Origin of the sequence: Klebsiella sp. JN_Kp127 (genome assembly GCF_040062505.1) — a bacterium.
GTDB classification, from domain to species: domain Bacteria; phylum Pseudomonadota; class Gammaproteobacteria; order Enterobacterales; family Enterobacteriaceae; genus Klebsiella; species Klebsiella quasipneumoniae.
In genome coordinates this window covers 56,083-111,705 of the sequence record NZ_JBEAHS010000031.1, presented here as the reverse complement: position 1 = coordinate 111,705, position 55,623 = coordinate 56,083, and the positions used below count along the sequence as shown (strand labels likewise).

General features: G+C 57.7%; 57 protein-coding genes and 2 pseudogenes (2 of these 59 cut by a window edge). 27 read left to right on the top strand and 32 right to left on the bottom strand.

The features are described 5' to 3' along the window. The 5 genes from manX to mntP form a co-directional block, all read left to right on the top strand. Nucleotides 1-920 carry the 3' portion of a PTS mannose transporter subunit IIAB gene (gene manX / locus ABLV04_RS08995; RefSeq protein ID WP_004203357.1) on the top strand. 52 nt of this gene lie to the left of the window's left edge, so 920 of the gene's 972 nt are visible here — the last part of the coding sequence; the start codon falls outside the window, past its left edge; it ends in the stop codon at nt 918-920. Between the two features lie 56 nt (nt 921-976). Beyond that, a complete protein-coding gene (locus tag ABLV04_RS08990) occupies nt 977-1,777 on the top strand; it encodes a PTS mannose/fructose/sorbose transporter subunit IIC (RefSeq protein WP_004203359.1) in 801 nt (266 codons plus the stop codon). Between the two features lie 12 nt (nt 1,778-1,789). Continuing rightward, nucleotides 1,790-2,641 carry a PTS mannose transporter subunit IID gene (locus tag ABLV04_RS08985; protein ID WP_004145526.1) on the top strand — a complete coding sequence of 284 codons (852 nt, stop codon included), beginning with the start codon at nt 1,790-1,792 and terminating at the stop codon, nt 2,639-2,641. 62 nt (nt 2,642-2,703) lie between these two features. Beyond that, entirely contained in the window at nt 2,704-3,162 is a 459-nt protein-coding gene (locus tag ABLV04_RS08980) for a DUF986 family protein (protein WP_023290218.1), read from the top strand. 419 nt (nt 3,163-3,581) lie between these two features. Further along, nucleotides 3,582-4,148 carry a manganese efflux pump MntP gene (mntP, locus tag ABLV04_RS08975; protein ID WP_023290219.1) on the top strand — a complete coding sequence of 189 codons (567 nt, stop codon included), beginning with the start codon at nt 3,582-3,584 and terminating at the stop codon, nt 4,146-4,148. Nucleotides 4,149-4,151: 3 nt separating this feature from the next. Here the strand turns inward: mntP and rlmA are convergent, their stop codons facing one another. The 6 genes and pseudogenes from rlmA to mgrB all read right to left on the bottom strand — a co-directional run bounded on the left by rlmA (nt 4,152) and on the right by mgrB (nt 8,410). Beyond that, nucleotides 4,152-4,946: a 23S rRNA (guanine(745)-N(1))-methyltransferase gene (rlmA, locus tag ABLV04_RS08970; RefSeq protein WP_180265580.1), complete on the bottom strand. Its 795-nt coding sequence runs from the start codon at nt 4,944-4,946 to the stop codon at nt 4,152-4,154. A gap of 61 nt (nt 4,947-5,007) precedes the next feature. After that, a complete protein-coding gene (gene ftsI, locus ABLV04_RS08965; RefSeq protein ID WP_032428912.1) occupies nt 5,008-6,756 on the bottom strand; it encodes a peptidoglycan glycosyltransferase FtsI in 1,749 nt (582 codons plus the stop codon). A gap of 187 nt (nt 6,757-6,943) precedes the next feature. Further along, nucleotides 6,944-7,153 (bottom strand): transcription antiterminator/RNA stability regulator CspE, encoded by a 210-nt coding sequence (cspE, locus tag ABLV04_RS08960; protein WP_001062678.1) that lies wholly within the window; start codon nt 7,151-7,153, stop codon nt 6,944-6,946. An 85-nt stretch (nt 7,154-7,238) separates the two neighbouring features. Next, a pseudogene (locus tag ABLV04_RS08955) lies at nt 7,239-7,310 on the bottom strand (DUF2627 domain-containing protein); the annotation flags it as partial. Between the two features lie 591 nt (nt 7,311-7,901). Next, complete coding sequence (locus tag ABLV04_RS08950; RefSeq protein ID WP_023290222.1) at nt 7,902-8,192, bottom strand: YebO family protein; 291 nt, start codon at nt 8,190-8,192, stop codon at nt 7,902-7,904. A 74-nt stretch (nt 8,193-8,266) separates the two neighbouring features. After that, nucleotides 8,267-8,410 (bottom strand): PhoP/PhoQ regulator MgrB, encoded by a 144-nt coding sequence (gene mgrB, locus ABLV04_RS08945; protein WP_002911375.1) that lies wholly within the window; start codon nt 8,408-8,410, stop codon nt 8,267-8,269. A gap of 159 nt (nt 8,411-8,569) precedes the next feature. On the opposite strand from mgrB, the gene ABLV04_RS08940 reads away from it, so the two are divergent. Then, nucleotides 8,570-8,809, top strand: a complete 240-nt coding sequence (locus ABLV04_RS08940; RefSeq protein WP_023290223.1) for a YobH family protein — start codon at nt 8,570-8,572, stop codon at nt 8,807-8,809. Nucleotides 8,810-8,866: 57 nt separating this feature from the next. On the opposite strand, the gene kdgR is transcribed toward ABLV04_RS08940, so the two are convergent. Beyond that, nucleotides 8,867-9,658, bottom strand: coding sequence for a DNA-binding transcriptional regulator KdgR (kdgR, locus tag ABLV04_RS08935; protein ID WP_004203369.1), 792 nt, complete (start codon nt 9,656-9,658; stop codon nt 8,867-8,869). Between the two features lie 177 nt (nt 9,659-9,835). Between kdgR and ABLV04_RS08930 the strand changes: the two genes are divergently transcribed. Further along, the gene (locus tag ABLV04_RS08930; RefSeq protein WP_044523967.1) at nt 9,836-11,206 is read left to right on the top strand and encodes an MFS transporter; all 1,371 of its coding nucleotides are present in this window, start codon (nt 9,836-9,838) and stop codon (nt 11,204-11,206) included. A 68-nt stretch (nt 11,207-11,274) separates the two neighbouring features. Here the strand turns inward: ABLV04_RS08930 and htpX are convergent, their stop codons facing one another. The 4 genes and pseudogenes from htpX to ABLV04_RS08910 form a co-directional block, all read right to left on the bottom strand. Next, nucleotides 11,275-12,159 carry a protease HtpX gene (gene htpX / locus ABLV04_RS08925; RefSeq protein WP_023290225.1) on the bottom strand — a complete coding sequence of 295 codons (885 nt, stop codon included), beginning with the start codon at nt 12,157-12,159 and terminating at the stop codon, nt 11,275-11,277. A 233-nt stretch (nt 12,160-12,392) separates the two neighbouring features. Next, nucleotides 12,393-14,441 (bottom strand): carboxy terminal-processing peptidase, encoded by a 2,049-nt coding sequence (gene prc, locus ABLV04_RS08920; protein WP_032453364.1) that lies wholly within the window; start codon nt 14,439-14,441, stop codon nt 12,393-12,395. Between the two features lie 19 nt (nt 14,442-14,460). Next, nucleotides 14,461-15,138: an RNA chaperone ProQ gene (proQ, locus tag ABLV04_RS08915; protein WP_023290227.1), complete on the bottom strand. Its 678-nt coding sequence runs from the start codon at nt 15,136-15,138 to the stop codon at nt 14,461-14,463. Nucleotides 15,139-15,219: 81 nt separating this feature from the next. Continuing rightward, nucleotides 15,220-15,733, bottom strand: a pseudogene (locus ABLV04_RS08910) (GAF domain-containing protein). Between the two features lie 132 nt (nt 15,734-15,865). Here ABLV04_RS08910 and yebS point away from each other — a divergent pair. The 5 genes from yebS to ABLV04_RS08885 all read left to right on the top strand — a co-directional run bounded on the left by yebS (nt 15,866) and on the right by ABLV04_RS08885 (nt 21,955). Continuing rightward, entirely contained in the window at nt 15,866-17,149 is a 1,284-nt protein-coding gene (gene yebS / locus ABLV04_RS08905) for a membrane integrity lipid transport subunit YebS (protein WP_032428915.1), read from the top strand. Then, the gene (locus ABLV04_RS08900) at nt 17,118-19,751 is read left to right on the top strand and encodes a PqiB family protein (RefSeq protein WP_017900210.1); all 2,634 of its coding nucleotides are present in this window, start codon (nt 17,118-17,120) and stop codon (nt 19,749-19,751) included. The genes yebS and ABLV04_RS08900 overlap by 32 nt, the downstream gene beginning before the upstream one ends. 129 nt (nt 19,752-19,880) lie before the next feature. After that, nucleotides 19,881-21,311: a 16S rRNA (cytosine(1407)-C(5))-methyltransferase RsmF gene (gene rsmF, locus ABLV04_RS08895; RefSeq protein WP_032428917.1), complete on the top strand. Its 1,431-nt coding sequence runs from the start codon at nt 19,881-19,883 to the stop codon at nt 21,309-21,311. A gap of 115 nt (nt 21,312-21,426) precedes the next feature. After that, nucleotides 21,427-21,666, top strand: coding sequence for a YebV family protein (locus ABLV04_RS08890; RefSeq protein ID WP_002911393.1), 240 nt, complete (start codon nt 21,427-21,429; stop codon nt 21,664-21,666). 97 nt (nt 21,667-21,763) lie between these two features. Further along, nucleotides 21,764-21,955 (top strand): YebW family protein, encoded by a 192-nt coding sequence (locus ABLV04_RS08885; RefSeq protein WP_002911395.1) that lies wholly within the window; start codon nt 21,764-21,766, stop codon nt 21,953-21,955. Here ABLV04_RS08885 and pphA read toward each other — a convergent pair. After that, nucleotides 21,952-22,605 carry a protein-serine/threonine phosphatase gene (gene pphA / locus ABLV04_RS08880; RefSeq protein WP_023290232.1) on the bottom strand — a complete coding sequence of 218 codons (654 nt, stop codon included), beginning with the start codon at nt 22,603-22,605 and terminating at the stop codon, nt 21,952-21,954. The genes ABLV04_RS08885 and pphA overlap by 4 nt on opposite strands. 156 nt (nt 22,606-22,761) lie before the next feature. Between pphA and ABLV04_RS08875 the strand changes: the two genes are divergently transcribed. Together ABLV04_RS08875 and ABLV04_RS08870 are read left to right on the top strand one after the other, a co-directional pair. Next, on the top strand, nt 22,762-23,730 hold the full coding sequence (locus tag ABLV04_RS08875) for a VirK/YbjX family protein (RefSeq protein ID WP_167878524.1): 969 nt from the start codon (nt 22,762-22,764) through the stop codon (nt 23,728-23,730). A 104-nt stretch (nt 23,731-23,834) separates the two neighbouring features. Beyond that, nucleotides 23,835-23,978 carry an Ecr family regulatory small membrane protein gene (locus tag ABLV04_RS08870; RefSeq protein WP_032425946.1) on the top strand — a complete coding sequence of 48 codons (144 nt, stop codon included), beginning with the start codon at nt 23,835-23,837 and terminating at the stop codon, nt 23,976-23,978. 639 nt (nt 23,979-24,617) lie between these two features. On the opposite strand, the gene ABLV04_RS08865 is transcribed toward ABLV04_RS08870, so the two are convergent. Genes ABLV04_RS08865 through yobA form a run of 3 tightly spaced genes read right to left on the bottom strand, consistent with a single transcriptional unit; the run spans nt 24,618 to nt 26,220 of the window. Next, nucleotides 24,618-24,956, bottom strand: a complete 339-nt coding sequence (locus tag ABLV04_RS08865; RefSeq protein WP_002911404.1) for a YebY family protein — start codon at nt 24,954-24,956, stop codon at nt 24,618-24,620. Nucleotides 24,957-24,972: 16 nt separating this feature from the next. Further along, the gene (gene copD, locus ABLV04_RS08860; RefSeq protein ID WP_135718842.1) at nt 24,973-25,842 is read right to left on the bottom strand and encodes a copper homeostasis membrane protein CopD; all 870 of its coding nucleotides are present in this window, start codon (nt 25,840-25,842) and stop codon (nt 24,973-24,975) included. A 3-nt stretch (nt 25,843-25,845) separates the two neighbouring features. Beyond that, nucleotides 25,846-26,220, bottom strand: a complete 375-nt coding sequence (gene yobA, locus ABLV04_RS08855) for a CopC domain-containing protein YobA (protein ID WP_131096029.1) — start codon at nt 26,218-26,220, stop codon at nt 25,846-25,848. A gap of 112 nt (nt 26,221-26,332) precedes the next feature. On the opposite strand from yobA, the gene ABLV04_RS08850 reads away from it, so the two are divergent. Beyond that, a complete protein-coding gene (locus ABLV04_RS08850; protein ID WP_002911406.1) occupies nt 26,333-26,563 on the top strand; it encodes a DNA polymerase III subunit theta in 231 nt (76 codons plus the stop codon). Nucleotides 26,564-26,641: 78 nt separating this feature from the next. Beyond that, nucleotides 26,642-27,301, top strand: a complete 660-nt coding sequence (exoX, locus tag ABLV04_RS08845; RefSeq protein ID WP_023290237.1) for an exodeoxyribonuclease X — start codon at nt 26,642-26,644, stop codon at nt 27,299-27,301. Between the two features lie 3 nt (nt 27,302-27,304). Here exoX and ptrB read toward each other — a convergent pair whose 3' ends face one another. Both ptrB and ABLV04_RS08835 read right to left on the bottom strand, forming a co-directional pair. Then, nucleotides 27,305-29,365, bottom strand: coding sequence for an oligopeptidase B (ptrB, locus tag ABLV04_RS08840; RefSeq protein ID WP_048297811.1), 2,061 nt, complete (start codon nt 29,363-29,365; stop codon nt 27,305-27,307). 120 nt (nt 29,366-29,485) lie between these two features. After that, nucleotides 29,486-30,145 carry a tellurite resistance TerB family protein gene (locus ABLV04_RS08835; protein WP_348815615.1) on the bottom strand — a complete coding sequence of 220 codons (660 nt, stop codon included), beginning with the start codon at nt 30,143-30,145 and terminating at the stop codon, nt 29,486-29,488. A 76-nt stretch (nt 30,146-30,221) separates the two neighbouring features. Here ABLV04_RS08835 and ABLV04_RS08830 point away from each other — a divergent pair, with 76 nt between their 5' ends. After that, nucleotides 30,222-30,386, top strand: a complete 165-nt coding sequence (locus tag ABLV04_RS08830; protein WP_348815613.1) for a hypothetical protein — start codon at nt 30,222-30,224, stop codon at nt 30,384-30,386. A 10-nt stretch (nt 30,387-30,396) separates the two neighbouring features. On the opposite strand, the gene ABLV04_RS08825 is transcribed toward ABLV04_RS08830, so the two are convergent. After that, nucleotides 30,397-30,744: a YebG family protein gene (locus ABLV04_RS08825; protein ID WP_023290240.1), complete on the bottom strand. Its 348-nt coding sequence runs from the start codon at nt 30,742-30,744 to the stop codon at nt 30,397-30,399. Between the two features lie 136 nt (nt 30,745-30,880). Between ABLV04_RS08825 and purT the strand changes: the two genes are divergently transcribed. Continuing rightward, complete coding sequence (purT, locus tag ABLV04_RS08820; protein WP_348815611.1) at nt 30,881-32,059, top strand: formate-dependent phosphoribosylglycinamide formyltransferase; 1,179 nt, start codon at nt 30,881-30,883, stop codon at nt 32,057-32,059. A gap of 56 nt (nt 32,060-32,115) precedes the next feature. Here purT and ABLV04_RS08815 read toward each other — a convergent pair whose 3' ends face one another. The 4 genes from ABLV04_RS08815 to ABLV04_RS08800 form a co-directional block, all read right to left on the bottom strand. Further along, the gene (locus ABLV04_RS08815) at nt 32,116-32,757 is read right to left on the bottom strand and encodes a bifunctional 4-hydroxy-2-oxoglutarate aldolase/2-dehydro-3-deoxy-phosphogluconate aldolase (RefSeq protein WP_002911423.1); all 642 of its coding nucleotides are present in this window, start codon (nt 32,755-32,757) and stop codon (nt 32,116-32,118) included. 38 nt (nt 32,758-32,795) lie between these two features. Next, nucleotides 32,796-34,607, bottom strand: a complete 1,812-nt coding sequence (gene edd / locus ABLV04_RS08810) for a phosphogluconate dehydratase (protein ID WP_023290242.1) — start codon at nt 34,605-34,607, stop codon at nt 32,796-32,798. Between the two features lie 222 nt (nt 34,608-34,829). Beyond that, entirely contained in the window at nt 34,830-36,305 is a 1,476-nt protein-coding gene (gene zwf, locus ABLV04_RS08805; protein WP_004203394.1) for a glucose-6-phosphate dehydrogenase, read from the bottom strand. A gap of 10 nt (nt 36,306-36,315) precedes the next feature. Continuing rightward, nucleotides 36,316-36,465, bottom strand: a complete 150-nt coding sequence (locus tag ABLV04_RS08800; protein ID WP_048336016.1) for a hypothetical protein — start codon at nt 36,463-36,465, stop codon at nt 36,316-36,318. 159 nt (nt 36,466-36,624) lie between these two features. Between ABLV04_RS08800 and ABLV04_RS08795 the strand changes: the two genes are divergently transcribed. Beyond that, nucleotides 36,625-37,530: a MurR/RpiR family transcriptional regulator gene (locus ABLV04_RS08795; protein ID WP_072096624.1), complete on the top strand. Its 906-nt coding sequence runs from the start codon at nt 36,625-36,627 to the stop codon at nt 37,528-37,530. A 125-nt stretch (nt 37,531-37,655) separates the two neighbouring features. After that, a complete protein-coding gene (gene pyk / locus ABLV04_RS08790; protein ID WP_348815608.1) occupies nt 37,656-39,098 on the top strand; it encodes a pyruvate kinase in 1,443 nt (480 codons plus the stop codon). A gap of 63 nt (nt 39,099-39,161) precedes the next feature. On the opposite strand, the gene ABLV04_RS08785 is transcribed toward pyk, so the two are convergent. Continuing rightward, a complete protein-coding gene (locus ABLV04_RS08785; protein WP_023290245.1) occupies nt 39,162-40,496 on the bottom strand; it encodes a 2-hydroxycarboxylate transporter family protein in 1,335 nt (444 codons plus the stop codon). A gap of 416 nt (nt 40,497-40,912) precedes the next feature. Between ABLV04_RS08785 and ABLV04_RS08780 the strand changes: the two genes are divergently transcribed. From ABLV04_RS08780 to dcuR, 3 genes are all read left to right on the top strand, one after another. Further along, on the top strand, nt 40,913-41,860 hold the full coding sequence (locus tag ABLV04_RS08780; protein ID WP_117129022.1) for an AEC family transporter: 948 nt from the start codon (nt 40,913-40,915) through the stop codon (nt 41,858-41,860). Nucleotides 41,861-41,922: 62 nt separating this feature from the next. Then, nucleotides 41,923-43,608: an NAD-dependent malic enzyme gene (locus ABLV04_RS08775; RefSeq protein ID WP_117129023.1), complete on the top strand. Its 1,686-nt coding sequence runs from the start codon at nt 41,923-41,925 to the stop codon at nt 43,606-43,608. Between the two features lie 53 nt (nt 43,609-43,661). Beyond that, entirely contained in the window at nt 43,662-44,378 is a 717-nt protein-coding gene (gene dcuR, locus ABLV04_RS08770) for a two-component system response regulator DcuR (RefSeq protein WP_110237394.1), read from the top strand. 30 nt (nt 44,379-44,408) lie between these two features. Here dcuR and lpxM read toward each other — a convergent pair whose 3' ends face one another. The 3 genes from lpxM to znuA form a co-directional block, all read right to left on the bottom strand. Next, nucleotides 44,409-45,380, bottom strand: coding sequence for a lauroyl-Kdo(2)-lipid IV(A) myristoyltransferase (lpxM, locus tag ABLV04_RS08765; RefSeq protein WP_017900217.1), 972 nt, complete (start codon nt 45,378-45,380; stop codon nt 44,409-44,411). A 117-nt stretch (nt 45,381-45,497) separates the two neighbouring features. After that, nucleotides 45,498-46,817, bottom strand: coding sequence for a murein DD-endopeptidase MepM (gene mepM / locus ABLV04_RS08760; RefSeq protein ID WP_180265576.1), 1,320 nt, complete (start codon nt 46,815-46,817; stop codon nt 45,498-45,500). A gap of 15 nt (nt 46,818-46,832) precedes the next feature. Then, the gene (gene znuA, locus ABLV04_RS08755) at nt 46,833-47,777 is read right to left on the bottom strand and encodes a zinc ABC transporter substrate-binding protein ZnuA (RefSeq protein WP_048336020.1); all 945 of its coding nucleotides are present in this window, start codon (nt 47,775-47,777) and stop codon (nt 46,833-46,835) included. Nucleotides 47,778-47,855: 78 nt separating this feature from the next. Between znuA and znuC the strand changes: the two genes are divergently transcribed. Next, nucleotides 47,856-48,608 carry a zinc ABC transporter ATP-binding protein ZnuC gene (gene znuC, locus ABLV04_RS08750; RefSeq protein WP_004203406.1) on the top strand — a complete coding sequence of 251 codons (753 nt, stop codon included), beginning with the start codon at nt 47,856-47,858 and terminating at the stop codon, nt 48,606-48,608. Then, on the top strand, nt 48,608-49,393 hold the full coding sequence (gene znuB, locus ABLV04_RS08745) for a zinc ABC transporter permease subunit ZnuB (protein ID WP_023290252.1): 786 nt from the start codon (nt 48,608-48,610) through the stop codon (nt 49,391-49,393). The genes znuC and znuB overlap by 1 nt, the downstream gene beginning before the upstream one ends. Before the next feature lie 62 nt (nt 49,394-49,455). On the opposite strand, the gene ruvB is transcribed toward znuB, so the two are convergent. The 6 genes from ruvB to aspS form a co-directional block, all read right to left on the bottom strand. After that, entirely contained in the window at nt 49,456-50,466 is a 1,011-nt protein-coding gene (gene ruvB / locus ABLV04_RS08740) for a Holliday junction branch migration DNA helicase RuvB (protein ID WP_004148860.1), read from the bottom strand. Nucleotides 50,467-50,474: 8 nt separating this feature from the next. Beyond that, on the bottom strand, nt 50,475-51,086 hold the full coding sequence (gene ruvA, locus ABLV04_RS08735; RefSeq protein ID WP_002911454.1) for a Holliday junction branch migration protein RuvA: 612 nt from the start codon (nt 51,084-51,086) through the stop codon (nt 50,475-50,477). 79 nt (nt 51,087-51,165) lie between these two features. Beyond that, on the bottom strand, nt 51,166-51,687 hold the full coding sequence (gene ruvC, locus ABLV04_RS08730; protein WP_004203412.1) for a crossover junction endodeoxyribonuclease RuvC: 522 nt from the start codon (nt 51,685-51,687) through the stop codon (nt 51,166-51,168). Between the two features lie 34 nt (nt 51,688-51,721). Beyond that, nucleotides 51,722-52,462 carry a YebC/PmpR family DNA-binding transcriptional regulator gene (locus ABLV04_RS08725; RefSeq protein ID WP_002911459.1) on the bottom strand — a complete coding sequence of 247 codons (741 nt, stop codon included), beginning with the start codon at nt 52,460-52,462 and terminating at the stop codon, nt 51,722-51,724. A 27-nt stretch (nt 52,463-52,489) separates the two neighbouring features. Beyond that, nucleotides 52,490-52,933 (bottom strand): dihydroneopterin triphosphate diphosphatase, encoded by a 444-nt coding sequence (nudB, locus tag ABLV04_RS08720; protein ID WP_002911477.1) that lies wholly within the window; start codon nt 52,931-52,933, stop codon nt 52,490-52,492. Between the two features lies 1 nt (nt 52,934). After that, nucleotides 52,935-54,722 carry an aspartate--tRNA ligase gene (gene aspS, locus ABLV04_RS08715; protein WP_023290254.1) on the bottom strand — a complete coding sequence of 596 codons (1,788 nt, stop codon included), beginning with the start codon at nt 54,720-54,722 and terminating at the stop codon, nt 52,935-52,937. Nucleotides 54,723-54,989: 267 nt separating this feature from the next. Here aspS and ABLV04_RS08710 point away from each other — a divergent pair, with 267 nt between their 5' ends. Continuing rightward, a complete protein-coding gene (locus ABLV04_RS08710) occupies nt 54,990-55,556 on the top strand; it encodes a hydrolase (RefSeq protein ID WP_032453393.1) in 567 nt (188 codons plus the stop codon). Further along, nucleotides 55,553-55,623: the start of a DUF72 domain-containing protein gene (locus ABLV04_RS08705; protein ID WP_332079439.1), read on the top strand. The gene runs 748 nt beyond the window's last position; only the first 71 of its 819 coding nucleotides appear in the window; it begins with the start codon at nt 55,553-55,555; the stop codon falls past the right edge of the window. The genes ABLV04_RS08710 and ABLV04_RS08705 overlap by 4 nt, the downstream gene beginning before the upstream one ends.

The following is a 55,623-nucleotide window of genomic DNA, read 5'->3' as shown; positions in this document are numbered from 1 at the left end:
TGAAAACAGCAGAGATGCTGTTGGGCGAGCAGGAAAACGTTGGCTGGATCGATTTCGTTCCGGGTGAAAACGCCGAAACGCTGATCGAGAAATACAATGCCCAGTTGGCAAAACTGGATACCAGTAAAGGCGTGCTGTTTCTCGTCGATACATGGGGAGGCAGCCCGTTCAACGCTGCGAGCCGCATTGTCGTCGATAAAGAGCATTACGAAGTCATCGCCGGCGTCAACATCCCGATGCTGGTGGAAACCTTCATGGCCCGCGATGACGATCCTTCCTTTGATGAGCTGGTCGCCTTAGCGGTAGAGACCGGCAGCGAAGGCGTGAAAGCGCTGAAGGCCAAACCGGTGGAAAAAGCGGCCCCTGCGCCCGCTCCTGCCGCGGCGCCAAAAGCCGCCGCCCCGGCCAAACCGATGGGCCCGAATGACTACATGGTCATTGGCCTTGCGCGTATCGACGACCGCCTGATCCATGGTCAGGTCGCCACCCGCTGGACCAAAGAGACCAACGTCACCCGCATCATCGTCGTCAGCGACGAAGTCGCCGCGGATACCGTGCGCAAAACCCTGTTGACCCAGGTTGCGCCGCCGGGCGTCACCGCCCACGTGGTGGACGTCGCCAAAATGATCCGCGTCTACAACAACCCGATGTACGCCGGACAGCGCGTGATGCTGCTGTTTACTAACCCGACCGACGTTGAGCGCGTCGTCGAGGGCGGCGTGAAAATCACCAGCGTCAACATCGGCGGTATGGCGTTCCGCCAGGGCAAAACCCAGGTTAACAACGCGATTTCGGTCGATGCCAAAGATATTGAGGCGTTTAACAAGCTGAACGCACGCGGTATCGAGCTGGAGGCACGTAAAGTGTCCACCGACCCGAAACTGAAAATGATGGATCTGATCGCCAAGGTTGATAAATAACCCGGACGATCGCGCCCCAGTTTTCACTTTAAGACTTAATCAACAGGAGAAGTACAATGGAGATTACCCTTCTTCAGATTGTGCTGGTGTTCATCGTCGCGTGTATTGCGGGTATGGAGTCGGTGCTTGATGAATTTCAGTTCCACCGTCCACTGGTCGCCTGTACGCTGATCGGCGCCGTTCTCGGCGATATGAAAACCGGTATTATCATCGGCGGTACGCTGGAAATGATCGCCCTGGGCTGGATGAACATCGGTGCGGCGGTTGCCCCTGATGCCGCGCTGGCGTCCATTATTTCCACCGTTCTGGTTATTGCCGGCCATCAGAGCATCGGCGCCGGCATTGCGCTGGCTATCCCGCTGGCGGCTGCAGGCCAGGTGCTGACCATCATCGTGCGTACCATCACCGTAGCCTTCCAGCACGCAGCGGATAAAGCGGCGGAGAATGGCAACCTGACCGCCCTGTCGTGGCTGCACGTCTCATCCCTGTTCCTGCAGGCGATGCGTATCGCTATCCCGGCCGTCATCGTGGCCATTTCCGTCGGTACCAGCGAAGTCCAGGGCCTGCTGAATGCGATCCCTGAAGTGGTTACCAGCGGCCTGAACATCGCCGGCGGCATGATCGTGGTTGTAGGTTACGCGATGGTCATCAATATGATGCGCGCGGGCTACCTGATGCCGTTCTTCTACCTCGGCTTCGTCACCGCCGCCTTCACCAACTTCAACCTGGTGGCCCTGGGCGTGATTGGCGCGGTCATGGCAATCCTCTACATCCAGCTGAGCCCGAAATATAACCGCGTCGCCGGTGCCCCGGCTCAGGCGGCTGGTAACAACGATCTCGATAACGAACTGGACTAACAGGTGAGCGAAATGGTTGATATGACTAAAAATACCACCGAGAAAAAACTCACTCAGAGTGATATTCGTGGCGTGTTCATTCGTTCTAACCTGTTCCAGGGTTCATGGAACTTCGAACGTATGCAGGCGCTGGGCTTCTGCTTCTCTATGGTTCCGGCGATTCGTCGTCTCTACCCGGAGAACAACGATGCGCGTAAGCAGGCGATTAAGCGTCACCTTGAGTTCTTCAATACCCATCCTTACGTTGCCGCGCCGGTACTGGGCGTAACGCTGGCGATGGAAGAGCAGCGCGCCAATGGCGCAGAGATTGACGATGGCGCCATCAACGGCATCAAAGTCGGTCTGATGGGGCCGCTGGCCGGCGTCGGCGACCCGATCTTCTGGGGTACGGTGCGTCCGGTGTTCGCGGCCTTAGGCGCCGGGATCGCGATGAGCGGAAGCCTGCTCGGACCTCTGCTGTTCTTTATCCTGTTCAACGCGGTGCGACTACTGACCCGCTACTATGGCGTCGCCTACGGTTACCGCAAAGGCGTGGACATCGTGAAAGATATGGGCGGCGGCTTCCTGCAGAAACTGACTGAGGGGGCGTCAATCCTCGGCCTGTTTGTCATGGGGGCGCTGGTTAACAAGTGGACGCACGTGAACATTCCGATGGTGGTGTCAAAAATCACCGGCTCTGACGGACAGGTTCACGTCACCACGGTGCAGACGATCCTCGACCAGCTGATGCCGGGCCTGGTACCGCTGCTGTTGACCTTCGCCTGTATGTGGCTGCTGCGTAAGAAAGTTAACCCGCTGTGGATCATCGTTGGCTTCTTTGTCATCGGTATCGCGGGCTACGCTGTCGGTCTGCTGGGTCTGTAATTTCCAGGTTGTACGCCGGGGGCTTGCCCCCGGCTTTTTTTTATCAGGAGGAACGCAAAGCAATGACATTCACGGACCTGGTGATCATCCTGTTTATCCTTGCGCTACTGGCCTACGCGGTGTATGACCAGTTTATTATGCCGAGGCGCAACGGCCCGGTGCTGCTGGCCATCCCCCTGCTTCGCCGCAGCCGCGTTGACGGCATGATCTTTGTCGGCCTCATCGCCATTCTGATCTATAACAACATCACCCAGCACGGCACCGCGATCACCACCTGGCTATTATCTGCGCTGGCGCTGATGGGACTCTATTTATTCTGGATCCGTACGCCGAAAATCATTTTTAAACCGCGCGGCTTTTTCTTCGCCAACGTGTGGATAGAATATCAGCGAATTAAAGAGATGAATTTATCCGAAGACGGCGTACTGGTGATGCAATTAGAGCAACGGCGGCTGCTGATTCGCGTACGAAATATCGACGACCTGGAAAAAATATACAAACTTCTTGTTTCAACTCAATGATTTAAAAATATAGCCAACGCTATGTTTTTTCAGATTTCGTCTGGGGAATTATATAGCCATGGCTATATTTCCCCCTCTGCCCTTCTGTTTTTCATTAACTATTTATTTACTTATAAATTCAAATGAAAATCGTTATCATTTGGTTATTAAAATAGCCCTCTTCTGTTATTGTTTTATATTCTAAAAATATGTTAAGGTTGCGCCCGTCGTTGGGGAGTAGCCGATTTCCTGCCCGTCAGGAAATGTACGTGTCAACATACTCGTTGCAAAACGTGGCACGTACGGGTTGAAGTGATTCAATCAGGCGAGACCATAGATACATCACTGCTGTACGTATTGCTCAGCCATTGAGCGGCTCCGCGTATATTTACTGGGGGCAGCGATGTGTCATATGGATTATCCCCGGTCAGGACAGGCACATGAATTTATCCGCAACCCTTCTTCTCGCTTTCGGCATGTCTATGGACGCCTTCGCGGCCTCTATCGGCAAAGGCGCCACCCTGCATAAACCCAAATTCTCAGAAGCTGTACGCACCGGGCTGATTTTTGGCGCCATTGAAACCCTGACGCCGCTAGTCGGCTGGGGACTGGGCATGCTGGCCAGCCAGTTTGTGCTCGAGTGGAATCACTGGATTGCTTTTATTCTGCTGGTGTTTCTCGGCGGGCGGATGATTGTCGAAGGGCTTCGCGGCGATAGCGATGAGGCGTGCGAGGCGCCTCGCCGGCATGGCTTCTGGCTGCTGGTCACCACCGCCTTCGCCACCAGCCTTGACGCGATGGCCGTCGGCGTCGGTCTGGCCTTCCTGCAGGTCAGCATTGTGACCACCGCGCTGGCGATCGGCTGCGCCACCTTTATCATGTCGACGCTGGGGATCATGGTGGGTCGCTTTATCGGCCCGCTGCTGGGCAAACGGGCCGAAATTCTCGGCGGTATCGTACTGATTGGCATCGGCAGCGAAATTCTCTGGAGCCATTTCGCCGGTTAAGCTTTACTCCTCACGCTGCCAGCAATGGATCATAAAATCGGTCTGGCAGCCAAAGGTCGCCTGCTGATGCAGCGCGTCATGCACTTCGGCTTTGGCCCGCCACGCGAACGGCGTCATCTGCAGCAGGGCCTGCGCTTCACTTCCCGTCAGGGTCATCGGATAAGCCAGCTGCTGCTGAGCATCCAGGCGGAACCCCGGCATCGCTTCCGTCTTCAGCTCATGCAGGCGGATCTCATCGTAAATCAGCCCTTTCAGCTCCAGCAGATGGCGGGGTCCCGGCGTGGCAGTGATCACCCATCCGCCAGGCCGCACCACCCGCGCCAGCTCACCGGCGTTGCAGGGGGCGTAAATGCGCACCACCGCATCGAAGCTATTATCGGAGAATGGCAGCCGCTGGCTGGAGGCGACGCAAAAATTCACCTGCGGATAGCGTTTCGCCGCCGCGCGGATTGCCGGCTTCGACACGTCCAGCCCCCAGCTGCGGCTGGCGATGGCGGCAAATGCATGGGTGTAATAGCCTTCGCCGCAGCCGATATCCAGTAATGCCTGAGGGGCAGCGTGCCGCAGTCGCTCAGCGATAGCGTCCCGCAGCGGCTGATAATGCCCGGCGTCGAGGAACGCCCGACGGGCCTGCATCATCTCAGCGCTGTCGCCGGGATCGCGCGACCGTTTGAACTGCACCGGTAGCAGATTGACGTACCCCTCTTTCGCCAGATCGAACTGGTGCCGCTGCGGGCAGGAATAGTGATTGTCGCTACGGCTGAGCGGCGCGTGGCAAAGGGGGCAACTGTATGACATGACGGCTCCGGTGTCGCTGAAAGGGCGAAAGTGTAGCGCTATTCGCCCCTGCAGACCACTGTTACAGCGCCGGCGCCAGCGGGTGGCTGTCGTGCATAACGATCAGATTCTCCGCCCCTTGTGGCATGCCGTCCGGCATGACGTTCTCCAGCCGCAGGACATCGCCCATAATCTGGCTGAATACCGGGGCGGAAACGGCCCCGCCGTAATAGGAGCCATTGCTCGGGTCGTTCATCACTACAACCAGCGCGAACTGCGGACGGCTGGCGGGCGCCACGCCGGCGGTATAGGCGACATATTTGTCGATATATTTGCCGTCCGGACCGATTTTCTTCGCCGTCCCCGTTTTTACCGCCACCCGGTAGTCGCGCACCGCCGCTTTGGTACCGCCCCCGCCCGGGAGCGCCACGCTCTCCATCATATGCTCCACGCTGTGAACAATATTCTCCGGCATTACGCGCGTGCCAATCACCGGCGGGTCGATGCGGGTGATCGACAACGGTCGTTGTATGCCGAAGCCGCCGATGGTGGCGTAAACGTGCGCCAGCTGGAGCGGGGTAACCATCAAACCATAGCCGAAAGCGAAGGTGGCGCGATCCAGTTGCCCCCAGTAACGACGATGCGGCATCAGCCCGGCGCTTTCGCCGGTCAACCCCAACCCCGTCGGCTCGCCGAAGCCGAAAGCCGTATAGGTGTCAATCAGATGCTGCACCGGCATGGCGAGCGAGAGATGCGATACTCCGGTATCGCTGGATTTCTGCAGGATGCCGGTCAGGCTCAGCTCCGGATAATAGCCGACATCGCGGATACGGTGGCCGTCGAGGACAAACGGATGAGTGTCCACGACGCTGTCCGGCTGGACAATCCCCTGCTGCAGCGCGGTCATGATCACCAGCGGTTTGACGGTCGACCCCGGCTCGAAGGTATCGCTGATGGCCCGGTTGCGAAAATCATCCAGCGTTGCGGCATCGCGATTGTTGGGATTGAAGTCCGGATAGCTGGCCATCGCCAGGATCTCGCCGGTATCGATTTTAATCAGCACCGCCGCCCCGGACTCGGCTTTATTCCAGCGAACAGCGTTGTCGAGGGCATCTTCCGTCACCGTCTGCAGGCGCTCATCGATACTCAGCTGCAGATTATGCGCCGGCACAGGCGGTACTTCGGTAATGTTCTCAATCACATTGCCATGTTTATCTTTCCGCACCAGACGTCGCCCGGGTTTACCGGTCAGCTGGGCGTTGAAGCTTTTCTCCACCCCTTCGATGCCCTGATTATCGACATTGGTAAAGCCCAGCAGATTGGCAGCCACATGGCCTGCCGGATAGAAACGCCGCGATTCATCGCGCAGGTAGACGCCTGGCAGATGCAGTTTATCAATCCACGCCGCCTGCTCGGGATTGATCTGCCGCGCCAGATAGAGAAAGCGGGCGTGGGGATGGCTCTGTACCCGCTGGGCCAGTTCCCCGAGGTTGAGATGCAGCGCTTCGGCCATCGCCTGCCAGCGGGGTCCGTAGCCGACGCCGCCCTTCTCCATGGTGGTCTGCGGGTCGATCCAGATTGCGCTGACCGGAACGCTCACCGCCAGCGGTCGTCCTTCCCGGTCGGTGATCATCCCCCGCTCAACCGCAACGGGCTCTTCGCGCAGAGAACGCATATCCTCTTGTTTTACCAGATTATCGGGGGAAATAATCTGCAGCCAGCCCACGCGGGCCAATAGCAGTCCCAGACAACCGAGTATGGCCACGCAGAGTAACCCGAAACGAATCGGGGTAAAGCTGGCGGCGGACTTCATTTTTTTATTTAGCACCATAGCTCCGGCATTGTTTTGCAACCAACTGATTTAACAGAAAATTAGCAAAACAGACTGCTACACAATGCTAATAAAGTTGAGTATTTGCAACAAGACGCGACGAGAGGGGGAAAAATGACATGCTTTGCAATAAAAACGCAAAAGCCCCGCGCAGGCGAGGCTTTTATACAAGAAGAGTGGTCTTGTATCAGATAGCAGTTACGTTAACTGCAGCCGGACCTTTCTGGCCGTCCTGAATTTCGAACTCAACGTTCTGGCCTTCAGCCAGAGTTTTGAAGCCGTTACCCTGGATAGCGGAGAAGTGTACGAACACGTCTTTGCTGCCATCAGCCGGAGTAATGAAACCAAAACCTTTAGACTCGTTGAACCACTTAACTTGACCTTTAATCTTTGCCATTTGCAAAATTCCTTAGACTGTTTTCTTCGCCTGCTGGCGTTTACATAGATAAAACTGACACATAACTGCATGAGGCACTAATTTAAGGTTCGGCAGAGAAGCGGTATTCAACGACAACGTGTTTACTCAGGACTTCTTTACTGAAAATGCCACACATAAACAGAACTGTACCTCGTTTAACCCGAAAGGTGTTATCACACACTAAGTAAATAATGGCAAGCCATTTTTAAACGTGTCTCGATCGTTCGCACAAATTATAAGGTAATCCTTTGATCGCCTGCACATTTATGCGTGTTTGTCGCCCCTGGCAAGGCGCTATGGCGTTTATCAATAACGCAAGAGCGCAGCCCGGTAACGGCAACTTTTTTACCATAGCTCAACAACTTCGCTTCGTCCAGGTATGTCCGTATACGAACTGCCAGTATACAGGCGACTGGCGGGCCGTGATGAATATTGATGCGCAAAATTCGTTATAACCCCAGACGAAAAATCGCTAAAGCCACGCCAGTGTAGTGATAATAAAACCTGTTAGTCGTCACGCTAAAAATAGTGCTAATTCTGCACCTTAATAATGAAAAAAAGATGACAGCGTCACGTTATCCAACAATAAACGCGGCGGGGATCACTTTATTTACAGCGTGTAAAAAAGGGGATAGTACATTGAGAAAGGAATAATGGAATAAGAATAAGATATTACCGCCCGCTATCATGCAGGTGCGCATCTTATGATGCACACCTGTCGAGGTACTTAGCGCTCTGCCACCAGGCGGATAAACTCGTCCTCCCCTTTCGCCTTACCGGCGACGGTCGGCTCAGCCACGTCCTCTTTTTCCGGCGCACTGGCTTCGCACAGGCGACGTAGCAGCGCATTCTGCCGCTTTTGCTGATCCAACAGCGCCTGCAGCAGTTCTATCTGCTCATTCGCCCGCGAGCTGGCGCGGTTGACGAAGAACCATAACAACAGACCGACAAGCAGCAGCGCCACAGACACGGCCAGCGATGCCAGATTTAAGATCCCAGGATTTAGTAACTCACTCATTTCACCACCTCAAAGAGAAGGCGTTCATTCTACCACCCGCGGCGCAGAAGGAAATCAGTCGTCAGAAAAATGTCTTACCACGGGATAAATTTATTGATAGTGCAAATGCCGCTGAAAAACTGAACATCCTGGTCGCACATTACGTTAAGCATCTGAGTCCACAGCAACAGGCAGCCTGCTATGATGACTATCAGTAAAACCCACCGTAATTTTTTCACTCCACTCTCCGCATCAGTACTTTATGTCGCCAGGATAACACGGCCTTCTTAAACCGCGGCTAACTGTAATACGAAAGGCAAGTTTAGGAATCATCGACTTGTTTCAAAACGTGTTCGTGTCAAAATCACGGCAAGGATCTTACAAATAATGAGGCATCAATGCGATTAATCATTCGTACTATTGTCGTAGTGGCTATCTTATGGATTGGCGTATTATTAAGCGGCTACGGGGTATTATTCCACAGTGAAGAAAACGTCGGCGGTCTGGGCCTGAAGTGTCAATACCTCACCGCCCGTGGGGTCAGTACCGCACTTTATGTGCATTCCAATAGCGGCGTGATCGGCGTCAGCAGCTGCCCGCTGCTGCGTAAAAGCGCAACCGTCGTCGATAACGGCTAAGATCGAACCGGCGACCGCGACGATAGCGCCGCGGTCGCCGAATGCTTCAGCGCCGTGTCAGAAGGGGTAGTCGTTATATCCCATCTGCTCAGAAATCTTGCGCGCCGCCTGGTGCAGCATCGCCACATATTCATGCAAACGTTCTTCAGAGAAACGTAAGGTCGGGAAAGAGATACTCAGCCCGGCGATGACCACGCCGAAACGGTCGAATACCGGAACCCCGATGCAACGCAGCCCCTCTTCCTGCTCTTCGTTATCTTCGCCATACCCCTGCTCGCGAACGCCATCCAGCACCTTCAGCAACTCAGCGGTACTGGTGATGGTCCGCTCGGTGCTGCGTTTATACTCCACGCCGTCAAGGATCTGCTCCACTTCGCTGCGATCGCGCCACGCCAGCAGAACCTTGCCAATCGCGGTGCTGTACAGCGGGTTGCGACGGCCGATACGCGAGTACATCCGCAGGTTATACATTGAATCAATCTTGTGAATGTAAACAATACTGTCTTCATCCAGCGCGCCGAGATGGATAGTCTCTTTCGTCAGGCGGGAGAGTTCCCGCATCTGAATATCGGCGCTGCGCACCAGATCGACGTTCTGCAGCGCGCGCGCGCCCAGCTCGAACAGTTTGAGCGTGAGGGAGTATTTCTCAGACTCTCCCTCCTGCGCCACATAGCCCAGTGATTTCATGGTCTGTAAAAAGCGATAAACGGTGCTTTTCGACATCATGACGCGCTGGGACAGTTCGGTAATGCCAATTTCACGCTCTTCACCCAGCGCCTGCAGGATGCCGAAAACCTTCAATACCGAAGAGACAGAATCTGGCTGTTTATCCAAATCTGCACCTGCCATTTATCACCTCGTCGTAACTGTTTTATAAAATTTAGAACCGGTTTTTATTATAAATTCGCCGCCTCTGCGCCGCAATCATTCTTCTGCCACTTCGTTACAAATCTGCGACATACTGCGGAATAATCAATGCTAAACTCATCATTCAAAAAACCGTTTCATTCAAGACTTATATTCACCATGGATAAAAATTCATCCGATGGCGTGCCGCTGCCGCAACGCTATGGCGCCATTCTGACCATTGTGCTTGGGCTGACCATGGCCGTGCTCGACGGGGCTATCGCCAACGTCGCGCTGCCAACCATCGCCAGCGATCTTAACGCCTCGCCGGCGGCTTCAATCTGGATCGTTAACGCCTACCAAATCGCCATTGTTATCGCCCTGCTGCCGCTCTCTTTCCTCGGCGACATGGTCGGCTATCGCCGTATCTATAAGATAGGCCTGGTGGTGTTTATCTTTACCTCACTGGCCTGCGCCCTGTCGCGCAGCCTCGAAATGCTGACCTTCGCCCGCGTCGCCCAGGGACTGGGCGGCGCCGCGCTGATGAGCGTAAACACGGCGTTGATCCGCCTGATTTATCCGCAGCGCTTTCTCGGTCGCGGCATGGGTATCAACTCCTTTGTCGTCGCCGTCTCTTCGGCGGCTGGCCCGACGATCGCCGCCGCCATCCTCTCCCTCGCCTCATGGCAATGGCTGTTTTTAATTAACGTGCCTCTCGGCATCGTCGCCTTTGTCCTGGCCATGCGCTTTCTGCCGCCCAACAGCGCGCGCAGCAAAATCGTCCGCTTCGATTTGCCGAGCGCCATCATGAACGCGCTGACCTTCGGGCTGTTGATCACCGCCCTGAGCGGTTTCGCCCAGGGCCAGTCCACGCAGCTGGTGCTGGCGGAGGTCGCCGCTATGCTGGTGGTAGGCTTTTTCTTCGTTCGCCGTCAGCTCACGATGCCCGTCCCGCTGCTGCCGGTCGATCTGCTGCGCATCCCGCTCTTCTCCCTCTCAATCTGCACCTCCATCTGCTCCTTTTGTGCACAGATGCTGGCGATGGTCTCTCTGCCTTTCTTCCTGCAGACGATGATGGGGCGCAGCGAAGTGGAAACCGGCCTGCTGCTGACGCCGTGGCCGCTGGCGACGATGGTGATGGCGCCGCTGGCCGGCTATTTAATCGAGAAATGCCATGCGGGGCTGCTGGGGGCCATTGGGCTGCTGGTTATGGCCTGCGGCCTGTTCGGTCTGGCGCTGCTTCCGGCGTCGCCCACCGATCTGGATATTATCTGGCGTATGGCGCTGTGCGGCGCCGGCTTCGGGCTGTTCCAGTCGCCCAACAACCACACCATTGTCGCCTCGGCGCCGAGCCATCGCAGCGGCGGCGCCAGCGGCATGTTGGGCACCGCTCGCCTGCTCGGCCAGAGCACCGGCGCCGCGCTGGTGGCCCTGCTGTTCAACCTGCTCGGCAACAGCGGCACCCACACCGCCCTGCTGCTGGCCGGCATCCTGGCGACCGTCGCTGCGCTGATTAGCGGTCTGCGCGTCACCCAGCCGCGCGCAGCCTGACGATGAAGGACAAAAAAAATCCGCAGCCTTCGGGCTGCGGATTTTTATTTTCAGCGTCAGATGACGGACTATTTCAGATATTCACCGCTACGCAGGGCTTCAATACGCTTGTCCAGCGGCGGGTGGGTCATAAACAGCTCGCTCATGGATTTCGCTTTACCATTAATGCAGAACGCCATCATGCTGCTGGCTTCCTGCGGCTCATAGCTGGTTTTCAGACGCTGCAGGGCGGCAATCATCTTCTCGCGGCCCACCAGGCGCGCCGAGCCGGCATCAGCATGGAACTCGCGATGACGAGAGAACCACATGGTGATAATGCTGGCCAGAATACCGAACACCAGCTCCAGCACCGTGGCGACGGCGAAGTAGATCAGCGGGTTGCCATTGCTGCTCTCGCCTTCATCTTCCCGGTTACCGCCGAGGAAGCCGGCCGCAATCTGCGCGATAACGCGGGAGATAAAGATAACGAAGGTGTTTACCACCCCCTGGATCAGCGTCATGGTGACCATATCGCCATTGGCGATATGGCTGATTTCATGGGCGATGACCGCTTCCGCTTCATCACGGCTCATGTTTTGCAACAGCCCGGTACTGACGGCGACCAGCGAGGCGTCGCGACGCGCGCCGGTAGCGAAGGCGTTAATGTCAGGGGCGTGATAGATAGCCACCTGCGGCATGGCAATGCCCGCCTGCTGCGCCTGCTGTGCAACGGTGTTCATCAGCCAGCGTTCCGTTTCGTTGCGCGGCTGCTCGATCACTTCCCCACCCACAGACTTCAGCGCCATCCATTTCGACATCATCAGCGAAACGATAGAACCACCGAAGCCGAACAGCAGGGCCATAATCAACAGACCGGTCATGCTGCTGGATTGGATCCCCGTGAGGCTTAACACCAGCCCGAACACGACCATCACTGCCAGGTTCGTCAGCAGGAAAAGCGCGATTCGCATCATAATTTTCTTTTTACCTCAATTTAACAAAACGCACTATGCGATTACCCACATCGTATGGGTCAGGCTGCAATTTTCAACCATCAGCCCCCGCTAAGTCACGATAAAAACACAACTTTACATTTTGTAGCATCTTGCTGACAGCGGCAGAGCAGGTTGACATTTTGTTAGATGAGCTGAATGGCGATGACCAGGCGCAAAAAAAAACGGGCACCTCTCAGGGTGCCCGTTGCGACTTATTGGCTGGCCGGCGGTTCCACCGCCGGGCGCGCTTTTTCGAGATGCGCCAGGTCTACCGCGATATGGACCGTTTCATCAAGATACGGATCCGGCTCCTGGTAATCCTTCGGCAGATCGTCCAGTTTTTTCAGCGGCGGTTTGCCTTCGCGTTTCAGGCGATCGTTAATCCGCGCCAGACGAATCGCATCATCCTCTTCGTTCTCTTTTTCACGCTGCGCGTAGTTCAGAGAGACGATGTTACGTTTGTCCTTCATCGCGTTATAACGGGCAATATCCTTCATGATGTACTGGAACTCAGGATCCTGGGCAATACGCTCGTCGTGGCGCTTGAGCAGTTCCGGTCCAAACGGGGCGAGGTCCCCGGACTTCACGTAGGTGGCCGCATTGATGCTATCCCACGGCAGCGCGTTGTCTTCATACTGCTCGCCGGTTTCGCGATCTTCATTTCCGGTTGGCATCATGATATCCGGCGTTACGCCTTTGCGCTGAGTACTGCCGCCGTTAATGCGGTAGAACTTCTGGATGGTGTACTGAACGGAACCTAACGCCGGCCAGTCCGGACGCAGCATCTGATCGTAGATACGATTCAACGAGCGATACTGCTGTACGGTACCTTTACCGAAGGTCGGCTCGCCAACGATCAGCGCGCGGCCATAATCCTGCATTGCGGCGGCAAAGATCTCAGACGCTGAGGCGCTAAAGCGGTCAACCAGCACCACCAGCGGCCCTTTGTAATAGACTACGCCATCGTTATCGCTGTCTTCGCGCACCTTGCCATTGTTATCCCGCACCTGCACCACCGGGCCGGACGGAATAAACAGCCCCGAGAGCGATACCGCTTCGGTCAGCGCCCCGCCGCCGTTGCTGCGCAGATCGATAACCACGCTGCTGACGTTCTGTTTTTCCAGCTTCTGCAGCTGCACTTTCACATCATCGGTCAGGCCGACGTAAAAGCCCGGGATATCCAGCACGCCGACTTTTTCTTTACCGACGGTTTTCACTGACATCTTCACCGCGCGGTCTTCCAGACGGATGCGTTCGCGGGTCAGGGTGACGATACGCGTCTTGGCCCCTTTGCCGGCCGGCAGAATCTCAAGGCGAACCTTGCTGCCCTTCGGCCCTTTAATCAGCGCCACGACGTCATCCAGACGCCAGCCAATCACATCGACCATCGACTTCCCGGTCTGGCCGACGCCGACAATGCGGTCGCCGACGCTGATCGCTTTGCTCTTCGCAGCCGGACCACCCGCCACCAGCGAATTAATGACCGTGTAGTCATCATCCATCTGCAGCACAGCGCCGATCCCTTCGAGTGAGAGACTCATCTCGGTGTTGAACTGCTCGGTATTGCGCGGCGACAGATAGTTGGTGTGCGGGTCGATTTCGCGGGCGAAGGCGGTCATCGCCAGCGAGAAGACATCTTCGCTGTTGGTTTGCGCCAGACGACGGATAGCGAACTTATAGCGACGGGTTAAGGTGTCGCGGATCTCTTTATCGTCTTTCCCCGCCAGCTTCAGGCTTAACTGGTCAAATTTCACCTTGGCGTCCCACAGCTTGTTCAGCTCGGCCTCGTCTTTCGGCCACGGCGCTTTGGAGCGGTCAAGGTTGAAATTATCGTTGCCGGTAAAGTCCATCGGACGTTCCAGCACCTTCAGCGCATACTGATAGCGCTCGAAGCGGCGCTGCTGCGCCAGGTTGTAGAGGTCATAGAAGACGTCCAGTTTCCCGGTGCGCAGTTCGTCGCCGATTTGGTCTTTTTTCGCCGCGAACTTCGCCACATCGCTGGCCAGCAGCACATTATGGCTGTAATCCAGCAGGTTCAGATAACGGTCAAAAATCTTTGCCGAGAAGGCGTTGTCGAGATCGAACTGACGGTAGTGAGAGCGGGTAAAGCGCGATGTCACGCGCTCGCTCACCGTCGCGTGCTGCGGCTCTTCTTTCAGCACGGGGATTTGATCTGCACGGGTTATTTCATCAACAGCGAACGCATGGCCTGCTATTGCCAGCAGGCCCGCAAGCGCGGTGATTTTAAAAAATGTGTTCATGCCTGGCCCGGCCTCCGTTTCAGAACACCAGGTGTTCTGCGCGTACAATCATTGACATACCAGAAGTCAGCTGTACACGAACGCCATCTTTGGTGATTTCCACAACGGTGGCGTCCATTGCGTTATTGCCTGCTTTTACCTTCAGCGCCTGGCCGACGGTCAGAACGGAAACATCCGATACCGGAGTAAGACGCTCTTCACGCGGAGCTTTGGCTGCAACAGGACGCGGTTTACGCTGTTCAGCACCCTCTTTACGACGCGGCTGCTGAGGACGCGGTTTACGCTCGCGGCGAACGCCTTCATCCGGCTGGCCTGCAGCGGCAGCGGCTTCGCGTTTTTTCGCCTGCTGGGCAGCGCGCTGCGCCTGAACGCGAGCTTTCGCTTCTTCCAGCTGCTGACGCGCATGGGCAATGTGCTGCTCTTCCAGTTCGCCGCACGGGTTGCCGTCCAGGTCAACGCGGATAGCGCCGGCTTTTACGCCGTAGAGATAGCGCCAGCTCGAGGTATAGAGACGTAATGCAGCGCGAAGCTGGGTTTTGCTGAGATTCATCTCACCACCCACTCGCTCAACGAGATCCTGAAAAATTCCGATTTTCAGGGGGCGCGCTTCGCCTTCAGCGCTGAAGCACTGAGGGAAACGTTCGGCCAGAAAGGCGATAACTTCTTTACTGCTATTCAACTTAGGTTGATTTTCCATGAAATTTCCTGATTACAACGGACGTAGCCAACAAGCCGCAGGCATGAACAGGCGACATTATAATGACGTCCTCGCTAAATGCTACGTTATCCGTTGATTATCCCACGACACGGGTAAAGATTTTTTGATAATCAGTGGCCGCGATGAGTTTTTCCAGATGCTCGACCAGCGTGCGCAACCCCTGCTCATCTTCAGCAGTGAAGCGGCCGTAAGCCGGACTGTCGATATCCAGCACGCCGATAATCTGGTCGTTCACGCGCAGGGGGAAGACAATTTCCGAATTACTGGCGGCATCGCAGGCGATGTGGCCGTCAAACGCGTGGACGTCCTCGACGCGCTGCACCTGGGCTTGCGTCACCGCCGCGCCGCATACGCCGCGCCCGACCGGGATCCGCACGCAGGCCAGTTTGCCCTGGAACGGCCCCAGCACCAGGGTATCGCCTTCCAGAAGATAGAAACCGGCCCAGTTGACCTCGCCCAGTCGTTCAAACAGCAGCGCGCTGGTATTGGCGATCATCGCCAGGAAACTGGTTTCACCTGCCATTAATGCCTGGAAATCACGGTTCAAATCCGCGTAAAATTCTGTTTTGCTCATTATATCTTCACTTGGTTGTCTTACTGCCTGATACGTACAGCCTACTAAAATAAGCATTAAATGCGCTTGGGCTCAAGATGAATTCATTCATAGGTTAAGATAGTGGGATACATTCATTCCTGTACGTATTAAATGCCGATAAAAACATCCACCCTTAAGCCTGCGAATAAGATGGTCGTGCATGCCGTGAGCACACCGCTTCCCTATGCGCATTATCAGCGCTGTACGCAGTGTGACATGCTCTTTCGCTTACCGGTGCTTAAACGCAACCAAAGCGCCTGGTGTCCGCGCTGTAACGCGAAGGTGCGCGATGGCCGCGACTGGTCGTTGACCCGTCTGGGCAGCATGGCCCTGGCGATGCTGCTGTTAATGCCCTTTGCCTGGTCCGAACCCCTGCTGCGCCTTCACCTGCTGGGGGTTCGCATTGACGCCAACGTCCTGCATGGAATTTGGCAGATGACCGCGCAGGGCGACCCGCTTACCGCCGCGATGGTGCTGTTTTGCGCGGTGGTCGCCCCGGTGCTGCTGGTGGTTTCGATTAGCTATCTGTGGCTGGGCAACGTGCTGGGGATGAACCTGCGTCCGGTGTTGCTAATGCTCGGTAAGCTCAAGGAGTGGGTCATGCTGGATATCTATCTGGTGGGCATCGGCGTCGCCTCCATCAAGGTGCAGGATTACGCCTTTCTGCAGCCCGGCATCGGCCTCGTGGCATTTATCTCCCTGACGCTGCTGAGCATCCTGACGCTTATCCATATGAACGTCGAAGAGCTGTGGGAGCGATTCTATCCCGAACGGCCGGCGACCCGCGCCGATAACAATCTGCAGGTGTGCACCGGCTGCCACTACACCGGCTACCGCGACGCCCGCGGCCGCTGCCGGCGCTGCCACACGCCGCTGCACCATCGCCGACCGCAGAGCCTGCAGCGCAGCTGGGCGGCGCTGATTGCCTCGCTGATTTTGCTCTTACCGGCCAACCTGCTGCCGATCTCCATCATTTACGTTAACGGCGCGCGCCAGGAAGACACCATCCTCTCCGGGATCATCTCCCTCGCCAGCAGCAATATCGCCATCGCCGGCGTGGTGTTTATCGCCAGTATTTTGGTGCCATTCACCAAAGTTATAGTGTTATTTACCCTGCTGCTCAGCATACAATTCAAATGCGAGCAGGGGCTGCGCACCCGCATCCTGCTGCTGCGGCTGATAACCTGGATTGGCCGCTGGTCGATGCTGGATCTGTTTGTTATCTCACTCACCATGTCGCTAATCAATCGCGATCAGCTCCTCGCCTTTACGATGGGGCCGGCCGCGGTTTACTTCGGTGGCGCGGTAATTTTAACTATTCTTGCAGTTGAATGGCTGGACAGCCGCTTACTTTGGGACGCACATGAGTCAGGAAACGCCCGCTTCGCAGACTGAAGCCAGAATAAAAACCAAACGTCGTATCTCGCCATTCTGGCTGCTGCCGGTCATCGCGCTGCTGATTGCCGCCTGGCTCATCTGGACCAGTTTTGACGACCGTGGATCGACGATTACTATCGATTTCCAGTCTGCTAACGGCATCGTGCCGGGGCGGACGCCTATCCGCTATCAGGGGGTGGAAGTCGGTACCGTCCAGGACATTAGTCTCAGTAAAGACCTGAGTAAAATTGAAGTTTCCGCCAGCATCAAACGCGATATGAAAGAGGCGCTGCGCAAAGATACGCAGTTCTGGCTGGTGACGCCGAAAGCCTCTCTGGCCGGCGTGTCAGGACTGGATGCCCTGGTGGGTGGGAACTACATCGGCATGATGCCGGGCAAGGGCGAACCCGAAGATCACTTCGTCGCCCTCGACACCCAGCCCAAATACCGCATCAACAACGGCGAGCTGATGATCCACCTGCAGGCGCCCGACCTTGGCTCTCTGAGCAGCGGCTCGCTGGTCTACTTCCGTAAGATCCCGGTCGGGCGGGTGTATGACTTCACGCTGAATGACAATAACCAGGGGGTCACCATTGATGTGCTGATCGAGCGCCGGTTTACCAACCTGGTGAAAAAAGGCAGCCGTTTCTGGAACGTCTCCGGGATCAAAGCCGACGTCGGCCTGAGCGGGGCCAAAGTGCAGCTGGAGAACCTTTCCGCGCTGGTGAACGGCGCCATCGCCTTTGACTCCCCTGCCGATTCGCAGGTCGCGTCGCAAAACGATGACTATCATCTGTACGAAGACCTGGCGCACAGTCAGCGCGGGGTGGTGGTGACCCTCGACCTGCCGGACGGCGACGGCCTGAAAGCGGGCTCGACGCCGCTGATGTATCAGGGGCTGGAAGTGGGCCAGTTAAGCAAACTGAATCTTAACCCTGGCGGCAAAGTCACGGGCGAGATGACCGTCGACCCGAGCGTGGTGACCCTGCTGCGGGAGAAAACGCTGATTCAGATGAAGAAGCCGAAGATCTCCCTTGATAACCCCAGCGTCAGCGCCCTGCTCACCGGCAATACCTTTGAGCTGGTGCCCGGCGAAGGCGAACCGCGTAATCACTTCTCCGTCATGCCAGCGGATAAAGCGCTGCTGGAGGAGCCCAATGTCGCCACCGTCACCCTTTCGGCGCCGGAGAGCTACGGGATCGACGGCGGCCAGCCGCTGGTGCTGCACGGGGTGAAAGTTGGCCAGGTGCTGGAGCGCAAGCTGACGGCCAAAGGGGTGACCTTCCAGGTGGCGATTGCCCCGGAATACCGCGATCTGATTCGCGGCGACAGCAAGTTTGTGGTGAACAGTCGTCTGGACGTCAAAGTGGGGCTCGATGGCGTGCAGGTGCTGGGCGCCAGCGCCAGCGAATGGGTGAACGGCGGGATCCGGGTGATCCCGGGTGAAAAAGGCGAAATGCAGAGCAGCTATCCGCTGTATGCCAACCTCGAAAAGGCGCAGGAAAACAGCCTGAGCGAAGTGCCGACCACCACCCTGAGCCTCTCCGCTGAGACGCTGCCTGACGTTCAGGCTGGCTCGGTGGTGCTGTATCGTAAATTCGCCGTCGGCGAGATCATCGCCGTCAAACCGCGCAAAGACGCTTTCGATATCGATCTGCATATCAAGCCGGAGTACCGCTACCTGCTGACCAACAACAGCGTCTTCTGGGCGGAAGGGGGTGCGAAGGTCAAACTTGACGGCAACGGGCTCACCGTTCAGGCCTCGCCGCTGGCCCGCGCCATTAAAGGAGCGATCAGTTTCGATAACCTCAACGGCAGCAGCGCCAACGCGCGGCTGAATAATAAACGCATCCTTTACGCTTCTGAAACGGCGGCGCGCGCCGTGGGCGGCCAGATCACCCTGCACGCGTTTGACGCCGGGAAGATGGCGGCCGGGATGCCGATTCGTTATCTCGGCATCGATATCGGTCAGATCCAGTCCCTGGAGCTGATCACCGCCAAAAACGAGGTGCAGGCGAAAGCCGTGCTTTACCCGGAATACGTCGGCACGTTTGCCCGCGCCGGGACTCGCTTCTCGGTGATCACTCCGCAGATCTCCGCGGCAGGCGTGGAGCATCTCGACACCCTGTTCCAGTCCTATATTAACGTTGAGCCCGGACGCGGCCCGGCGCGTCGCGACTTTGAGATCCAGGATACGACGATCAGCGACTCGCGCTATATCGACGGTCTGAATATCGTGGTGGAAGCGCCGGAGGCCGGATCGCTTGGCATCGGTACGCCGGTGCTGTTCCGCGGTCTGGAAGTCGGGACGGTGACCGGTCTGTCGCTGGGATCGATGTCTGACCGGGTCATGGTTAAGATGCGCATCAGCAAGCGCTACCAGTACCTGGTGCGCAATAACTCGGTGTTCTGGCTGGCCTCAGGTTACAGCCTCGACTTCGGCCTGGTTGGCGGCGTGGTGAAAACCGGGACCTTCAATCAGTTTATCCGCGGCGGGATCGCCTTTGCCACGCCGCCGGGTACGCCGCTGGCGCCGAAGGCCCAGGACGGCAAGCACTTCCTGCTGCTGGAGAGCGAGCCGAAAGAGTGGCGGGAGTGGGGCACCGCCCTGCCGCAGTAATCCTCACCTCCCCTTCTCCCGCCCCGGCAAACGCCGGCGGCGGGCAGACGACAAACCGCACGCCCCGGTGTCCTGCACCGGGGCGTTTGTGCTAAACTGCGCACCCTTTTTTTCTGTGGTGCGCTGCCCGTGGCCGAAAATACTGTCTATTTCCCTGAAGCGTTTCTCGCTCAAATGCGCGCGGCGATGCCGGCGCACCTCTCTTTCGACGACTTTATCGCCGCCTGTCAGCGCCCGCTACGCCGTAGTATTCGCGTCAATACGCTGAAAATTAGCGTCGATGATTTCCTCTCTCTGGTCGCTCCCTATGGCTGGCAGCTGACGCCGGTCCCATGGTGTGAGGAGGGATTCTGGATCGAGCGGGACGACGATGCGCTGCCGCTGGGCAGCACCGCCGAACACCTCAGCGGGCTGTTCTATATTCAGGAAGCAAGCTCAATGCTGCCGGTCGCCGCCCTGTTCGCCGACAACCCGCAGCCTGAACGGGTCATGGACGTTGCCGCCGCCCCGGGGTCGAAAACCACCCAGATCGCCGCCCGGATGGGCAATGCGGGCGGCATCCTGGCGAATGAGTTCTCCGCCAGCCGGGTGAAAGTGCTGCATGCCAACATCAGCCGCTGCGGCATCAGCAACGTCGGCCTGACCCATTTCGACGGGCGGGTGTTCGGCGCGGCATTGCCCGAAGCCTTCGACGCCATTCTGCTTGATGCCCCCTGCTCCGGCGAAGGGGTGGTACGCAAAGATGCCGACGCGCTGAAAAACTGGTCGCCGGAGAGCAACCTCGACATCGCCGCCACCCAGCGCGAACTTATCGACAGCGCTTTCCATGCCCTGCGCCCTGGCGGGACGCTGGTCTATTCGACCTGCACCCTGAACCGCGAAGAAAATCAGTCAGTCATACACTGGCTGCTGTCCCGTTACCCGCAGGCGGTAGAGATCCAGCCGCTGGAAGCGCTGTTTCCCGGCGCGGCCGATGCCCTAACCGCGGAGGGATTTCTGCATGTCTTCCCGCAGATCTACGATTGTGAAGGCTTCTTTGTCGCTCGCCTGCGCAAGACTGCGGCGATCGATCCGCTCCCGGCGCCGGGCTATAAGGTCGGCAAGTTCCCGTTTGTGCCGCTGAAGGGCCGGGAAGCCGCAGCGGCGACCGCCGCCGCCCGCGCTGTCGGCCTGGAATGGGACGCGAGCCACACGCTGTGGCAACGAGATAAAGAGCTGTGGCTGTTTCCGCAGTCTATGGAGCCTCTGTTTGGTCGGGTGCGGTTTTCGCGCATTGGCGTGCGCCTGGCGGAGCTGCACAATAAGGGTTATCGCTGGCAGCATGAGGCGGTTATTGCCTTTGCCGCGCCGCAGCGCGCCTTCGAGCTGACGCTGGAGGAGGCGGAAGCGTGGTATCGCGGACGCGATGTCTATCCGCAAACCCCGCCAGCGCAGGACGAAGCCATTGTCACCTTCCAGGGCGTGCCGCTGGGCCTGGCCAAGCGCGTCGGCTCCCGTCTGAAGAACAGTTATCCGCGCGAGCTGGTACGCGATGGGAAACTTTTTGCCGGCAAGGTGTGACACCGCGCAAAAAATACGCACTTTTTGACTGGCGGTTTTCCCCCCATTGACTACGCTGAAAAATGACGGCCGCAACTGGTCGTACCACAACTCAGCTGAAAAATGGGGTGAAGCGATGAGTAAAACCAATGTCCGCATCGGCGCGTTTGAGATAGACGATGCCGAACTGCATGGTGAACATCAGGGTGAGCGAACGTTAAGCATTCCCTGCAAATCCGATCCAGATTTATGTATGCAGCTTGACGCCTGGGATGCCGATACCAGCGTTCCCGCGATTCTCAATGGTGAACATTCCGTCCTCTACCGTAAACATTACGACCGCCAGTCCGATGCCTGGGTCATGCGCCTTGCCTGACACCAATGAACCCGTCGCCTGAGACGGGTTATTTATTTCCCCGTCCCGCCGTCATCCCCTACACTAAAGAGTATGTGCCCCCGGACATGAGGCCAGGATGTTTGCCTTAGTGTTGTTTATTTGCTATCTGGATGGCGGCTGCGAGGACATTGTGGTTGACGTCTACCGCGAGGAAACCCAGTGCCTGGTGGCGATGGAAGATCAGCGGATCCGCCACGGCGGCTGCTACCCGATAGAAGATTTTATTGACGGCTTCTGGCAACCCGCCAGCGAATACAGTGACTTTTAGCCTGCCGACTGCAGCGCCACCAGGGTCAGCGTGCCGCCGAACACGGCGCCGGTGTCAATATAGTGTTGATTGTCGTAGTCACAACGCGCGCGAAGCGGCGTATGGCCAAACCAGAAATGGTCAGCCCCGGCGATAGCGCCATGACGCCCCGCCAGATGTTCACTCAGACGATGGCGGCTCCACAGGACCCGCTGGGGATCCACCGGCTGCTGCCAGCGATAGACCGGCGCCGGGTAATCGGCATGGGCGATCACATGCCGCGCCTTTGCGCACTCCACTTCAATAATCAACGGCAGCCGCTGGCAGCGCGCCAGCAGCCGATCGACGTCAGCCCGCTGCCGCACGTTGCTCCGGGCGTACCAGTCGCCGCCGTTCATCTGCCAGAGCGTCATATCTCCGCTCTCCAGCGCCTCCAGCGCCATCTGCTCATGATTCCCGCGCACGGCCCTGAACCAGCGGCTGCGCAACAGGCCGAGACAGTCAGCGCTTTGCGGCCCGCGATCGATCAGATCGCCAACCGAGATCAGCAGATCGGCCCAGGGATCAAAGCGCAGCCGGCGCAGGCGCTCCATCAGCAGCGCAAAGCAGCCATGCAGATCGCCCATCAGCCAGATATTACGCCAGTCGCTGCCATTAATACGCTGATACATATAATTACCTCTCTGCCGTAATTATAGGTAATTCCAGCTTACAGCCGCTGTTTTTTATTTACACCTCAATCGATTTTAAACAAACGGCAAATATAGTCGGCCAGAGCATTAAGCTTATCAGTGCCTCGCTTTAAAATAGCAGGAAATAACAACGAGGTGTTTATCGTGACAGACAATAGCCTGCATTCATCCAGCGTGCTTACGCCGCGCTCGCATCTCATTGCCGATCTGGTGATGGGCAGATTAACACCCGCACCTATCTGGCGGCAGAAAAATTACCGCTTTAAGTTTCTGCTGCGCACGGCGTTATTTTATAGCCCTACCAAAGCGATGCTGGAGGCGCTGAGCGCTCGTGACGATTTTAACCAGCTGCTGACGGCGCAGGCGACGCTGCCGGGGAAAGTGCACCGTCAATATCTGACGCGCGATCTCAACGCCTGGCAGCGGGCGATGGCGGTCATAAGCCATTATCGCTATGTCGATACCCTGCGCGGGTCGCGGCTGGCGCATGCCATGACCGCGGTGTGCGAGGTCCCGTTGCTGACGCTCAATGGAAAGGATGAACGCCAGTTTACCCTCTCGGCCTCTTCGGCCGGGAAGGCCGAGCGTGAGGGTGAAACCACCCTATGGCTGCGCGACAGCGACCATACCCTGCTGGCCAGCGCGACCTTCAGCGTGACCCGGGAGGGCGACGCCTGGCAGCTGGTCATCGGCGGTTTACAGGGACCGCGACGCCACGTTTCTCATGAGGTGATCAAGCAGGCGACTCGCGCCTGCTACGGCCTGTTCCCGAAGCGCCTGCTGCTGGAGTTTATCTGGCTGCTGGCCGCTCGCAGCCATATCGCGGCGATTTACGGCGTCAGCGATAACGGCCATGTGTTCCGCGCCCTGCGCTATCGCCTGAGCAAGGGGCGCCATTTCCACGCCAGCTATGACGAGTTCTGGCAATCCATCGACGGTAAGCCGGAAAGCCTCTGGCGCTGGCAGCTACCGCTGCGTCTGGAAAGAAAACCGCTGGAGAGCATCGCCAGTAAAAAACGGGCCGAATACCGGCGTCGATTCCAGCTGCTGGATCAGCTGGCGGAGCAGGTGGCAATATTGACGCAGCCGCTGCCGGGCAAGTAAATTTCGCGAGCAGCGAACCCGCCCCGTCACGCGGCGTTTGCTTATTATGTTCTTATTTCGCTACTATCATGGTCCCCGCAGGCCATAGGATAGTCGTTAGCATGATGAGTAAAACCGAAATTTTTCTGCTGATTATTCTGGCGGTCGTGCTGCTGGGCAGTATATGGTTTATTTTCAGCGATGAAATTTGGCTTTTACTCTGCTATCTGGAGAGTCAGATATTTCCCACCTTTAGCGTTCCGGAATAATATTTTTTGCCCAAAACTACGCCCCTGAATATTATTTGCCGCCATTTCGTGGGGCGCGGACGACTAATCGCATGAATTGCCAAATCAATAAGGTTTTGTTTATTCTATTTATCATACAAATAGGTATACTAGCAGACTTCCGATGTTGGCCCGCCAGTTAACCTGCACGCCGGGCCTGTTTAGGTGCAGGTTTTTTCTTTTCCTCTCCCCTCGCTTACGGTTCCGCCTTCCTCATATCGTTCTTCCGCTGGATGCAATTTGTGTGTAAATGAATTGTGTATGCTAAAAACGGTGTGCTATAACGGGACATCCAGAGGCCAGCCTGGTGATTGACTGACAGGATGTCGCTGGTCATCGCGAAAGCAGACAGATTAAGATAAAAAGAGACCGAATACGATTCCTGTATTCGGTCCAGGGAAATGGCTCTTGGGAGAGAGCCGTGCGCTAAAAGTTGGCATTAATGCAGGCTAAGTCGCCTTGCACTATAAGAATAGTTTAACGCGTCAGCTTTTCCAGTCTGCGGCCAATGTGGCCGAATAATTCCTGGAAAAGAGGGCGCTGTTAGCGAAAAAACCGCCACTGCAGTTGTCCGGCAAGGGCGGTTTTTTTTATGTCATTACAGCGAGATAGCGCGAAAATCTAGCAGAGCTTCTGCGCGCGCTCGATAAACGGCGCGAGGCTCATTTTTTGCCCCGGGTGCTGCGGATCGTCGATCTGGATCACCGAGATCGGCTGGGCGGTGGTTTTGCCGGCTTTGACCTGCTGCTCAGCCACCTCATTGAGCGGATACTGGACCAGGGTGCTCGGGTTGATAGCGTAGAGGGCATTGCCCGGACGACAGGTCAACATCACCTCTTCACGGTTGAACGCCCAGCTCTCCTTTCCTACCTCAAAGCGGCTCACGGTGATAATTTGCGGCGCCGCCAGAGCAGCGCCGGAGCTTGCCAGTAACAACATGGTCAGAACAATTTTTTTCATGATTTTGCCAGTTAATTCAATAAGGTTCCCAGGTGGCAAACAGGCTGACGGCCAGCAGCGCCAGCGCGCCCAGCCCTATCTCGGCCTGCGTGGTTCGCAGGATCAGGCTTTCCGCCCGCGAACCGCTTGCCGACATGCGCGGTACCAGAACATACCTGTTCACTAACGCAATTACCACCATCCCGGCCACCAGCGCACATTTGATCAACAGCATACGTCCCCAGGGCGATGCGCCAATCAATCCTCCCTGGATCAACAGCGCATTGATCGCCCCGCTGGCAAGGGTGCCGGCGACGGCCAGATGCCCGTAGCGTGAAAAGCGCGCCATGGTATAGACCGCGGCCTGCCGCCAGCGCCCCTGCGCCAGGCGCAGGCAATAGATAAAGGGCAACAGGCCGCCGAACCAGCTGGCGACGCAGAAGAGGTGGACAGCATGATTAGTCCGCTGCAGGGCGCCGAGTAAACCATCATGCATGGCGGCATGCCCTACCCCAGCGGAAAGCAGCAGCTGGGCCGCCAGCAGGGCCACCAGCTGGCGAGCGCCGTGGCGGGGACGGATCCACACCACGGCGAGGGCGATCCACGCCAGCAGGATCTGCCAGATCCACACCCCGCCGAAGCGGGTACCCGCCACCGCCTGCCAGACGGCGGGTTGCCAGACATCCGCCCAGCCCTCGCCCATCATCCCCCCCTGCAGCAGATACAGCGCCAGGGTAGAGAGCGCGCCGATCAGCAGCAGCGGGCGCAACAGCGGATAGAAGCGCAGCATCAGTACGCGTCGCAGCGGCACCGGCGCCCACCAGGCGCCATACAGCACGCAGCCAAAAGCCAGCATCAGGGCGATAAAATGCCCAAAACGCAGGGTAATATAGAGCCCGGTCAGCATCGCTTACTTCACGCTAAAGGTGTATTGCCCTTTGGTTTTATGGCCATCCACTGAAACTACATGCCATGCCACAGTGTATTCTCCCGGCCGCAGGGTTTCCGCCACAGGCACGGTGACCTGGGTGGGGTTGTCGGCGCTGCGGGTCAGTTTGCCGGTGGCCACCGCATGCTGCTGCGGACCGGTGACGGACACCCCGCTGAACGCGGGTTCAATGCCTTCGGAGAAACTGAGCGTCAGCGTCTGCGGAGAAGCCGCCAGCTGCGCACCGGCGGCGGGGATCTGCTGCTGCAGGTGAGCGTGGGCGAGCGCGCCCGTCGCGGTTAATAGCCCGGCAAACGAAACGGAGAGGCGCATCGCGCGTCCAGCAAGAAGTCGCATATTCGTCATTCCCTTTTGTTATGTCTGTAGCACAGAGAATAACCCTGTATAATGGCAGAGTCGAGCCGGGCGTCAGGCCCTGACCGGGTTTACAAGCAGAGTGGAGTGTATGATGGAAAGAAATCTGGCCAAAATTTCGCAAGATGAGATGGATAAAGTCAACGTCGATCTCGCCGCCGCCGGCGTCGCCTTTAAAGAGCGGTATAATATGCCGGTGGTCGCTGATTTGGTCGAGCGTGAACAGCCCGCCCATCTGCGCGACTGGTTCCGCGAACGACTGATCGCCCATCGGCTGGCCTCCGTCTCGCTGTCCCGCCTGCCCTGGGAGCCAAAACAGAAATAATGCCTACTTCCCCCCTCGCCGTCGGTTGGCAAGCCTGGCCAATTGCTTTACGCTTATTGTTTTGCTCTGGAGCGAGCCATGCTGCGCGTCATTGATACCGAAACCTGTGGGCTGCAGGGGGGCATCGTTGAAGTCGCCTCGGTCGACATTGTCGACGGGCAGATCACCAATCCCATGAGTCATCTGGTGCGTCCTGACCGCCCCATCAGCCCGCAGGCGATGGCTATCCACCGGATTACCGAAGAGATGGTCGCCGATAAGCCGTGGATTGAGGAGATTATTCCGCACTATCATGGCAGCCCGTGGTATGTCGCGCATAACGCCAGCTTCGATCGTCGGGTGTTACCGGAGATGCATGGCGAGTGGATCTGTACCATGAAGCTGGCCCGCCGGCTGTGGCCGGGGATCAAATACAGCAATATGGGGCTCTATAAATCACGTAAGCTGAACGTGGCCACGCCGCCGGGGCTGCATCACCACCGGGCGCTGTATGACTGCTATATCACCGCTGCGCTGCTGCTGGATATCATCAACGTTTCCGGCTGGACGCCTGACGAAATGGCCGATATCACCGGTCGGCCGGCGCTGCTCACCACCTTCACCTTCGGCAAATACCGCGGCAAAGCCGTCGCCGAGATTGCTGAAAACGATCCAGGCTATCTGCGCTGGTTATTCAACAATCTCGACCGCATGAGCCCCGAGCTGCGCCTCACGCTCAAGCATTACCTCGGGGAATAGCCCCTACACTGCCGCTTTCCCCGGCAGTGTCCCCTGCGCCAGGGCGATGAAAAAGGCGTACTCCAGCGCCACCCCCTCATAGCTTTTAAAGCGCCCGGATTTTCCGCCATGTCCGGAGTCCATATCGGTGCAGAGCAGCAGCAGGTTATCGTCGGTTTTCAGTTCACGCAGTTTCGCCACCCACTTCGCCGGCTCCCAGTATTGCACCTGGGAATCGTGCAGCCCGGTGGTCACCAGCATATGCGGATACGCCTGCGCCTTCACGCCGTCGTAGGGGCTGTAGCTTTTCATGTAGTGGTAATAGGTTTCATCCTGCGGGTTCCCCCACTCTTCAAATTCGCCGGTCGTCAGCGGAATGGTCTCATCCAGCATGGTGGTCACCACGTCGACGAACGGCACCTGAGCTATTACGCCGTGGAACAGCTCTGGACGCTCGTTAACGGCCACCCCCATCAGCATCCCGCCGGCGCTGCCGCCCATGCCATAGCAGAGCCGCGGGTCGCCGTACCCCTGGGCCAGCAGCGCGTCGCAGACGTCCAGGTAGTCGTTGAAGGTATTTTTCTTACACAGGAATTTACCGTCCTCATACCACTGCTGGCCCAGCTCGCCGCCGCCGCGAACGTGGGCGATCGCGTAGACAAAGCCCCGGTTGAGCAGGCTCAGCCGGCTGGCGCTGAAATCGGCATCGATACTGTCGCCATACGAGCCATAGCCATAGACCAGCAGCGGATTGCTCCCTTTACGAAAATGGTCGCGATGATAGACCAGCGAGACCGGGACTTCGACGCCATCGCGGGCGGTTACCCACAGGTGCTCGCTCTGATAGCAGCGGGTGTCCAGCCCCTTCACCTCCTGCTGCTTGATCACCCGTCGTTCGCCGGTATCCATATCCAGCTCAAACAGGGTGTCGGGAGTGGTCATCGAGGAGTAGCCGTAGCGCAGGCGCGACGTTTCAGGCTCCGGGTTATAGGCAAGCCAGGTGACATAGGCCGGATCGTCAAAGGCGATCCCTACCACCTCCCGGGTCCTGCGGTTAATCTGCCGCAAACTGGTCAGGCCGCGCTGACGCTCCTCGACGACCAGCCAGTCGGTAAACAGGGTAAATCCTTCGAGCATTACGTCGTGACGCGGCGGGATCAGCGTGGTCCACTGCTCTTCATCGCGCAGCACGGTACGGTAGAGGCCAAAATTCTTCCCCTCCCGGTTGGATCGCAGATAAAAAGCGTGCTGATAGTGATCGAGGCTATATTCATGATCTTTACGCCGCGGCAGGAAGCAGACCGGCTCGGCGTCTGGCAATTCGGCGTTGAGCAGCAGCACTTCGCTGGTGGTGGCGCTGGAGAGATAGATCACCACGAACTGCTGGGATGTGGTTTTATGCACGCTGACGTAGAAGGTCTCATCTTTTTCCTCATAGACCAGCGCGTCGCTCTGCGCCGGCGTCCCGACGGTGTGGCGCCAGACCTGATAAGGAAGCAGCGTGGTGGGATGTTTACGCACATACCACACAAAGCGTGAATCGTTGCTCCAGGCAAAGCCGGAGGTGACATTTTCCAGGGTCTCCGGATACCACTCGCCGTTGCTGAGGTCGCAAAAGCGCAGCCCGTACTGGCGGCGGGAGAGATAATCTTCCGCCACCGCCATCAGCTGGTTGTTGGGCGCAATGCCCAGCCCGCCCAGGGTGTAAAACTCGCTTTTCGCCGCCCGCTGGTTGGCATCAAGCAGGATCTCCCACTCGTCCCACTCCTCTTTCAGCACCGACTGGCGCTGGTAGATAGCGTATTCGCAGCCCGGCTCGTACACCTGACGATAGCGAAAGCCGTTTTTGCTGTAGGGGGCCGAGACTTCCCGCTGCGGAATGCGGTCGATAATCTCTTTCAGCAGACGCTCCTGCAGGCTGAGCTGCGAATCCATCACTTGCTTGCCGTAGGCGTTTTCCGCGTGCAGATATTCCAGCACATCAGGCCGCGCGCGTTCATCGTCGCGCAGCCAGTAATAGTTATCGATGCGTGTATCGCCATGCAAGGTCATGGCGTGAGGGATCCGTTTGGCTTTAGGTGGCATGTTATTCTTCTGCTGCTTTTTCGTGACACAAGAGCATTCAGGCCGCAGGGTGGCGCCTGAATGATGACGTGTCTATAAGGGTGGCAAAAGACGCGGGCGATGCAAGCGAAACGTGATAATTTAAACGCTTAGCGCCTGTTTTTGTGACTGGATATCCTGTTCGATGTCGGCCCGGACATCTTTTGGCAACGCCAGGGCCTCACCCAGGGCGTTGAGATAGCTGCGCTCCATAAAGTGGTCGATATCGATCACCGCGCAGCTGACGTAGTAGATCTCCAGCGCCTCCTGCGGGTCAACGATGCCCTCGGCGAGACGCTGCGGATCCAGCGGCTGAGCCAGCGCCTGGTCAATCAACACCCTGGCCTGAACGTCAATATTGGCCTCCCGAAGCTGGGCTTCAATCTTCGCCCGCTCGTGATCGTCGATATGCCCATCGCTTTTGGCGGCAAACACCAGGGCGGTGATCAGCCGCACGCTGCGCGGATCGACATCCGCCGGCGCCGCAGCCGTCTCTGGTGTCGGGGCGGGCGTGTATTGAGCGCGCATTTTCTGCTGATACTTGTTCCACAACACGGTACCCGCCACTGCCCCACCGCCAGCCAGCAGCGCGCTGGTGCCATATTTCGCCAGCAGCTTGCGTGACGATTTGCTGGCCACCAACAGCCCTGCCAGCCCGCCGATGGCGCCGGGCAGCAGGGCGCTCCCTTTTGACGATTCGCCGGACGGCGACGCGCCCTGCTGTCCGAGCAGCGACTGCAGTTGATTTAGCCAGTTAGCCATGGTTTTCCTCTCAGGTGACAAACACTGTTATCAGCCTAAACGACGCGATGTCAGGAAATGTTAGATATGGCTAAAGATGCGCAAAGGTGCGCGCGGCGGCGGTACCGGGTTCAGCCGACCAACCGACCAACCGACCAACCGACCAACCGACCAACCGACCAACCCGCCAACCCGCCAACCCGCCAGCCCGCCAGCCCGCCAGCCCGCCAGCCCGCCAGCCCGCCAGCCCGCCAGTGGCTGACCGCCAGCCATCAGGCCGCTTTGGCTTTCCGCGTTTTGGCAGCCGGCGCGGCGGCATCTTCCGCCGGGGTAGCCTCTGCGTCCGTTGACGGCGCGGGCGCATCGTGCGCAGTCGCATCCTGCTCCGGCAGTTTGCCGGCGCGCAGGATATGCTGCAGCGCCTCTTTACGCTCCGCCAGCCACATCGCCATGGTATCGCGCTGGGCATCATCCATTTCCAGCGGAGATGCTACCAGCCAGTCATTCAGCACCTCTGCCAGATCGAGCATTTTGTCGTAAGCGTCGGCCTCTTTTTTGCTGGCAAAAGACATTTTTTCCTCACCTTCGCGGATCACCACATATTTAATTTCAACCGCCATGCTGCAGCCTCTCGATACTGTATTTTTATACAGTATAACAAATTTCACTTCCGGACTCAACTCACGCGCGTAAAGACAGACGCAAACGTTTTCGTTTATAATCGACCGCATCTTTTTTTTACTGCGGAAGAGAGTTATGACTGTATTAGGCACCGCGCTGCGCCCGGCAGCCACCAAAGTTATGCTGTTAGGCTCCGGCGAGCTGGGTAAAGAAGTCGCCATTGAATGTCAGCGTCTGGGCATTGAAACTATCGCCGTCGACCGCTACCCCGATGCCCCGGCGATGCAGGTCGCCCACCGCGCCCACGTCATCAATATGCTGCACGGCGAGAGCCTGCGCGCGCTGATCGAACAGGAAAAACCTGATTACATCGTGCCGGAGATCGAAGCTATCGCCACCGATACCCTGGTCGAACTGGAGCAGGCCGGGCAGAAAGTGGTCCCCACGGCGCGGGCAGCGAAGCTCACCATGAACCGCGAAGGCATTCGCCGTCTGGCGGCAGAAGAGCTGCAGCTCCCCACCTCCAGCTACCGTTTCGCCGACAGTGAAGACGCCTTCCGCGCGGCGGTCGCGGAGATCGGCTTGCCGTGCATCGTCAAACCGGTGATGAGCTCCTCCGGTAAAGGCCAGAGCTTTATCCGCTCAGCTGACCAGCTCAGCGAAGCCTGGCGCTACGCCCAGCAGGGCGGCCGCGCCGGCGCCGGGCGGGTGATCGTCGAAGGGGTGGTGAATTTCGACTTTGAAATCACCCTGCTCACCGTCAGCGCCGTCGATGGCGTGCATTTCTGCGCCCCGGTCGGCCATCGTCAGGAAGATGGCGATTATCGTGAATCCTGGCAGCCGCAGCAGATGAGCGACCTGGCCCTTGAACGCGCTCAGGATATCGCCCGTAAGGTAGTGCTGGCGCTGGGGGGGCATGGCCTGTTCGGCGTGGAGCTGTTCGTTTGCAGCGACGAGGTGATCTTCAGCGAAGTCTCCCCGCGCCCGCACGACACCGGAATGGTGACGCTTATTTCGCAGGATCTCTCGGAATTCGCTCTGCACGTTCGCGCCTTTCTTGGGCTGCCCGTCGGCGCCATCCGCCAGTATGGCCCAGCCGCTTCCGCGGTGATCCTTCCGCAGCTGACCAGCCAGAACGTCAGCTTCGGCCAGCTGCAGTCGGCCGTCGGAGCTGGCCTGCAGCTGCGTCTGTTCGGCAAGCCGGAGATTGACGGCACCCGTCGTCTGGGGGTGACCCTCGCCGTCGCCGATTCAGTGGAAGAGGCCGTGGCGCGGGCTAAAACCGCCGCCGCGGCGGTTATCGTCGAAGGGTAAAAACAAAAAACCCGGTCGCGTTGCCGCTGACCGGGTTGTTGACCTTGAGGCGCGGTTTACTTCGCGCCTTCCACCGCTTCACGCGCCAGGGTGGTGATGCGATCGTAGTCGCCAGCTTCCAGGGCGTCGGCCGGCACCAGCCAGGAACCACCGATGCACAGCACGCTGTTCAGCGCCAGGTAATCACGGTAGTTGGCCGGGGAGATACCGCCGGTCGGGCAGAAACGAATGTGACCGAACGGACCAGCAATCGCCTGCAGCGCTTTCACGCCGCCGTTGGCTTCCGCCGGGAAGAATTTAAACTCTTTCAGACCGTACTGCATGCCCAGCATCAGCTCGGAGACGGTGCTGATCCCCGGGATCAGCGGAATAGTGCCGTCTTCGGTCGCCGCTTTCAGCAGAGATTCGGTCAGCCCCGGGCTGATAGCGAACTGCGCGCCGGCTTCTGTTACCGCTTTCAGCTGCTCGACGTTGGTAACCGTGCCCGCGCCGACAATCGCGTCCGGCACTTCTTTAGCAATCGCGCGGATCGCCTCCAGGGCGCACTCGGTGCGCAGAGTCACTTCCAGGACGCGCACGCCGCCCGCGACCAGCGCTTTCGCCATCGGTACCGCGTGTTCCAGCTTTTTCACTACGATAACCGGGACAACCGGACCGGAGGTGAGGATTGCTTCTGCTGTTGTTTTCCAGTTTTTCATCAGGATTTTCTCTCGCCAGATCTAGAAATTAAATCGTCTTAAAAAGTGATGCAGGTTGCGCCCTGCTCCGCGCCAGAGAGCTTCTCACGCAGCGCCCCAAACATCTCCCGACCGGTTCCTACGCGCGACGCGCTGAGGTCAGGGATATGCGGCTGACGCGCCGCCAGTTCGGCATCGTCCACCAGCAGCGTCAGTTCCCCCGTCTGCCCGTTCACGCGAATAAGATCGCCATCGCGCACTTTCGCCAGCAACCCACCATCATAGGCTTCAGGCGTGACGTGGATGGCTGACGGGACTTTACCGGAGGCGCCAGAGAGTCGGCCATCGGTCACCAGCGCTATTTTGAAACGGCGGTCCAATAATACACCAAGTGGCGGCATAAGTTTATGTAATTCTGGCATCCCGTTCGCTTTTGGCCCCTGATGACGGACCACCACCACGCAGTCTTTGTCCAGCAGACCCGCTTCAAAGGCCGGCAACACGTCGTGCTGGCTCTCGAACACCACCGCCGGCGCTTCAATCACCTGGTTCTCTACCGGGACTGCCGAGGTTTTCATGACCGCACGGCCGAGGTTACCGCTCAGCACCTTGGTGCCGCCGTGACGGGAGAACGGTTTCTCGAAAGTCGCGATGACCTGATCGTCAAGCGGCGCCGTCGCGCCTTCCCGCCAGTCCAGCTCGCCGTTGTTGAGCCACGGCTCGAGGGTGTAGCGCGACAGGCCGAAGCCGGCGACGGTGTGAACGTCCTCATGCAGCAGGCCGCCTTTCAGCAGCTCGCGCACCAGAACCGGAACGCCGCCCGCCGCCTGGAAATGGTTGATATCCGCCGGGCCGTTGGGGTAGAGGCGCGCCAGCAGCGGCACCACGTCTGACAGGTCGGAGAAATCATCCCAGTTAATGATGATGCCCGCCGCGCGGGCCATCGCCACCAGGTGCATGGTGTGGTTGGTGGAACCGCCGGTCGCCAGCAGCGCCACAATGCCGTTAACCACCACTTTTTCGTCAAACATTTTGCCCAACGGCATCCACTCGTTGCCATTGCCGGTCATGCGGGTGACCTGGCGCGCGGCGGCGGCGGTCAGCGCTTCCCGCAGCGGGGCATCCGGATGGACGAAGGACGATCCCGGCAGCTGCATGCCCATAAACTCCACCACCATCTGGTTGGTGTTTGCCGTACCGTAGAACGTACAGGTCCCCGGAGCATGGTAAGAAGCGGCTTCGGACTCCAGCAGCGCCATGCGGTCAACTTTGCCCTCTGCGTACAGCTGGCGAATGCGAACCTTCTCTTTATTAGGCAGGCCGCTGGCCATCGGACCGGAGGGAATAAAGACCGACGGCAGGTGGCCGAATGAGAGCGCCGCCATGGTCAGTCCGGGCACAATTTTATCGCACACGCCGAGATAGAGCGCGCCATCGAACATGTTATGCGACAGGCCGATGGCCGCGGACATGGCGATCACTTCGCGACTCAGGAGAGAGAGCTCCATGCCGTCCTGTCCCTGGGTCACGCCGTCGCACATCGCCGGCACGCCGCCGGCCACCTGACCGACCGCATTGGCGCTGTGCAGCGCTTTGCGAATGATATCCGGGTAGTGTTCGTAGGGCTGATGCGCGGACAACATATCGTTGTAGGAGGTGATGATGGCGATGTTGTTGCGCAACATGCTTTTCAGGGAGGCTTTGTCGTCGGCCTGACAGGCCGCGAAACCGTGAGCCAGATTGCCGCAGGCCAGTTGCGCACGATGCACGGTGTCGGTTTTGGCCTGGTTAATCCTTGCGAGGTAAGCCGCGCGGGTATCACGCGACCGTTCGATAATGCGATTTGTTACCCGTAACATTGTCGAATTCATAAAGGCTCCTCAAAATTTTATCTGTCCGGCCGCTGCGAGATGACGTGTTTTGGTGCCCGAAGCTACCAACACCAGCGCTCAGGGGCAAAATGTCTGCAGGCAGTGTAATAAAAAAAGCCCCGTGGGTGAATCCTCACGGGGCTTAAAAGATTAAAAAGCGTGCGACTTTCTGCGTCAGATCATGTTACCGGTAAAATAACCCTGACGGATAAGACCGCGAGCTTACTCGAACTCGTTCCACGAGCGACCATCGCGGGTGATCATGGCTACCGAGGCCACGGGTCCCCAGGTCCCGGCCTGATACGGTTTCGGCGCATCGCGGTCGGCTGCCCAGGCTTCTGTGATGGAGTCCACCCACTTCCACGCCTCTTCCACTTCATCACGGCGGACGAACAGCGCCTGGATACCGCGCATGGTCTCCAGCAGCAGACGTTCATAGGCATCGGCCAGATGCGTCTGGTTGAAGGTTTCGGAGTAGCTCAGATCCAGCTTGGTGATCTGCAGGTTATGCTTGTGGTCGAGGCCCGGCACTTTGTTCAGGACCTGGATATCCACCCCTTCGTCCGGCTGCAGACGAATGGTCAGCTTGTTCTGCGGCAGCTCCTGCCAGGTCTCTTTAAACAGGTTCAGCTCCGGCGTTTTGAAATAAACCACCACTTCGGAACATTTGGTCGGCAGACGTTTGCCGGTGCGCAGATAGAACGGTACGCCAGCCCAGCGCCAGTTATCGATATCAACGCGGATCGCCACGAAGGTTTCGGTGTTGCTGGTTTTGTTCGCCCCCTCTTCTTCGAGGTAGCCTGGCACTTTTTTGCCCTGGGCAAAGCCGGCGGTATACTGGCCGCGAACGGTTTTCTCGCGCACATTGGAGCGGTCAATACGGCGCAGGGATTTCAGCACCTTGACCTTTTCATCACGGATGCTGTCGGCGCTGAGATCGGACGGCGGCGACATGGCAATCATGCACAGGATCTGCAGCAGGTGGTTTTGGATCATGTCGCGCATCTGTCCGGCCTGGTCGAAGTACCCCCAGCGCCCTTCAATGCCTACCTCTTCCGCGACGGTGATTTCCACATGATCGATGGTACGGCAGTCCCAGTTATTGACGAACAGGGAGTTGGCAAAGCGCAGCGCCAGCAGGTTGAGGACCGTCTCTTTTCCGAGGTAGTGGTCGATACGGTAGACCTGGCACTCTTCAAAAAACTCGCCGACCTGATCGTTGATTTCCCGCGAGGTTTCCAGCGAGGTGCCCAGCGGTTTTTCCATGACCACGCGCGCAGGCTTGGCATTGAGCTTCGCTTCGCCCAGACCTTTACAGATGGCGCCAAAGGTGCTCGGCGGCATGGCGAAATAGTTGATGGTGACGCGATTCTTTTGGTCCAGCATGTCGCCCAGGCGGGTGAAGCCGCTGGTGTCATTGACGTCAAGATTACAGAACTCCAGGCGTCCGCTCAGGGAATCCCACAAACCTTCATCAATTTTTTCCTTCATGAAGGTTTCCAGCGCTTCGCGCACCACTTTGGTGTAAGCCGCTTTATCCCAGTCGGCACGGCCGACGCCAATGATCCGGGTGTCGGCGTGGATCTGGCCCGCCTTTTCAAGCTGATACAGGGAAGGCAACAATTTACGCCGCGCCAGGTCGCCCTTCGCGCCGAAAATGACCAGGTCGCATGCCTGGGCCGTTTGCGTTACCGCCATGTCATTCTCCTCAGTTGATAGTCTGGTGCTTTTGCCAGGCTATATTTGTAATTTTCTTACACTGCACTGTACTGTGTTTACGTACTTCCCGAAAGCCTTCCCCTCCGTTTGCGGCGGGAAAACCGCACAGGGTGAAAACATTCGGCGATGATTTGGGCATCTGGCTGATATTGTTCGTTGTTTGTACCTGTTTCAGGTCAGTAAAATACGACTCTGATCATGTAATGAAAAAAAACAACATTTTTTCCCGTCATTCCTCACCGCTTGCGCTTGCGGAGGGGTATATTCTTGCTAAAACGCCCGATGATTTCACCCATTAATGAAATCGTTTCCATTGATGAGCGCCCTGTTACTAATGAACATGCTGGAAAAAATCCAGTCCCGACTGGAACACCTTAGCAAATCTGAACGCAAAGTGGCGGAAGTGATCCTTGCCACCCCCGCGCAGGCCATTCATTCGAGCATCGCCGCCCTCGCTCTTGAGGCCGGGGTGAGCGAACCGACCGTCAATCGCTTTTGCCGCAGTCTCGAAACCCGCGGCTTTCCTGACTTCAAACTGCATCTCGCCCAGAGCCTTGCGCACGGCACACTCTATGTTAACCGCAATGTTGATGAAGACGACAGCGTTGAGTCATACACGGGAAAAATATTTGAATCGGCCATGGCGAGTTTAGATCAGGTCCATCATTCTCTCGACATGTCGGCAGTGAATCGCGCGGTGGATCTCCTGACTCAGGCCAAAAAAATCGCCTTTTTCGGCCTGGGCTCTTCGGCGGCGGTCGCTCATGACGCGATGAACAAATTTTTCCGCTTTAACGTGCCGGTCATCTATTCCGACGACATTGTCCTGCAACGCATGAGCTGTATGAATTGCGATGACGATGATGTGGTGGTGATTATCTCGCATACCGGAAGGACCAAGAGCCTGGTGGAGCTGGCGCAGCTGGCCCGTGAAAACGATGCCATGGTGATCGCCCTCACCTCCCCCGGCTCGCCGCTGGCCCGGGAAGCCACGCTGGCCATTACCCTGGATGTGCCGGAAGATACCGACATCTATATGCCAATGGTCTCGCGTCTGGCCCAGTTGACCGTCATTGACGTGCTGGCGACTGGCTTTACCCTGCGCCGGGGAGCAAAATTCAGAGATAACTTGAAGAGGGTCAAGGAAGCGCTGAAGGAATCGCGTTTTGATAAAGAACCGTTCGTACCCAGTGATAATCAATAAAAGTTGATAACAAGCAGTACCCCATTACACCTTCGATAACGATCCGGCTGTGCGACGTTGCAGGCTGGCGCTACCGAATCCATGTTCACGCAACACCAAAGTTGTATCAGTCAACGGAGTATTACATGTCCAGAAGGCTTCGCAGAACCAAAATCGTTACTACCTTAGGCCCGGCTACTGACCGCGATAACAACCTGGAAAAAGTTATCGCCGCGGGCGCAAACGTAGTGCGTATGAACTTCTCTCACGGCACCCCGGAAGATCATCAGCTCCGTGCCGATAAAGTGCGTGAGATTGCGGCAAAACTGGGCCGTCACATAGCCATCCTCGGCGACCTCCAGGGACCAAAAATTCGCGTATCGACCTTTAAAGAAGGCAAAATTTTCCTCAACGTCGGCGACAAATTCCTGCTCGACGCCAACCTCGGCAAGGGCGAAGGCGACAAAGAGAAAGTCGGAATCGACTATAAAGGCCTGCCGGCGGACGTCGTGCCTGGCGATATCCTGCTGCTCGACGATGGTCGCGTGCAGCTGAAAGTCCTCGAAGTTCAGGGGATGAAAGTGTTCACCGAAGTGACCGTCGGCGGCCCGTTGTCCAACAACAAAGGGATTAACAAGCTGGGCGGCGGCCTGTCTGCCGAAGCGCTGACTGACAAAGACAAGGCCGATATCGTCACCGCCGCTAAAATTGGCGTCGACTATCTCGCCGTCTCCTTCCCGCGCTGCGGCGAAGACCTGAACTACGCCCGTCGCCTGGCGCGCGATGCCGGTTGCGATGCGAAAATCGTCGCCAAAGTCGAGCGCGCGGAAGCCGTCTGCGATCAGGACGCCATGGACGACGTGATCCTCGCCTCCGATGTGGTGATGGTTGCCCGCGGTGACCTCGGCGTCGAAATCGGCGATCCGGAGCTGGTGGGCATCCAGAAAGCGCTGATTCGTCGTGCGCGTCAGCTGAACCGTTCCGTCATCACCGCCACCCAGATGATGGAGTCGATGATCACCAACCCGATGCCGACCCGTGCGGAAGTCATGGACGTGGCCAACGCCGTGCTGGATGGTACCGATGCGGTGATGCTCTCCGCGGAAACCGCTGCCGGTCAGTACCCGTCGGAAACCGTGGCCGCGATGGCGCGCGTCTGTCTGGGCGCCGAAAAAATCCCGAGCCTCAATGTCTCCAAACACCGTCTGGACGTCCAGTTCGACAACGTGGAAGAAGCGATTGCCATGTCGGCGATGTATGCCGCCAACCACCTGAAAGGCATCACGGCCATCATCACCATGACCGAATCGGGCCGTACCGCGCTGATGACCTCGCGCATCAGCTCCGGTCTGCCGATTTTCGCCCTGTCCCGCCACGAGCGCACCCTGAACCTGACCGCCCTCTACCGCGGGGTGACGCCGGTGTTCTTCGACAGCCAGAATGACGGGGTGGCCGCTGCGCACGATGCCGTCAATCTGCTGCGGGACAAAGGCTACCTGGTCTCCGGCGATCTGGTGGTCGTTACCCAGGGTGACGTGATGAGCACCATCGGCAGCACCAACACCACGCGTATCCTCACCGTCGAGTAAGCCTCGGTCTCTACCTGCCAGCGCTACGGCTGGCAGGTATTTTTTTGCCCAACGCCCGGCAGGCTACACCATCCAGCTCAGCAATAGCGTCGCAGCGATCACCGTCGACGCCCCACCGATACGCGTCGCAATCTGTGCAAACGGCATCAATCCCATGCGGTTTGAGGCCGAGAGAATGGCGACATCCCCCGTTCCGCCCAGCCCGCTGTGGCAGCTGGTAACGATGGCGGCTTCCACAGGATACATATTAAGACGTGAAGCGATAAAGAACCCGCTCAGCGCCATGGCAATGACAATGGAGCCGCACACCACGACGTAGCCAACGGAGAAGACCGAGACCACGCTCTCCAGCGGTACATACAGCATGCCCAGGCCGATCATCAGCGGCCACACCAGCGCGGCGGAGACGAACTTGTAGCAACTGTGCGCCCCCAGCTCCATCGCCGCCGGGATAACTTTTGTATATTTGCAGAATACCGCCGCCAGAATCATCAGAACCGGCCCCGGAATATGCACCACCTTCTCCAGCAGACCGCCGATGATGAAAAAGGCGCAAATCATCAGCAACCCGGCGCCCATGAGTTGAAAATCGGTGGGCTGCGTACTCTGATTCTGCGCAAAGACGCTATTATCTTCATGGCTGCGGATCAGCATCCCGTTGCCGGACAGCGCCGGGCGACGAGCGCCCATGCGGGCCAGAAAGCCGGCGCAGATAATGGCGAAGATGTTACCCACCACCGCCGCCGGCGCCAGTTGAGCCACGTAGGCATCTGGCGCCTGTCCGAGGATCGCCGAATAAGCCAGCGACAACGGCAGGATCCCTTCGCCGATGCCTCCGCCGATAATCGGCACAATGATAAAGAAGAAGGTGTGATACATACTGTAGCCGAATAAGCTGCCCACCAGCAGGCCGGTTACGATTGCCGCGCCGGTTCCGACCACCAACGGGACAAACATGCGCACCATCCCCTGGATCAGAATCGTGCGGTTCATGCCAAGGATACTGCCGACCACCAGGCAGGCGATGACGAAATAGAGGAGATTGGCCTCCTTCATCAGCAAATGCACGGTATCGAGCGTATGCGCTTCAAATACGCCAAAGTAGACCAGCACTGAGGGCGTCATCAGACACAAAATCGCCGGACCTCCAATATCTTTTAACACCGGCACCATGCGGCCAATTTTCGCCAGTGCGAACCCCAGGGTCATGATGACCGCCAGTCCGCCAATCATGTTTTTTGGCAACAACCCCGCGCCAGCGGAGAGCGCCACTATCGCGGCGATACCTATAAACAGCGTTAACGGCACGGCGCCGACTTCGATATTGGCGAAAAGTCGAGTCGCTTGCCCGTTCGGCAACGTTTTATCTATCGGGTGGTTGAGTGAATTATTTTTCATATTTTTACCTGAATAATAAGGAGGTCACGTAGGGTCAGGATGCAATATTAAAATCGCGCAGCACTATGAACTAAAAAGCACTAAACGCCGTATCAACTAAATACACCGAAACGGTAGCACAGGACTTTAAAACTAAAAACGACAACCGTATTAACGCTGCCGGCTTTGTGACTGAGCCATAAAGTTTATTTTAAGTAATTTAATTTATTATCGCGAAGCTAAAGTTATCGCCAGCTAAAATAATGAACTCTGTTAATACAACGCAATGATTTAATAATCTTTTCTCTATTTGTAAGTAAAGTAGCCAAGGCGAAATTATTTAAAGCCAGATGACTGTGATGGCTATCACCTTTTAAATATTAGGGGATCGTTAGATTGGCAGCACAACAACCCGATAATATATGTCAGGACATTTTATGCCTTCACTGCTCTTGCAATCTCTTTTCCCGTTGGTATTTATCATGCTGCTCGGATGGCTTAGCGGCAAACTCGGCTATACCCGCCGTGAGGACGCCTCCGTTCTTGCCACGGTGGTTATCCGCTTTGCCCTTCCTTTTCATCTTTTTATCGGCGCATTACATACCAGCCCGGATAAAATAAAAAACTTCACCTTTATGGCGGTGCTGGTTATTGGTCTGATGGGGTCGTATTTTCTTACGCTACTGATCTCGCGCTACGTTTTTCGTCATGATATTAAAACCAGCGCGATTCAGTCGCTGGTTTGCGCCTTCCCCGATATGGCCTACTTTGGCGCTCCCGTGCTGGCGGTGCTGATAGGTCCGGAGGGCTTTCTCGGGGTGCTTATCGGAAACCTGGTGACCAGCGTGTTGATGATCCCTCTGACCATCATCCTGATCCGCATGGGAGACCAGCCCGGAGACGCTGAGGCTCCCCAGCTCCACGCCGGGCAGTTGATCCTGCAAAACCTGCATAACGCCGTGCGAAATCCCATTGTCTGGATCCCCATTTCCGGGGTGCTGCTCAGCCTGGCCGGGATCCAGCTGCCGCCTCTGCTCAGCGTGCCCGTCGAAATGGTGGGTAAAATCGCCGGCGGTCTGTCACTGTTCGCCCTTGGGCTGCTGTTTTACGGTGAACGTCCGACGGTCAATATTCAAACCTGCACCAACATTAGTATTAAAAACCTGATCCAGCCGGCCATGATGGCGCTGGCCGGGCTGGCCTTTGGCCTCAGTCATACCCTGATGCAACAGGTTATTGTCATTGGTGCGACGCCTTCCGCTATCGCGGCGGGGATGTTTGCCCTGCGCAGCGATACCTATATTGAACCCGCCTCATCTTCTATTTTGCTGGGCACCGCCATCGGCGTAGTCACCGAAGGCGTCATGATTTATCTCATTTCGTAATCACAGAAATAAAACACCAAGACATCAGGCAATGTTTTAATTTGATATTCAGGAGTCATGTAATGTTAGCCACAGAAACCTTATACACCCCCTATAACGGTGCTGTCCTGCTGGAAAACCCGTTATTAAATAAAGGCCTCGCGTTTACGGAAAGCGAACGCGCAGCGTTTAATCTTCAGGGACTGTTACCGCACAATGTGGAAACCATTGAGGAACAAACCGAGCGCGCATGGGGTCAGTTTTGTCAGTTCAAAAAAAGCATTTCGCGCCATATTTATCTCAGAAATATTCAGGACACAAACGAGACGTTATTCTATAACCTGCTGCGCAGCCATATGAAAGAGACGCTGCCCATCATTTATACCCCGACGGTGGGTGAAGCGTGCGAACACTTTTCAGAAATATATCGCCGGGGACGCGGCCTGTTCATCTCCTGGCCCAACCGTCACCATATTGACGAGATGCTGCAGGGGTTTTCCCGCAACGATATCAAAGTCATCGTGGTAACCGATGGCGAGCGTATTCTGGGGCTGGGCGACCAGGGGATCGGCGGTATGGGGATCCCCATTGGCAAACTCTCGTTATATACCGCCTGCGGGGGCATTCACCCGGCATCAACGCTGCCCATTATGTTAGATGTCGGGACCAACAATCCGCAGCATCTTGAGGATCCGCTGTATATGGGCTGGCGACATCCGCGCATCAGCGATGAGCAGTACCTGGAGTTTATGGACATGTTTGTCCATGCCATTCAGCAGCGCTGGCCGAATGTCTTGCTCCAGTTTGAAGATTTTGCCCAAAAGAATGCCACGCGACTGCTCAACCGCTATCGACACCAGCTGTGCTGTTTTAACGATGATATTCAGGGAACCGCCGCCGTGACCTCGGGAACCCTGATCGCCGCCGCTGCCGCCGCCAGGACGTCGCTCCGCGACCAGCGGGTGGTTTTCCTTGGCGGCGGTTCGGCCGGATGCGGCATTGCGGAAAAAATCATTGCGCTGATGGTGGATGATGGGCTCTCAGAAACGGAAGCACGTCGCCGCATCTTTATGGTTGACCGCTTTGGTCTGCTGACTGATGAGATGCCTGATCTGCTCAATTTTCAGCGCGAGTTGGTCACCCCCCGAGCCAGTATCGCCCACTGGGATACCGAGGCGGCCCAGCTGTCGCTGATGGATGTCGTACGCAACGTCCACCCTACCGTGCTGATCGGCGTGTCAGGCCAGCCGGGGCTGTTTAGCGAAGAGATAGTGAAAGAGATGCATCGGCACTGCACGCGTCCGATTATTATGCCGCTCTCTAACCCCACCTCCCGAGCCGAGGCCCAGCCGAAGGATCTGCTGGAGTGGACCCGGGGTAGCGCGCTCATCGCCACCGGCAGCCCGTTCGACCCTGTCTTCTATGACGGCAAAACCTACGACATTGCCCAGTGCAACAACGCCTATATTTTCCCCGGTCTGGGGCTGGGGATCCTTGCCAGTAAAGCCGAGCGCGTCACCGAAGCAATGCTTATCACCTGCAGTAAAACGCTGGCCGCCCACTCGCCTCTGGCGACCCGCGAAACCGGCGGTTTACTGCCGCCGGTAGAAGAGATCGAGATGATCTCACGGGCTATTGCCGCAGAGGTCGCCCGCGCGGCTCAACTGGACGGCGTAGCGCCGCAGATTGATGAAGCGCAGCTGGCGGCGAATATCGATAAAACCTTCTGGCGAGCGCGCTACACCGCGTATAAACGTTCGTCATTGTGATCGCTCATCTCGCGGGAAGCCGGCTGGCTTCCCGCCACTCGGGGGAACCACCCATGTTCAATGTGCTGATTGTCGATGATGATCCTATGGTGGCCGAACTGAACCGGTTGTTTATCAGCCAGGTAGCTGATTTTCACTGCTGCGGAGTCGCGGCGACGATCGCCGATGCCAACGCGATGCTGAGCCATCTGGCGCCGATCGATCTGCTGCTGCTGGATGTCTATATGCAACAGGAGAGCGGCCTGGACCTGCTGCCGGCGCTTCGCGCTGATGGGCGGAATATTGATGTCATCATGATGACGTCCGCCGCCGATGCGCTCACCGTGCAGACGGCGCTGCGCTATGGCGTGGTTGATTACCTGATTAAACCGTTTCAGTTTCCGCGCTTTGAGGAAGCCCTGCGAACCTGGCGCAATAAACGCGATGCGAAGCAAGCGAAATCCTGCTACGCCCAGGCGGATATCGACACCCTGCTACGCCGCGGGGTTCAACAACAGGACGGCCCCCGCCGCTTGCCGAAAGGGCTGACGCCGCAAACGCTTCGACTGGTGTGCCGGTGGATAATCGCTCATCAGGCGCGAGATTTTTCAACCAATGAGCTGGCGGCGGCACTGCAGATCTCCAGAGTTTCATGCCGCAAATACCTGATATGGCTGGAGCAGATCAACGTGCTCTACACCAGCAATCACTACGGTATCACCGGCCGACCGGAGTATCGTTACCGGCTTGCGGCTGAGAACATGATGTTGCTGACGCAATATAGCCAGTGAGCCGGGAATGCCCACTGGCGCGCCTGCAGACTACTTCTTAGGGTACAGCTCTTTACGTTTGTAGGGCTCGATTTCACCCGGCTTGCGCGTCTTCAGCAGCTTCAGGATCCAGGTGTACTGCTCGGTGTGCGGCGTAACAAACACCTCCACCTCTTCGTTCATCCGCCGGGCGATCGTTGTATCGTCAGCGTCCAGCAGATCGTCCATCGGCGGGCGCACCAGCACCGTCAGGCGATGCGTTTTGCCATCGTAGACCGGGAACAGCGGAACGACGCGAGCGCGGCATACCTTCATTAAACGGCCAATCGCCGGCAGCGTGGCCTTATAGGTCGCGAAGAAATCCACAAACTCGCTGTGCTCGGCGCCGTGATCCTGATCGGGGAGATAGTAGCCCCAGTAACCCTGGCGCACCGACTGAATAAACGGTTTGATCCCGTCGTTGCGCGCGTGCATCCTTCCGCCAAAACGACGACGTACGGTATTCCACACGTAATCGAAGACCGGGTTACCCTGGTTGTGGAACATCGCCGCCATCTTCTGCCCGCCGGAGGCCATCAGCATCGCCGGGATATCCACGCCCCATGCGTGCGGGACGAGGAAAATCACCTTTTCATTATTGCGCTGCAGCTCGTCGATGATCGCTTTACCCTGCCAGTCGACGCGGGCGAGAATTTTCTGCGGATCGCGCAGGCCCAGCTCGGCCATCATCACCATCGCCTGCGGCGCCGAGGCGTACATGGCGTCGATGATCGCTTCCCGCTCATGCTCGCTTTTTTCCGGGAAGCAATACAGCAAATTAATCTGCGCCCGGCGGCGCGAGCTTTTCGCCAGACGCCCGACCAGACGACCGAGTTTGCCGAGAAGCGGATCGCGAAAGGAAGGCGGCGTCAGCGCAATACCGGCGAAGGCAAAGACCCCCAGCCAGGCGCCCCAGTAGCGCGGCAGTAAAAAAGATTTTTCAAACTTAGGGATAAACTCAATATTATTTTTTTTCGTTTCCATGCCCAATCCGCAGATCGACTGCTTAATCAAGATAATGGGATAGTGTAGCGAGACGTTGGGTATCCTACAAAATAAAAAGCCGGCGCCCTGGGGCACCGGCTTTCCACTGACCGGTGGTTAGTCAAACCGCAGCTGCGGAACGACCTCTTTGACCTGCGCCAGATAATCGGTACGGTCGGAACCGCTCAGCCCTTCAGTACGCGGCAATTTCGCCGTCAGCGGGTTGACCGCCTGCTGGTTGATCCACACTTCGTAGTGCAGGTGCGGCCCGGTTGAGCGTCCGGTATTCCCCGACAGCGCAATACGATCCCCGCGCTTCACTTTCTGCCCCGGCTTCACCAGCAGCTTACGCAGGTGCATGTAGCGAGTGGTATAGGTACGGCCGTGGCGGATGGCCACGTAAAACCCGGCGGCGCCGCTACGCTTGGCCACCACCACTTCGCCATCACCCACCGCCAGCACCGGCGTTCCCTGCGGCATCGCGAAATCGACGCCACGGTGCGGCGCGACGCGCCCGGTGACCGGGTTCAGACGACGCGGGTTAAAGTTAGAGGAGACGCGGAACTGACGCGCCGTCGGGAAGCGCATAAAGCCTTTCGCCAGCCCCGTCCCGTTGCGGTCGTAGAATTTTCCGTCTTCGGCACGGATGGCAAAGTAGTCCTTCCCGTCAGAACGCAGACGCACGCCAAGCAGCTGGCTTTGCTCGCGTTTGCCGTCAAGCATTTCGCGCGACATCAATACCGAGAACTCATCGCCTTTCTTCAGCTTACGGAAATCCATCTGCCACTGCATGGCCTTGATCACCGCGCTGATTTCCGTGCTGGTCAGCCCGGCATCGCGCGCGCTGGAGACAAAGCTGGCGCCGACGGTGCCTTTCAGCACGCTGTTGACCCAGTCGCCTTTCTGCAGCTCGCTGCTCATTTTAAAGCCGTTAGCCACGCGGGTGTAGGTGCGGGTTTCGCGGCGGGACATCTCCCAGGTCAGACTCTGCAGATCGCCGTCGGCGGTCAGGGTCCAGGAGAGCTGCTGGCCAATCTTCAGATTACGCAACTCTTTATCGGCGGAGGAGAGCTGGGCGATATCACCCATATCGATACCGTACTGGTTCAGGATGCTGCTGAGGGTATCGCCGGTCGACACTACGTATTCGTGCCCGCCGGCATCGCTATCGGCTTTTTCGTCGAGTTCATCCTGAGGAATGGCTTCTTCTTCCTGCGGGGCCTGGTCGATCGGCTCGGAGGCTTCCGGCAGCAGGGAGCGGATCTCGCTTTTTTCCAGTTCAATGGTTCTGACGATGGGGGCGGATTCCGGGTGGTAAATGTAGGGTCGCCAGACGGCGACCGCTAAGGTAAGAACGCTAAGCGACCCCAGCATGACGCGATGAGGTCGTGGCAGATTGTTAAATGCCTGAGTGACAGCGCGGGCTATCTGTTGCACGTATTCACTTCCTCGTTAATCTCCTTTCAGGCAGCTCGAATACTGATTCGCCAGCTGGGTGAGGAATTGCGGGTAACTCGCTTTACCCAGCTTAATTCCGCTACCCAGTGGATCCAGGGTCCCCATGCGCACAGACGTGCCCCGGGCAACAGCTTCGATAACCGCTGGCCTGAACTGTGGCTCAGCAAAAACGCAAGTGGCTTTCTGCTCAACCAGTTGTGTTCTGATTTCGTGTAAACGCTGCGCACCGGGCTGTATTTCAGGGTTGACGGTAAAATGCCCCAGCGAGGTCAAACCGTAGTGTTTTTCAAAGTAACCGTAGGCGTCATGAAAAACGAAATAGCCCTTTCCTTTCAGCGGTGCCAGCTCATTGCTAACCTGCTTGTCGGTCGCCGCCAGCGCGGCCTCGAACTGCTGCAGGTTGCTGTCGAGTTTGGCTCGACTCTGCGGCATAAGTTCCAATAATTTATCGTGGATTGCAACCGCCGAAAGCCGCGCTATCTCTGGGGATAACCACAGATGCATATTGTAGATACCGTGATGGTGATCGCCGTCACTTTTTTCCGCTGCGCCATGGTCATGACCATGATGATCGTCATCGTCGTCAGCGCCGGTCATCAGCAGCGGTTTGACCCCATCCAGCTCTGCGATAGTCACCTTTTTATTCGCCGCAATGCTTTGCGTCGACCTATCCATAAAGGCTTCCATTTCCGGACCGATCCACACCACTAAGTCTGCGTTCTGTAAGCGTTTTACATCGGAAGGACGGAGAGAATAATCATGCTCGGAGGCGCCATCGGGCAGCAGCACCTGGGTGTCGGTAACCCCATCGGCGATAGCCGCCGCGATAAAGCCCAGCGGTTTCATGGAAGTCACCACGGCGGCACTGGCCTGCGGTACCTGTGCGAACAAAAAAACAGCGCCAAGTCCAGCGCAAAGAAGCGTATTTTTATGTAACATAATGCGTCTAGTCATCGAAACGAGTGAGTGTGATGTGATATTATAACATTCACTAGCTTGTGCAACCCCTAAATGATTATGACAAACCTTGTAACGCTGGAAAATGTCTCGGTGGCCTTTGGCCAACGCCGCGTGCTGTCTGACATCTCGCTGGCTCTCACGCCAGGCAAAATATTGACCCTGCTGGGCCCCAACGGCGCCGGCAAATCGACGCTTGTGCGGGTGGTTCTGGGGCTGGTAGCACCGACAGAGGGTGTTATCAAGCGCGAAGAACGCCTGCGGATAGGCTATGTGCCGCAGAAACTGCATCTCGACGCCACGCTGCCGCTGACCGTCAGCCGCTTCCTGCGTTTGCGTCCGGGCACCCGCAAAGACGACATCCTGCCGGCGCTGAAGCGCGTGCAGGCCGGGCATCTGATCGACGCCCCGATGCAAAAACTTTCCGGCGGAGAAACCCAGCGCGTGCTGCTGGCTCGCGCCCTGCTCAATCGCCCGCAGCTACTGGTGCTGGATGAACCGACCCAGGGCGTCGACGTCAATGGCCAGGTTGCGCTCTACGATCTTATCGACCAGCTGCGCCATGAGCTGGACTGCGCGGTGCTGATGGTCTCCCACGACCTGCATCTGGTCATGGCCAAAACCGACGAGGTATTGTGCCTGAACCAGCATATCTGCTGCTCCGGCGCACCAGAGGTCGTCTCAATGCATCCGGAGTTTATCTCCATGTTCGGCCCACGCGGCGCGGAACAGCTGGGGATCTACCGCCATCACCATAATCACCGCCACGATCTTCAGGGGCGAATTGTACTGCGTCGGGGAAACAGCCGCTAATGATTGAACTTTTGTTACCTGGCTGGCTGGCCGGGATGATGCTGGCCTGCGCCGCCGGCCCGCTGGGCTCCTTTGTGGTCTGGCGCCGTATGTCCTATTTCGGCGACACGCTGGCGCATGCCTCGCTGCTCGGCGTCGCTTTCGGTTTACTGCTGAACGTCAATCCGTTTTATGCGGTGATCGCCGTCACCCTGCTGCTGGCCGGCGGGCTGGTATGGCTGGAAAAACGGCCGCATCTGGCGATCGATACCCTGCTGGGCATCATGGCGCACAGCGCGCTCTCCCTGGGGCTGGTGGTGGTCAGTCTGATGTCTAACGTCCGCGTCGATCTGATGGCGTACCTGTTCGGCGATCTGCTGGCGGTCACCCCGCAGGACCTGATCGCCATTGCCATGGGCGTGGTGATTGTGATTGGCATTCTGCTCTGGCAGTGGCGGAATCTGCTGGCGATGACCATCAGTCCGGACCTGGCGTTTGTCGATGGCGTGAAGCTGCAGCGGGTCAAGCTGCTGTTGATGCTGGTCACCGCCCTGACTATCGGCGTGGCGATGAAGTTCGTCGGGGCGCTGATCATCACTTCCCTGCTGATTATCCCGGCCGCCACCGCCCGCCGTTTTGCCCGCACGCCGGAGCAGATGGCCGCCGTGGCGGTGGGCGTGGGCATGCTGGCCGTCACCGGCGGGTTAACCTTCTCGGCTTTCTACGACACGCCGGCCGGTCCATCGGTGGTGCTGTGCGCCGCGGCGCTGTTTATTCTCAGCATGACGAAAAAAGCCGCCAGCTAAAAATGAAAAACCCGGTCGCGCTGCTGACCGGGTCTTCCGATGAACGACACATCCGTAGCGAACTACGGCATCTCCGGCGGCGTAATCCCGAAATGATTCCAGGCGCGCACCGTCGCCATTCTTCCCCGCGGCGTACGCTGCAGAAAACCCTGCTGAATTAAGTAGGGCTCCAGCACATCTTCAATGGTTTCCCGCTCTTCGCCAATCGCGGCGGCGAGGTTATCCAGCCCCACCGGTCCGCCGAAGAACTTATCTATCACCGCCAGCAGCAGCTTGCGGTCCATATAGTCGAACCCTTCCGCATCGACGTTGAGCATATCCAGCGCCTGGGCGGCAATGTCGGCGGAGATGGTGCCGTCGTGGCGCACTTCCGCGAAGTCACGCACCCTACGCAGCAGACGGTTGGCAATACGCGGCGTGCCGCGTGAACGGCGGGCCACTTCCAGCGCACCCTCGTCGCTCATCTCCAGCCCCATATGGCGGGCGCTGCGGCTGACAATATGCTGCAGATCGGGGATCTGATAGAACTCCAGACGCTGCACGATGCCAAAGCGGTCGCGCAGCGGCGAAGTCAATGAACCGGCCCGGGTGGTGGCGCCGATCAGGGTAAACGGCGGCAGGTCGATTTTAATCGAGCGCGCCGCCGGACCTTCGCCAATCATGATATCCAGCTGGTAATCTTCCATTGCCGGATAGAGCACCTCTTCCACCACCGGCGAGAGGCGATGGATCTCATCGATAAACAGCACATCATGCGGTTCAAGGTTGGTGAGCATCGCGGCGAGATCGCCCGCTTTCTCCAGCACCGGGCCGGAGGTGGTACGCAGATTCACCCCCATTTCATTGGCGACGATATTGGCCAGGGTGGTTTTCCCCAACCCTGGCGGGCCAAAAATCAGCAGGTGATCGAGGGCGTCGCCGCGCAGCTTCGCCGCCTGGATAAAAATCTCCATCTGCGAACGCACCTGCGGCTGGCCGACATACTCTGCCAGCAATTTTGGGCGGATGGCGCGGTCAGCGGCCTCTTCGAAGCCGCTGCTGTCTGCCGATACCAGCCGGTCTGCTTCAATCATCCCTTACCTCACAACGCGGCGCGCAGCGCTTCGCGGATTAGCGTTTCACTGTTGGCGTCCGGACGCGCGATCTTGCTGACCATCCGGCTGGCCTCCTGCGGTTTATAGCCCAGCGCGACCAGCGCGGCAACCGCTTCCTGCTCGGCATCGTCCGCCGTCGGGCCTGCCGGTGAGGTCAGTACCAGATCGGCGGCCGGGGTGAACAGATCGCCGTGCAGCCCTTTGAAGCGGTCTTTCATCTCAACGATCAGGCGTTCAGCGGTTTTTTTGCCAATCCCCGGCAGCTTCACCAGCGAGGCGACCTCTTCCCGCTCAACGGCGTTGACGAACTGCTGCGCCGACATGCCGGAGAGGATCGCCAGCGCCAGCTTTGGCCCTACGCCGTTGGTTTTGATCAGTTCTTTAAACAGGGTACGTTCCTGTTTGTTGTTAAACCCATACAGCAGCTGGGCATCTTCACGCACCACAAAGTGGGTGAAGACAATCGCCTCCTGCCCGGCCTCCGGCAGCTCATAGAAGCAGGTCATTGGCATGTGCACTTCATAGCCGACGCCCGCCGTTTCCAGCAACACCAGCGGGGGTTGTTTTTCGAGAATGATGCCTCTGAGTCTGCCTATCACGTGGGGCTCCTGCGTTATGGTCTAAGTATCTGGCGGTATCATAAAAAAAGGCTGGATAGATATCCAGCCTGATTTGCGATTATCGTAAGCGCCCTCGCGCCAGATTGAGCCGGGTCTCGCTGATCTGCGCGGCATTCTGGCTGACATGGCAATGGGTGATGGCGATCGCCAGCGCATCCGCCGCATCCGCCTGCGGATTGGCAGGCAGCTTGAGCAGGGTGCGCACCATGTGCTGGACCTGACTCTTTTCAGCGCTGCCGATGCCGACAACCGTCTGCTTAACCTGGCGGGCGGCATATTCAAACACCGGTAACGACTGATTGGTCGCCGCCACGATCGCCACCCCGCGCGCCTGCCCGAGCTTTAACGCCGAGTCGGCATTCTTGGCCATAAAGACCTGCTCAATGGCGAAAAAGTCAGGCTGGAACTGGGTGATGATCTCCGTCACTCCGGCGTAGATCAGCTTCAGCCGCGACGGCAAATCGTCCACTTTGGTGCGGATACAGCCGCTGCCAAGGTAGCTCAGCTGCCGGCCAACCTGACGGATCACGCCATAACCGGTAACGCGCGACCCCGGGTCAATGCCGAGAATAATAGCCATCACGCGCCTCCGGTTAACCGTGGATGCGACTGCATCACAGGGTGGCTGCGACCTCGTCGGAGATCTCGCCGTTATGGTACACTTCCTGCACGTCGTCGCAGTCTTCGAGCATATCGATCAGACGCAGCAGCTTCGGCGCCGTCTCGGCATCCATATCCGCTTTGGTGGACGGGATCATCGAGACTTCGGCAGCGTCGGCTTTCAGGCCAGCGGCTTCCAGCGCGTCGCGCACGGCGCCCATCTCTTCCCAGGCGGTGTAGACGTCGATCGCGCCGTCGTCATAGGTCACCACGTCTTCAGCGCCAGCTTCCAGCGCCGCTTCCATGATGGTGTCTTCATCGCCTTTCTCGAAGGAGATGACGCCTTTTTTGCTGAACAGGTAGGAGACGGAACCGTCGGTGCCGAGGTTACCACCGGTTTTAGTGAAGGCGTGACGCACTTCCGCAACGGTACGGTTACGGTTGTCGGACAGACATTCCACCATCACCGCGGTACCGCCAGGGCCATAGCCTTCATAAATGATGGTTTCCATGTTCGCGTCTTCATCGCCGCCGACGCCGCGCGCGATGGCGCGGTTCAGGGTGTCGCGGGTCATGTTGTTAGACAGCGCTTTATCCACCGCCGCACGCAGACGCGGGTTGGACGCCGGATCGCCGCCGCCCAGACGCGCTGCGGTAACCAGTTCGCGAATGATTTTCGTAAAGATTTTACCGCGCTTGGCATCCTGTGCCGCTTTGCGGTGTTTGGTGTTGGCCCATTTACTATGACCTGCCATAAAAAACTCTCCAAAAAGCGCGCCCTTTCAGGCGGCGTTAATTACAAATTCTTCAATCGCCTGCCGGTTGCTCCACGACTTGGTCAGCGCAGCGGCTTCCGTCGCGCTGACCCAGCGGTAGGCCAGATGTTCGGTAAAGGTAATTTCCCGCTCATGAGGCAGCGCAAGACAGAACCAAAATTCCGTATTACGCTCCACTCCCGGCGCATAGCGATGACGCAAATGAGAAAATATCTCGAACTCCACCGTGCGCTGACAGTCGATTAAGGTCAGTTGCTCGCAGGCAACGTCAATGGCGACCTCTTCCTTTACTTCACGCGCGGCGGCCTGCAGCGCGGTCTCTCCTGCTTCCAGGCTGCCGGTGACCGACTGCCAGAACGCGGGATCGTCGCGCCGCTGCAACATCAGCACCCGTTTGGTATCTTCGGCGTAAATCACCACCAGCACCGAAACGGGCAGCTTAAATGACATATTACTTGTTCTCCAGAGACGCTTTTGCCTCTTTCTCCACAACCTGAATACCCAGTTCACTGAGCGCCGCCGGATTGGCGAAGCTTGGCGCTTCGGTCATCAGGCAGGCGGCCGCGGTGGTTTTCGGGAAAGCGATAACGTCGCGGATGTTATCGGTGCCGGTCAGCAGCATGGTCAGACGGTCAAGACCGAACGCCAGGCCCGCATGCGGCGGGGTACCGTATTTCAGCGCATCGAGCAGGAAGCCGAATTTCTCACGCTGTTCCTGTTCGTTAATGCCCAGAATACCAAATACCGTCTGCTGCATGTCGCCGCGGTGGATACGCACCGAACCGCCGCCGACTTCATAACCGTTAATGACCATATCGTAGGCGTTGGCCACGGCCTCTTCCGGCGCAGCTTTCAGCTCGTCCGCCGTCATATCTTTCGGCGAGGTGAACGGATGGTGCATCGCCGTCAGGCCGCCTTCACCGTCATCTTCGAACATCGGGAAATCGATCACCCACAGCGGCGCCCATTTGCTCTCGTCAGTCAGGCTCAGATCTTTGCCCAGCTTCAGACGCAGCGCGCCCAGCGCGTCGGCCACCACTTTCTTGTTGTCGGCGCCGAAGAAGATCATGTCTCCGTCCTGCGCGCCGGTGCGGTCGAGGATCGCTTCCACGATTTCAGCGGTCAGGAACTTGGCCACCGGGCTGTTGATCCCGTCCATGCCTTTGGCACGTTCGGTCACTTTAATATAGGCCAGCCCTTTCGCGCCGTAGATCTTGACAAAGTTGCCGTATTCGTCGATCAGCTTGCGGGTCAGAGAAGCCCCGCCCGGCACGCGCAGCGCCGCCACGCGCCCTTTCGGATCGTTGGCCGGGCCGGCAAAGACCGCGAACTCCACTGATTTCAGCAGGTCGGCGACGTCCACCAGCTCCATCGGGTTACGCAGGTCCGGTTTATCGGAGCCGTAGCGACGTTCGGCTTCGGCGAAGGTCATGATCGGGAAGTCGCCCAGATCGACGCCTTTAATCTCCAGCCACAGCTGACGCACCATCGCTTCCATGATCTCACGCACCTGCGGCGCGGTCATAAAGGAGGTTTCCACGTCGATCTGGGTAAATTCAGGCTGACGGTCGGCACGCAGGTCTTCATCGCGGAAGCATTTGACGATCTGATAGTAGCGGTCGAAGCCGGACATCATCAGCAGCTGTTTGAACAGCTGCGGCGACTGCGGCAGCGCGTAGAATTTGCCTTTATGCACGCGGGAAGGCACGAGGTAATCGCGGGCGCCTTCCGGGGTGGCTTTGGTCAGCATCGGGGTTTCGATGTCGAGGAAGCCATGGTCATCCATAAAGCGGCGCACAAAGCTGGTGATTTTCGCGCGGGTTTTCAGACGCTGCGCCATTTCCGGACGACGCAGGTCGAGGTAGCGGTATTTCAGACGCGCTTCTTCGGTGTTGACGTGATTGGAGTCCAGCGGCAGCGATTCTGAGCGGTTAATGATCGTCAGATCGGAAGCCAGCACTTCGATAGCGCCGGTGGCCATGTCCGCGTTGATGTTTTTCTCTTCACGCGCGCGAACGGTGCCAGTGACCTGAATGCAGAACTCATTACGCAGTTCAGAGGCTAACTTCAACGCATCCGCACGATCCGGATCGAAAAACACCTGAACGATGCCTTCGCGGTCGCGCATATCGATAAAAATGAGGCTACCGAGATCGCGACGGCGGTTGACCCAACCACACAGAGTCACCTGCTGCCCAACGTGGGACTGTCGAAGCTGTCCGCAATATTCTGTACGCATGAGATATCCCTTAACTTAGCCGTCGGCGGATTGTCGTCTGCCCTGCAGGCGACGAGGTCGCAGCTTTAGCTGATGTCACAACTGAATGAAAAAAGGCGGCTATTATACTGGAAATTCTGTCGTTCGATAAGTCCGACGCACGATGTACGCTGCTTTGCTGCGCGCTTAACGTCCACACTCACATAAATTAACAAAATTTGTTACCCTTTTGCTGAAGCCGCAAAGGTATTGTAGCCGCCTGACAACAGATGAAGATACGGGGATACCATGTTAGAACTCAATGCGAAAAACACGGCGCTGGTGGTGATCGATCTGCAGGAAGGCATTTTGCCTTTTGCCGGCGGCCCACATCGGGCTGACGAGGTGGTGGCGCGCGCCGCCCGCCTGGCAGACAAGTGCCGACAACAGGGTTCGCCGGTCATCATGGTCCGCGTCGGCTGGTCGGCCGATTTCGCCGAAGCGCTGAAACAGCCTGTCGACGCGCAGGCCGGGGCGCATACGCTGCCTGAGAACTGGTGGACCTATCCGGCCACGCTGGGTAAGCAGGAGAGCGATATCGAAGTGACCAAACGCCAGTGGGGCGCGTTCTATGGCACCGACCTTGAGCTTCAGCTGCGTCGCCGCGGTATCGACACCATTATTCTCTGCGGCATCGCCACCAACATCGGCGTCGAATCTACCGCCCGCAACGCCTGGGAGCTGGGTTTTAACCTGGTCATTGCCGAAGATGCCTGCAGCGCCGCCTCCGCCGAGCAGCATCAGGGCAGCATGACGCATATTTTTCCGCGCATCGGCCGCGTGCGCAGCACCGAGGAGATCCTCGCCGCGTTATGATTTATATTGGGCTTCCCCAGTGGTCGCACCCGAAATGGGTGCGCCTTGGCATCACCAGCCTTGAAGA

What these genes read in the sequence shown, in the direction of transcription:
- ruvC (WP_004203412.1), bottom strand. Translation starts at nt 51,687, where the DNA reads ATGGCTATTATTCTCGGCATTGACCCGGGGTCGCGCGTTACCGGTTAT.
- znuB (WP_023290252.1), top strand. Translation starts at nt 48,608, where the DNA reads ATGATTGAACTTTTGTTACCTGGCTGGCTGGCCGGGATGATGCTGGCC.
- ABLV04_RS08800 (WP_048336016.1), bottom strand. Translation starts at nt 36,465, where the DNA reads ATGCCCAAATCATCGCCGAATGTTTTCACCCTGTGCGGTTTTCCCGCC.
- ABLV04_RS08940 (WP_023290223.1), top strand. Translation starts at nt 8,570, where the DNA reads ATGCGATTAATCATTCGTACTATTGTCGTAGTGGCTATCTTATGGATT.
- ABLV04_RS08900 (WP_017900210.1), top strand. Translation starts at nt 17,118, where the DNA reads ATGAGTCAGGAAACGCCCGCTTCGCAGACTGAAGCCAGAATAAAAACC.
- yobA (WP_131096029.1), bottom strand. Translation starts at nt 26,220, where the DNA reads ATGCGACTTCTTGCTGGACGCGCGATGCGCCTCTCCGTTTCGTTTGCC.
- ABLV04_RS08885 (WP_002911395.1), top strand. Translation starts at nt 21,764, where the DNA reads ATGTTTGCCTTAGTGTTGTTTATTTGCTATCTGGATGGCGGCTGCGAG.
- ABLV04_RS08725 (WP_002911459.1), bottom strand. Translation starts at nt 52,462, where the DNA reads ATGGCAGGTCATAGTAAATGGGCCAACACCAAACACCGCAAAGCGGCA.
- edd (WP_023290242.1), bottom strand. Translation starts at nt 34,607, where the DNA reads ATGAATTCGACAATGTTACGGGTAACAAATCGCATTATCGAACGGTCG.
- ABLV04_RS08710 (WP_032453393.1), top strand. Translation starts at nt 54,990, where the DNA reads ATGTTAGAACTCAATGCGAAAAACACGGCGCTGGTGGTGATCGATCTG.
- aspS (WP_023290254.1), bottom strand. Translation starts at nt 54,722, where the DNA reads ATGCGTACAGAATATTGCGGACAGCTTCGACAGTCCCACGTTGGGCAG.
- ABLV04_RS08835 (WP_348815615.1), bottom strand. Translation starts at nt 30,145, where the DNA reads ATGGCTAACTGGCTAAATCAACTGCAGTCGCTGCTCGGACAGCAGGGC.
- ABLV04_RS08780 (WP_117129022.1), top strand. Translation starts at nt 40,913, where the DNA reads ATGCCTTCACTGCTCTTGCAATCTCTTTTCCCGTTGGTATTTATCATG.
- ABLV04_RS08985 (WP_004145526.1), top strand. Translation starts at nt 1,790, where the DNA reads ATGGTTGATATGACTAAAAATACCACCGAGAAAAAACTCACTCAGAGT.
- ABLV04_RS08890 (WP_002911393.1), top strand. Translation starts at nt 21,427, where the DNA reads ATGAGTAAAACCAATGTCCGCATCGGCGCGTTTGAGATAGACGATGCC.
- ABLV04_RS08990 (WP_004203359.1), top strand. Translation starts at nt 977, where the DNA reads ATGGAGATTACCCTTCTTCAGATTGTGCTGGTGTTCATCGTCGCGTGT.
- dcuR (WP_110237394.1), top strand. Translation starts at nt 43,662, where the DNA reads ATGTTCAATGTGCTGATTGTCGATGATGATCCTATGGTGGCCGAACTG.
- ruvB (WP_004148860.1), bottom strand. Translation starts at nt 50,466, where the DNA reads ATGATTGAAGCAGACCGGCTGGTATCGGCAGACAGCAGCGGCTTCGAA.
- ABLV04_RS08950 (WP_023290222.1), bottom strand. Translation starts at nt 8,192, where the DNA reads ATGAGTGAGTTACTAAATCCTGGGATCTTAAATCTGGCATCGCTGGCC.
- ABLV04_RS08865 (WP_002911404.1), bottom strand. Translation starts at nt 24,956, where the DNA reads ATGAAAAAAATTGTTCTGACCATGTTGTTACTGGCAAGCTCCGGCGCT.
- ABLV04_RS08870 (WP_032425946.1), top strand. Translation starts at nt 23,835, where the DNA reads ATGAGTAAAACCGAAATTTTTCTGCTGATTATTCTGGCGGTCGTGCTG.
- nudB (WP_002911477.1), bottom strand. Translation starts at nt 52,933, where the DNA reads ATGTCATTTAAGCTGCCCGTTTCGGTGCTGGTGGTGATTTACGCCGAA.
- ABLV04_RS08785 (WP_023290245.1), bottom strand. Translation starts at nt 40,496, where the DNA reads ATGAAAAATAATTCACTCAACCACCCGATAGATAAAACGTTGCCGAAC.
- ABLV04_RS08795 (WP_072096624.1), top strand. Translation starts at nt 36,625, where the DNA reads ATGAAATCGTTTCCATTGATGAGCGCCCTGTTACTAATGAACATGCTG.
- copD (WP_135718842.1), bottom strand. Translation starts at nt 25,842, where the DNA reads ATGCTGACCGGGCTCTATATTACCCTGCGTTTTGGGCATTTTATCGCC.
- pyk (WP_348815608.1), top strand. Translation starts at nt 37,656, where the DNA reads ATGTCCAGAAGGCTTCGCAGAACCAAAATCGTTACTACCTTAGGCCCG.
- ptrB (WP_048297811.1), bottom strand. Translation starts at nt 29,365, where the DNA reads ATGCCACCTAAAGCCAAACGGATCCCTCACGCCATGACCTTGCATGGC.
- cspE (WP_001062678.1), bottom strand. Translation starts at nt 7,153, where the DNA reads ATGGCAAAGATTAAAGGTCAAGTTAAGTGGTTCAACGAGTCTAAAGGT.
- purT (WP_348815611.1), top strand. Translation starts at nt 30,881, where the DNA reads ATGACTGTATTAGGCACCGCGCTGCGCCCGGCAGCCACCAAAGTTATG.
- mntP (WP_023290219.1), top strand. Translation starts at nt 3,582, where the DNA reads ATGAATTTATCCGCAACCCTTCTTCTCGCTTTCGGCATGTCTATGGAC.
- proQ (WP_023290227.1), bottom strand. Translation starts at nt 15,138, where the DNA reads ATGGAAAATCAACCTAAGTTGAATAGCAGTAAAGAAGTTATCGCCTTT.
- ABLV04_RS08815 (WP_002911423.1), bottom strand. Translation starts at nt 32,757, where the DNA reads ATGAAAAACTGGAAAACAACAGCAGAAGCAATCCTCACCTCCGGTCCG.
- ABLV04_RS08980 (WP_023290218.1), top strand. Translation starts at nt 2,704, where the DNA reads ATGACATTCACGGACCTGGTGATCATCCTGTTTATCCTTGCGCTACTG.
- ABLV04_RS08830 (WP_348815613.1), top strand. Translation starts at nt 30,222, where the DNA reads ATGCGCAAAGGTGCGCGCGGCGGCGGTACCGGGTTCAGCCGACCAACC.
- ftsI (WP_032428912.1), bottom strand. Translation starts at nt 6,756, where the DNA reads ATGGTGCTAAATAAAAAAATGAAGTCCGCCGCCAGCTTTACCCCGATT.
- yebS (WP_032428915.1), top strand. Translation starts at nt 15,866, where the DNA reads ATGCCGATAAAAACATCCACCCTTAAGCCTGCGAATAAGATGGTCGTG.
- kdgR (WP_004203369.1), bottom strand. Translation starts at nt 9,658, where the DNA reads ATGGCAGGTGCAGATTTGGATAAACAGCCAGATTCTGTCTCTTCGGTA.
- ABLV04_RS08825 (WP_023290240.1), bottom strand. Translation starts at nt 30,744, where the DNA reads ATGGCGGTTGAAATTAAATATGTGGTGATCCGCGAAGGTGAGGAAAAA.
- lpxM (WP_017900217.1), bottom strand. Translation starts at nt 45,380, where the DNA reads ATGGAAACGAAAAAAAATAATATTGAGTTTATCCCTAAGTTTGAAAAA.
- rlmA (WP_180265580.1), bottom strand. Translation starts at nt 4,946, where the DNA reads ATGTCATACAGTTGCCCCCTTTGCCACGCGCCGCTCAGCCGTAGCGAC.
- ABLV04_RS08930 (WP_044523967.1), top strand. Translation starts at nt 9,836, where the DNA reads ATGGATAAAAATTCATCCGATGGCGTGCCGCTGCCGCAACGCTATGGC.
- ABLV04_RS08850 (WP_002911406.1), top strand. Translation starts at nt 26,333, where the DNA reads ATGGAAAGAAATCTGGCCAAAATTTCGCAAGATGAGATGGATAAAGTC.
- pphA (WP_023290232.1), bottom strand. Translation starts at nt 22,605, where the DNA reads ATGTATCAGCGTATTAATGGCAGCGACTGGCGTAATATCTGGCTGATG.
- zwf (WP_004203394.1), bottom strand. Translation starts at nt 36,305, where the DNA reads ATGGCGGTAACGCAAACGGCCCAGGCATGCGACCTGGTCATTTTCGGC.
- znuA (WP_048336020.1), bottom strand. Translation starts at nt 47,777, where the DNA reads ATGTTACATAAAAATACGCTTCTTTGCGCTGGACTTGGCGCTGTTTTT.
- exoX (WP_023290237.1), top strand. Translation starts at nt 26,642, where the DNA reads ATGCTGCGCGTCATTGATACCGAAACCTGTGGGCTGCAGGGGGGCATC.
- ABLV04_RS08775 (WP_117129023.1), top strand. Translation starts at nt 41,923, where the DNA reads ATGTTAGCCACAGAAACCTTATACACCCCCTATAACGGTGCTGTCCTG.
- htpX (WP_023290225.1), bottom strand. Translation starts at nt 12,159, where the DNA reads ATGATGCGAATCGCGCTTTTCCTGCTGACGAACCTGGCAGTGATGGTC.
- prc (WP_032453364.1), bottom strand. Translation starts at nt 14,441, where the DNA reads ATGAACACATTTTTTAAAATCACCGCGCTTGCGGGCCTGCTGGCAATA.
- znuC (WP_004203406.1), top strand. Translation starts at nt 47,856, where the DNA reads ATGACAAACCTTGTAACGCTGGAAAATGTCTCGGTGGCCTTTGGCCAA.